The following is a 57,671-nucleotide window of genomic DNA, read 5'->3' on the forward strand; positions in this document are numbered from 1 at the left end:
CCGGCCTGTCACGCCGGGGGTCGCGGGTTCGAGTCCCGTCCACTCCGCCACTACTTAGAAACCCTAGCTGAAAAGCTGGGGTTTTTTGCGTTTAAGCCCTGAGTAAATAGCTGCTTATGTTAACCCCTAGGGTACCAATTGCGACATGTGCGAGCCTGAGTGCCTGAACGTAACCCCTTCATATTAGACTGTCATCTATTACTGTTAAGCACTTAGCGTTAGCTAATCGTTGTAGATGATGCAGACATAAAAAAGCGCCTTGCGGCGCTTTTAATGGTTTAGGCCATGCCTTGGATGACCACAAACTTTTCTAGGAGCTGATCCTCGGTCTCGACATTATCGGGATCGGTGATAATGCACTTGGAGATCGGGCAAACCGACTGGCACGTCGGTTTGTCGTAATGGCCTTTACACTCGGTGCATAAATCGGGCTCGATCTCAAAGATCTCGGAACCCATTGAGATAGCCCCGTTGGGACACTCGGGCTCACACATGTCGCAGTTTATGCATTTATCGGTGATGAGTAGTGCCATATTACTTACCCGATGGGTTACGCGTATCTTGACCTGATTGTAGGTTACGCATCAGTAGCGCGTACTCTAGATCCATATCAGCGGGCACGGGAATAAACACGAAATGGCCGCTGCCTTTGGCATCGTCGATCGCTTCTGATTTGCGGTTTTCCATCGCCTCTAAGGTGAAATGCACATTGCCGCGTGGCGTCATTAGCTCCATGCTGTCACCGAGCATAAATTTATTCTTCACTTCCACTTCGGCCAGATCGCCTCGACGCTTGCCAGTGAATTCGCCGACAAATTGCTGCTGCTCAGAAATCGAGTAACCATAGTCGTAGTTTTGATAGCTATCGTGGGTATGACGGCGCAAAAAGCCTTCGGTGTAGCCTCGGTGTGCAAGGTTCTCGAGGGTATTCATCAGGCTCTCATCGAATGGTTTACCGGCCACGGCATCATCAATGGCTTGGCGATACACCTGTGCTGTGCGTGCGCAGTAATAGAACGACTTAGTACGGCCTTCGATTTTGAGCGAATGAACGCCCATTTGCGTAAGCCGTTCAACGTGCTGAATGGCGCGCAAGTCTTTTGAGTTCATGATGTAGGTGCCGTGCTCATCTTCGTATGCCGCCATTAACTCACCGGGACGTCCACCTTCTTCGAGCAATACTACGTCATCAACCGGCTCGCCTTTACCAAGTGTGGGAGTCACTTCTTGAACTTGTACCACCTGGCCAGCATCGTCTTCTTTGCCTTGATGGACTTTGTAGTCCCAGCGGCAAGCATTGGTGCAGGTACCTTGGTTTGGATCGCGCTTATTAATATAGCCTGATAGCAAACAACGACCAGAATACGCCATACAGAGCGCACCGTGAACAAACACCTCAAGCTCCATTTCAGGGCAGTGTTGGCGGATGTCTTCGATCTCTTCCAGTGATAATTCACGCGATAAGATCACACGCTCAATGCCTTGTTGTTGCCAAAACTTAACCGTGGCCCAGTTAATCGCATTAGCTTGCACGGAAAGATGAATCGGCATATCAGGAAAATGTTCGCGGACCATCATGATAAGGCCAGGATCCGACATGATCAGCGCATCCGGACCCATATCAATGATAGGTTTAAGATCACGAATAAAGGTTTTAAGCTTTGCGTTGTGCGGCTGAATGTTGCAAACCACGTAGAATCTTTTTCCCTGCGCATGGGCTTCGTCGATCCCAATTTTTAGGTTGTCGTGGTTAAATTCATTGTTGCGCACACGCAGGCTATAGCGTGGTTGACCGGCGTAAACAGCGTCAGCCCCGTAGGCAAACGCGTAGCGCATGTTCTTTAGGCTACCGGCGGGAGAGAGTAATTCTGGCGTCAACATAATTCCAAGCTTGAGTCTGAGTGTAAGTCAGGCACCTTCACGTTGAAGGTGAGTGTGGGCGCCATTTTACTGTGACATTGCCCACACTACCAGCCGAATTTACCTAATCTTTGTAAGGGTTAATGCGGTAAAGGATTAGTCGGTTTTCAGTCCGCCTAGCGCGGTAAATATGCCATCGAGCAAGGTGTCGAGCTCACCACACATGAGTGATAAATCTGCATCAAGGCGAGCAGCGACATCTTCGCGGTCAATATCGGCGTTTTGATCGCGGATTTCCTCTGAGAATTTGAGCCGCTTTAGGCTAAGGTCGTCGCCAAGAACGAAGTGAACTTGCTCTTGCCAATCCATCGATAACTTAGTGACTTGTTTGTCTGCCTCAAGGTGCGCTTGGATTTCATCACTGGTGAGATCTTGCTGCTTACATTTGATCACCCCACCTTCTTCGAGTAGCGCTTTAAGCTCGGCCTCATCACCGAGGTGGAAGCCTTGTGGGGCTTGGCCTTGCTTGACCCATTCTGTCATCGCTTGCTCGGTTGGTGTTTCCGTTTCAACCGGCACCACGGGCAAACTGCCAATCGATTTACGTAATAGGGCGAGCAGCTCTTCCCCTTTTTTAATGCTTGCCGCATCAACGAGGATCAAGCCTTTATCGGCCATAATCAGCGCACACATCTGGCTTTGGCGAGTAAACGCGCGTGGTAATAGCTCCATGACCACATCGTCTTTTAAGCTGTCTTTCTCGCGCTTTTTCAAGCGTTGACCCTGCTCTTGCTCCATAGCGTCCACTTTTTCTTCCAAGGCATCTTTAATGACCGAGGCAGGTAAGAGCTTTTCTTCTTTGCGCGCGCGGATCAGAATATTGTTACCGCTGATATGGGTGAGCATATCGCCGTGTTTACCCAACGCATGATCCCAGCCAAATTTTTGCATGTCTTGGCTGCCACACGGGGTAAAATCGAATTCTTTCAGCTGGCTTTCCAACTGAGCGGGATCGAGAGGAATATCACGGGTGAGACGATAGACGAGTAAATTCTTAAACCAAATCATGGCGAGGCTTTATCCATCCTGTTGTGAGAAAGGCAACATGGTATTGCATTCACTCTCGAATGTCGCTGCAATTAGCGTAGAATTTAACCCTACTCGCGTGTTGTGCGAGATGCACTTGCCGAACGCTCAAATAAAATGGATTACCCCAGCTGTGTTAAAAATCATTCATACCTCCGACTGGCACCTTGGTCATCAGCTTCACGGTTACGATCGTCAATATGAACATCAAGTCTTTCTCGATTGGCTCAAGCAATGTCTCATTGATGAGCAAGCCGATGCATTGTTAGTGGCCGGTGATGTGTTTGATACGGCGAATCCACCGGCAAGCGCATGGCGGATGCTGTATCGCTTTTTAGCCGACATAGCAAAAGCATTGCCCCATTTAAATGTGGTGATCACCGGGGGAAATCATGATTCACCTAGCAAACTCGACGCCCCACATGAGCTTCTAAAAGCCTTTGATTTACACTTAATTGGTGCCATTGCCCGCGATAATGATGGGCGTTTAGACACCGAGCGCATGATGGTACCGATCACTGATAACAGTGGCGAGACGGCAGCATGGATACTCGCGGTGCCTTTTTTACGCAGTGGTGATTTGCGTACTGAAGGGTTGGGAGAAGAGGATGATCGTCTCATCGAAGGGGTTCGACAGGTTTATCAGCAAACCGAACAAGCGGCGCGCGCTAAGTGCAAAGGGATGCAAGCATTGATCGCGATGGGGCATGTATATATGGCCAGTGGTGAATTATCTGAGATGTCAGAGCGGCGTATTCTAGGTGGTAATCAGCATGCGCTGCCCGCTGATATTTTCAGTGACGATGTGGCCTATGTCGCGCTTGGGCATTTGCATTTAGCTCAGCAAGTCGCCAAACAAACACGGATTCGTTATTGCGGCTCACCGCTTCCCCTATCACTGTCAGAGCGCCATTATCGGCATCAAGTGTTGGCCGTTACATTAGAAGGTAACCAACTGCAGAGTGTGACGCCTCACATTGTCCCGCGTGCCGTGGATCTCTGGCGGGTGCCAGAAAAAGCTTCGCCACTTGACACTGTGTTAGCGAGCTTGGCAGCGTTGGCGCCGCAAGATTTGCCGCTCGCTCAGCAACCCTTACTCGATGTGCCTGTGCTGTTAGATAAACCACAGCCGATGTTACGCGAGAAGATTTTAGCCGTGCTTGAGGACAAACCTGTGCGTCTGGCAAAGATTACGCCGCATTATCGTGAGACGTCTCAAGATACGGGCTTTCGCCAGCAACACCTTTCCGACGTAGAACCGTTTCAGGTATTGCGTCATGGCTGGCAGCAAAAATACCAAGGTGAGCCGGATGAGGCGTTATCGGCGACGTTTTCTCACTTATTGGAGCAATTGGAACAGGACGAGGACCAATAAATCATGAAAATTCTGGCATTGCGTGGCGAGAATTTAGCCAGTATCCAATACCCGTTTGCGTTGGACTTCTCCCAAGGCCCACTCGGTGATAGCGGTTTGTTTGCCATCACGGGGAAAACGGGCGCAGGAAAATCGACGCTTTTGGATGCGATTTGTTTGGCGCTCTACGATAAGATCCCGCGTTTTCAATCCAATAAAAAACACGATGCCGATATTGGTTTGGGCGACCCGGCAACCCGCGTTAAAGCCAATGACGTTCGGAGTATTTTGTCTCGAGGCAAAGGCGAAGGTTATGCCGAAGTCGACTTTCTTGCCCATGATGGCAGCCGCTGGCGTGCACATTGGTCGGTGCGTCGCGCGCGAGGAAAAGCAGACGGTCGGATCCAAGCCAGTGAGCACTGGTTACAAAACCTGACCACAGACCAGCGTATTGCGGGCAAAAAACAAGAAGTGCTGAGCGAGATAGAGCGTCTAGTGGGGCTCAGTTATGAGCAATTCCGCCGTGCGGTAATGTTACCGCAGGGAGATTTTGCTGCGTTTCTAAAAGCCTCGGCAGATGACAGAGCGGCGTTGCTTGAACGTATGACAGGCACGGAAATCTACAGCCGTTTGTCGCAAATGGCGCATGAGCGTGCGCGTGAAGAAAAAAACGCGCTGGATCAGCTCACCCAACAGCTTGGGGATATTAACATACTCAGTGATGACGAAGAGCAACAACTGCACCAAGCGCAACAAACGTGTCAGCAGCAGATTCAAACGCAGCAACGGCAATTAAAAAAACTGAATGATTATCGCCAGCAGCACACGCATTTGGCGCAGGCGGAACAAGGGCTCGCCGCTGCCCAAAAAGCCTTGGATGAAGCCAGTGACGCGCGAAAAGGGGTGGCGGCGCGGCGGCAAAAACTGGATGACATTGCGCGCGTGCAAGTGGCCAGAGACGATTGGCAGGCTGTGCAAACGCGTCAATGGCAGCAGCAGGCATTAACGCAGGATCTTATTCACTTGGCGCGCGAAGAGCGAGCGATAGCCGACGATTATGAGGTGCAAGCCGCGCACTGGCAAGACGCTAACCGAGGGGTCACGGAAGCGGAGCAAGCTTGGGCTGATATCGAACCTAAAATACGTGAGGCGCAGCAGCTAGATACGCAGTTGGCAGGATTAGACAGCCAAATGCATGAGCAAAATATGGCGCTGAATGCACAACAGCAAAAGTACCGGCATGCCCAGCAAACACTCACGCAAACGCGTGAAAAATCTCAACAACAGGCGCAGCGAGCTCACGCATTAGAGCAGGAGATTGCGCGTTACGGGGACTTTTCGCATATTGCTGAGCATTATCAGCCAGTATTCGACAATCTTCGCCAATACTTAGACTGCCAAGATACCCTGACCGCGTTACAAGAAGAATATCAAACGCGTTACCACCAACGTCAGCAGTGGGCACCACAACGAGAGAAAATCGACCAAGATATTGCGCAGGTCGATGACAGCAGCGTGCAATTGAAAATCAAGCGTCAGGCGGCAAACCCTGAAGCCTTGTTCGCGGCACAAGAAGCCGACCAAGCACGTTATGCCAAGCTTCAGCATCAAAAACGGCAACAAGAGTCACTGCTCCATGAGGCGCAAAATTGGCAATATTGGCAAGAACGCTGCCAGCATAACCATGTAGAGTTTGAAAAGCATGAAGCGATTTATCGCGACAGCCAAACGCATTTAGACCGACTTAAAGAGACGCTGACCCGTGAACAGGCCCAGGTTGATGAAGCGCAACATAGCTTGCAACAAGCAATGGCTGTTGTCGAGTTAGACGATCTTCGTCAAGCGCTGAAAGAGGGCGATCCGTGTCCGTTATGTGGGGCAACTGAGCATCCTTACTTGCATCACGCACCGGCAATTGAAGGCATGATCGCGCAGCAACAGTCGCGTGTCGATGCGTTGCAAGCCTCTTATAATCAACACAACGCCGAATACTATTACTGGCAAAAGCAGCATCAACACAGCCAGCATCTCTGTGCCGAACTACGTGAGCAGGGCTTAGTGTGGCAGGCTGAGCGGCAGCAGTATGAGCGCGGGCTACGCGACGCAATGGTAGAGCTTGGGTGGCAGTTGGCGCCTGAACACCCCCTCGATGATACGTTGAGCGAGATAGAAGCGCACGCAAAACAAACCGACAGCGACTATCACGCTTGTTATCAGGCGATCACTGCACGTCAACACCAGTTAGCGCAAATTCAGCAAATGGATGCCGCGTTGAGTGATTTACAACACGCACGAGAACAGCTTGTTGCGCGCCGACATCAACTGGATCAGTCATTGACCGAGTGTGAGACGCGGCTGAACGCCATTGATGAACAGTGGCAGCAACAACACGAACAGCTGACGCGCGTGAGCCAAGCGCTTGATCAGCAACTCGGTGCAGGACAGTGGCTCACAAGCCTGCAACAGGTGGGCGCCGCACGTTATATTCGCCAGATGGAGCAAAAAATTCAGGGCTACCGTGCGCTGCAGGACGAAAAAACATCGCTTGCCACGCAAAAACAACAGATAGAGACCGAGCTAGCGTCATTAACCCAGCAGTGTCAGAGCTTGTCAGAGGACACGCAGGCACGGCAAGCGCAATTAGTGAATCTGGCGCAAGCGCATCAACAGCGCAGCGCGGCGCGTCAGGCGTTGATCCCCGATTCAGACTTGGCGGCGCTTGAACAGGCGTATAAATCAGCAATCGAGGCGCAAAAGACTAAGCGTGCGCAGGCTGAACAAGCCTATAGCCAAGCCAGTGAAAAGCGGGCAGGGGTACAGGCACGTCAGCAAACCTTGCGCCAACAACAGCAAGAGGCTGCGCAACAGTATCGCGCCAGTGTTCGACGTTGGGTCCAATGGCAACCGACACTAGCCATGCATCAATACGACATCCTCCAAGCTTTATCTTACTCTGAAACCTGGCGAGCCAGTGAGCGGGAAGCGATCAGTGAAGTAGAAGCGGCTTACCAAGAAGCTAACACGCGCTTAGACGAACGTCAGCAACAATTAACCCATTGCCAGCAGGCGATTGCCGCGGCGCAAGTGTGGTTTGATGAGCAGCAGCTACCGGATGATGATGCCGCGTTGACCGCCCAGCACGATGCCTGGCAACACGCGTTAGAAGACGCCGAGCAGCAGCTGTTTACCTTGCGTCACCAATTAACCGAATCAGAGAAGGCCAAACAGCAGGCCGGATCGCTGACCGAGAAAATTGACGCGCAGCGTAGCCAAACAGAACAGTGGTTAAAACTGGCCGATTTAATTGGCTCGGCCAGCGGAGCTAAATTCCGTAATCTCGCACAATCGCTGACGCTGGCGCAGCTGGTCGAGATTGCCAATGAGCATTTGGCCTCATTATCACCTCGTTATGCGTTACAAACCGTGCCCGATAGCTTACTGGCGTTGCAAGTCGTTGATCATGATATGGGCGATGAAGTACGCAGTGTTGAGTCCTTATCTGGCGGTGAAAGCTTTCTAGTCTCTTTGTCACTGGCGCTTGCGCTGGCATCATTAGCGGCGGATACACGGCAACTTGGATCCTTATTCATAGACGAGGGCTTTGGCACACTGGATCCGGAAAGCCTGGAAATGGCGTTGGCCTGTTTAGACACCTTACAAGCCGACGGGCGGCAAATTGGGGTCATTTCCCATGTAGGCACACTGGTTGAGCGCATTGGTGCGCAAGTGCGCGTCGATAGTCAAGGTGGGGGCGCTAGCCGCGTCCTGGTCACATAGCAAGGTGTTGGCTAGGTCACAGCCTGTTAACACAACGCGAAATTTGCTCGCGCCGGGTCACAAAAATGTCATAATAAATGCACATAATGGCGCCAGTTAAATGATAACACTAGGTAATTATCATGGTTAGACGGATTCTCGTTGTTGAAGACGAAGCCCCCATTCGCGAGATGCTTTGTTTTGTCTTAGAGCAAAAAGGCTATCAAACGGTTGAGGCAGAAGACTACGACTCAGCGCTGGCGCAAATATGCGAGCCTTACCCAGAAATGATCCTCATGGATTGGATGTTACCTGGTGGATCTGGACTCAACTTGATTAAACATTTGAAGCGTGAAGAGCTTACGCGTCAAATCCCAGTGGTGATGCTGACCGCTCGGGGCGAAGAAGAAGATAAAGTTCGAGGCCTTGAAGTGGGTGCCGATGATTACATCACCAAGCCTTTCTCACCGAAAGAGTTAATCGCACGACTGAAAGCGGTCATGCGGCGTGTCTCACCGACCACGTTGGAAGATGTGATTGAAGTGCAAGGTCTAAAACTCGACCCGGTTTCACACCGTGTTACAGCGAATGATGATCCCCTTGATATGGGGCCAACCGAGTTCAAACTTCTACATTTTTTTATGACTCACCAAGAGCGTGTCTATAGCCGTGAACAGCTGCTTAACAATGTTTGGGGCACCAATGTTTACGTTGAAGATAGAACGGTTGATGTGCATATTCGTCGCCTGAGAAAGGTGTTAGAGGCGGGTGGACATGCTAAGTTAGTACAAACCGTTCGTGGGGCGGGGTATCGCTTCTCAACACGTAGCTAGAACATCCCTTTAAAGGGATGAGCCGATATGGAGATATAATGGTCGAACGACTGTCTTGGAAGAAGCTAGCCTGGGAGCTGGCTTTTTTTTATTTACCTTGGCTCGTAGTAGGTGGATTGTTTGGCGGCCTACCTTGGTTATTACTCGGCGCCACTGTAGCGATGTTATTGTGGCACTTGCACCAGCAAATAAAGCTGTCTGACTGGTTATGGAAAGACAAAAGCTTAACGCCTCCATCCGGTACGGGATCGTGGGAGCCTTTATTTAATGGTATTTATCGCTTACAAAAGCGTAACCGCCGGCGTCGTAAAGAGCTTGCTAACTTAATTCGCCGTTTTCGTAACGGCGCGGAGTCTTTGCCCGATGCGGTGGTGGTATTTGAGCGCGATGGCGCCATTGTTTGGTGTAACAAACTCGCTCAGGAGCTACTTGGCTTGCGCATGCCGGATGATAACGGCCAGCATATTAGTAACTTGATCCGCGCACCGGAATTTGTCAGTTATATCGCCAATGCCAATTACGATACGGCGTTGGAAATGCGCTCTCATCTGAATAGCGCTCGCACACTCGAATTTCGGACCATGCCCTACGCGGAAGGCGAATATTTGATGGTGGTGCGTGACATCACACAGTTAAAGCAACTGGAAGGTATGCGACGTAATTTTTTCGCCAACGTTTCGCACGAGCTGCGCACACCAATGACGGTATTGCGTGGGTACTTAGAAATGACTGAAGATCCGGATATGGTTGTTGGACCCATGTGGCCAAAAGCACATGGTGTGATGACAGAGCAATTATCTCGGATGGAATCCTTGGTTGAGCAACTGCTTACGCTGTCTAAAATTGAAGCTGCAGCCAAACCCGATCTCGACCATCATGTCGATGTTCCCGCGATGCTCGATGTGCTGCAAAAAGAGGCTCAGGCATTAAGTGGTAACAGTGAGCATGTACTTACCTTTGACGTCGACACGGCGTTGAAAGTCCGCGGCAATGATGATCAGCTGCGCAGTGCGATCTCAAACCTTGTTTATAATGCGGTGAAACACACTCCCGCCCAGGCAGAGATCCAGGTGCGTTGGTATCGTTCGAAAAAAGGCCCGCGCTTAGAGGTTATCGACAGTGGTGAGGGCATTCCGCCACAACATTTAGACCGATTGACTGAGCGATTTTATCGTGTCGACAAAGCGCGATCGCGAGAAACCGGTGGCAGTGGGCTAGGGCTTGCGATAGTTAAACACGCGCTGAGCCACCATGATGCTGAACTGGATATTAAAAGCGAAGTCGGGATAGGTAGCACGTTTGCATTCACGTTGCCGGAGCGGCTCGCATGTTAAAACGCGTTATCTTGTTTGTTTGTCTCGTATGGAGTCTGGATGCGTTAAGCCAAACCCATCCTTTACCGGATTACCAACGTACCAGCGGCATATCCGGCAACTTAAGCTCTGTGGGCTCTGATACGCTCGGTAATCTTATGGCGGCGTGGACAGGCGGATTTAAGCGCTTGCATCCGGGCGTCAATGTGCAGTTGCAGACCCCTGGCTCGGCATCGGCGGCGCCCGCGCTGGTGGAGGGCACTGCGCAACTTGGGCCAATGAGCCGCGCGATGCGTGTCAGTGAGGAAAACGCCTTTCAAGCGCGGTTCGGTTACCCCCCAACCGCAGTCCCAGTTGCGATTGACGCGATGGCCGTCTATGTCCATCAAGACAATCCACTTCGTACTATCAGTTTTCAACAGCTTGACGCGCTCTTTTCCAGAACGCTGTGGTGCGGTGCGAGTGACCCTATTACAACCTGGGGGCAGCTGGGCTTAACTGGCCGCTGGCAGCATCGTGACTTACAGTTGTTTGGCCGAAATTCGGTCTCTGGCACCTATGGTTATTTTAAGCAATCAGCCCTGTGTCGCGGCGATTTTCGAGCCGATGTGAATGAGCAGCCCGGTTCGGCGTCGGTGGTACAGTCGGTGGCTTCTTCACTCCATGCTATCGGTTATGCAGGGATCGGTCATCAAGCTTCGGGCGCCCGTATGCTTGCGATTTCTCGTCATGGCGACAAAGCCGTTATCCCTAGTGACAGGGCGATTCGAGAAGGTAAGTACCTACTTACTCGACATCTCTATTTATATATCAACAAAGCGCCGCATCAACCGCTTGCGCCTTTAGATGCCGCATTTATGCGATATATTCTCTCTAAGCAAGGACAAAAAGCCGTCAGCCAGCAAGGATATATTCCATTGCCGGCAGAAACGGTACACGCACAGCGACAGGCGCTGGGATTGGATTAGTCGTTACAGGTCAACGCCCAGTTTACGGATTGCCAGTATTGTTTTTCGGCTTCAAGATCGGCGGCTAATAAGCGGTTATCTTGGAGCCACCTTGCAGGGAAATCGAGCTGCCATGTTCCTTTTTTATCCACATTCAGTGCGATATCAGGTAGTGGCTGGTCGTTACGTTGGGAGTGCAACACACAGGCTAAGCGTAATGCGCAAATTAGGGTTTCAATCAGTTTCGGCTTAAACAAAGTAAACTTGGGCATCTCACTGAGCTTTAGCGCCTTTCGGTGAAAGCGTGCCAATGTCGCGAGCACTGTCTGCTGCTCTTGATTAAAACCCGGCAAATTGGTGTGGTGCAAAATATAGGCTGAATGTTTGTGATAACCCGGATAGCCAATGCTCAGGCCAACTTCATGGAGCAGTGCTGCCCAGTTGAGCAATCCGGCGAGCTCGGACTTTTTACTGCCTTTATCCGGTTCTGCTTGCGCATAAAAGTGGGCCGCCGTTTGCTGTACACGTCGAGCATGACTCAGATCAATATTGTAGCGAGCCGCCATGTCATCTGTGGTGCGGCCGCGGATATCCGTACGCTGAAAACGATCTTCCATCTCATAGAGTAAACCTTCACGCAGTGCCCCGTCGGAAAAGCGCAGTGACTCGATGGCTAACGCATCAAATATCCCCGACAAGATAGCCACACCCGCAGCAAACACAGGTTGCCTATCGGCTGATAAGCCTGGCAAATTGATGCTCTCACTGGTTTTAAATGTCAGTAGCGTTTCAATCAAACTATCCAGGCGTTTGCGGGTGATTATGCCATCGTCGTCACCCAAGCCGATGATGACCTCACGAATCGCTTTCACCGTTCCTGAAGCCCCTAAAGCCACTTGCCAGCCTGCTTGGCGATATTGGCTTGCGAGACTCTCTAGTTTTTGCCGAGTGGCGAGCTGAGCGGCCGCAAATTGCTTTGAGCTAATGGCCCCTTTGGGGAAAAACCGTTCATTATAGCTCACACAGCCCATGCGTTTACTATTAACCAGCAGGGGGTCAAAGTTATCACCAATGACTAACTCTGTGCTGCCGCCACCAATATCGATGACGAGTTTGCGGCCGATATTTTGTTGGGTGTGTGACACGCCCATGTAAATCAAACGCGCTTCTTCCTCACCCGAAATAACTTCTATTGGGTAAGGGAAAACTTGATTCGCTCGCTGGATAAACGTTTCGATATTACGAGATTGGCGTAACGTGTGGGTCGCGGCAATGCGGACGTTATCCACGTCAATACCGTTGAGGCGCTCAGCGAACATGGCTAAACATTCCACGCCTCGATCAATCGCTTCATCGCTAAGACAATGGTGGCTGTCTAGCCCCGCAGCGAGACGAACGCGCTGTTTATGGCGGCTGACGATTTGAAGCCCTTCACCGACGACGCGTGCGACGACCATGTGGAAACTGTTGGAGCCGAGATCAACCGCAGCAATCTCGCGCGGTTTATCCTTTGACTGGGGGTGTGTCATGTTGCAACTTTTCCGCGTGTTTGAGTGCTTGGCGTTCTATGTGTTTGAGGTAATCATAGATCTCGACTTGTGAGCGGATCTTTTTCTTGTTACCGCGTTTAACATAGGCGTTAGACATGGCTTTGTCGATGACTCGTGCTTTGGCGCGATCGGCAAATTGAATTTCCAAGATTGCCATGATGCGATCTTTGAGTCTTGGATCGCGAATGGGTGCCCCCACTTCAATACGATTATCAATATTTCGGGTCATCCAATCGGCAGATGAAATATAGATATCACGTTCACCGCCATTTTCAAAGGCAAATACACGTGGATGCTCGAGAAAGCGGTCCACAATACTGATCGCCTTGATGTTTTGACTCACCCCTTTTACGCCCGGCACGAGCGAGCACATGCCGCGGACGATAATTCGAATTTTGACCCCTTCATTGCTGGCTTTGTATAAGAGATTAACTAAGCCTCTATCAACGAGGTTATTGACTTTAAGCGTAATGCCAGCTTTGCGTTTGGCGCGCGCATGTTCAATCTCGCGCTCGATCAATTTACACATTCGGCGGCGTGAGTTACGCGGCGACACAATCAGGTGGTTAAACTTTACTGGGCGATAAGGGTTCTCGATAAAGTCGAAAACTTTTCGGATCTCTGAGGTGAGTTGTTGATCGGCGGTAAAAAGCGCAAAGTCAGTATAGATTCGTGCCGTTTTTTCATGAAAGTTTCCGGTACCAATATGGCCATAATCGCGAAGTTCGCCATCTTCGCGGCGAGATATCAAGCACAGCTTGGAGTGAATTTTTAGCCCTGGCGTGCCGAATACCACTTTGACCCCTGCGTCGGTCAGTACCCGTGACCACTCGATATTGGCCTCTTCATCAAATCGTGCCTGAAGTTCAACCACCACAGTGACGCGCTTACCGTTATTGGCAGCATCAATCATTGAATTGATAATCCGCGAGTTCTTTGCCACGCGATACACGTTGATCCGAATGCTACGCACTTTAGGGTCAAACGATGCTTGTCGCACCAGTTCGGTCATATGCCGAAAGGTATGATAGGGGTAGTACAGCAGTATGTCGCGTTCACGTATGGCCCGAAACGCATTGTTTTGCAATTGAAAATCGGCACTCTCGAAAGGCGGCAGCGGTGCGTTTTCTAGATACTGGCGTCCCACATTGGGAAAGCCGATAAAATCACGAAAGTTATGATAGCGCGCCCCGGGTAGCACACTGTCATAATCAGAAATCTTTAAAACTTGGATGAGTTTGTTCACCATTTCAGGTGGCATATCACGCTGATACACAAACCGAACAGGCAGGGCGGTTAAGCGTTGGTCCAAGCTTTCTGACATATTTTCGAGCAGGCTATGTTCGACTTCGTTGGTCAAATCGTATTCGGCGTCACGCGTCATTTTCATCGCATAAGCGTCGACGGTATCGTAATCGAACAAACCACTGAAAATCTGATCAACACAGAGTCGAATAATATTGTCCAATAAGATAATGGTTTTGCGCTGCCGCTTTCCTTTAGGCTCAGGCACTTTGACGAACCGGTCCAGATCGTCGGTTGGGATCTCAATTAAGGCATATTTTGGCTCTTCACCGGCTTTTTTTAGCTCGACCGCTAAATAGGAATAAGCGTCTTTTAAAAAGCTTAAAACATCGACATCTTTATTGAGCATGATCGGTGTAATGTAAGGCAAGATATTGCTACGAAAATAGCGTTTGAGCCATTGGGCTTGATGCTCCGACAGTTGTCGCTCATTCACCAAAAAGATATTGCGACGTGCCATCTCAAGCAAAATATCATTATATAGATGATCGAAATCTTGATTGAGCTTGACCACTTTCGCTTGAATTTTACTGAGTAACTCCTTGGCGTGACTATCCACTCCGCGCTCTTCATCAATAATGATACGGCGTTTCACATCGGCAAATCGTACTTGATAAAATTCATCAAGATTGGATGAAAAAATACCTAAAAAGCGAACCCGTTCGATAATCGGCACGCTTTTGTCCGCAGCTTCCTGCAGTACGCGCTCGTTAAAGGAGAGCCAGCTCAGTTCTTTGTCGACATGATGGGAGTCTAAAGTCATAGCGTGTGAGAAAATCCTGTTCTACTGAATAAGATGGCTGTCAAGCAAGACTGCTAAAGCGTCAGACAGCCTTTCAAGGGCTTTGTACAATACGCTGATGTTGGCTGCACTTTGTAGGAACGTATCCAGTGTGTTGATACGTGAAAACAAAATGCATCATGCGTGATCCTTAAGACGATTGTTTAAACAATTATTGAGGTCGTTCAAGGTGTTGTCTATGCTTCACGGCAGTAAACTCACGAAAGTGTGCCCAATATCAACTTGGGCCAGCCTAAAGTCCGTTTGTTGCATATTTATTGCGTACCGCTCAGCAACGCACCGTCCCGGTGTCGAGGCGTTAGCCCGCAAGCGGCAGTATGATTAGCCATCATCCACTTTTTTATATGGATAATCATAGCGGGCCGATTTGTCACAAAATTGTCATTGTAATGAAATACAATCAAGAGCTTGATTAAAATAAGAGGCGCAAATGACCCACTCCTCACCATCACTTTCTGACACCAAACGTGCGCGACGTTTAAAAGATAAACTGACGCGTCAAACAGTGCGCTTTGGTGGTGTGATGGTATTAGTGACCTTGTTGCTGCTGTTTTTTTATCTTTTAACTGTCGTGATTCCGCTGTTTCATCAAGCCAGTGTGACGTTAAGTGAACGCTTTTCTGTCTCTTCACCTGGAGCGCCACGGTTTGTTGGCGCTGATAATCGTAATCAACTCGTTTATAGCTTGGATGAGACAGGCGTCTTGACGGTAGCGCGTCGTCCTCGTCAGTCATCGATGCCTCAACAGCCTCAACAGCCCCAACAGCCTCAAGAGAAGACAACTTTCCCGCAGGCTGAAACTGTCTTACAACGCGCGCTATCGACCCTCAGTGATCCTGCGATGAGTTGGGCTCAAGCAACGGCGCCTTTTATCGCAGTGGAAAATGCTCCCGGTGAAGTGGGCGTTTGGCAATTACGCTTTGGCAACGATGACCAAGCCAGTGATGCGGTGATCCCGCAGTTATCGCGTATATCTGCGTTTGGTGGACCCGTAACGGTGGATGCGAATAGACAGCCGCTGGATAAGATTGCCCTGGCGATACCGGATAGCTTGCATGGCCAGCCGATAGCGCCTGTGTTGGCGGCTGTGACTGCCGATAATCAATTGATGATCTACCGCGGCCAGCATAAAACATCATTCCCTTTGAGCGCGCCAGTCAATCAGTTGGCATTGTCGGGCGATGGGCAACGGTTATTTATCCGTCAGCATCATACTTTATCGGTTTGGCAGGTTAATAATGACATGCCCATTAAGCGCGAACGCCTAGACCTCACTCATGTGAACGATAGCTCGGTGGTTAATATGACGCTGCTAGCGGGGGGACGCTCGTTAATATTGCAGCATCAAAATGGTGACTTGACGCAATGGTTTGATGTCCTCAAAAGTGGTGAGCCGTCATTGACCAACGTGCGTACGTTTTCGCCCGGTGCTGGGGCAAAAATAATAGCGCCAGAGTTACATCGTAAAAGCGTGGCCACCGTGGATGATACTGGGCAGCTGAGCTTGGTACATGTGACCAGTGAAAAACAGCGGCATTTTGATAAACGGTTTACCTCGGTCCCGGAGGCGCTGGCATTTGCTCCTCGCGCCAACGCCTTGATGGCGGTGACACAAAATCAGTGGCAGTGGTTGGCGGTGGATAATCCTCATCCTGAAGTCAGTCTCCATTCTTTATGGCAAAAAGTGTGGTACGAGGGATACTCATCGCCGCAATATGTGTGGCAGTCGACATCGGCCGACGATAGCTTTGAAGCAAAGTTGAGTGTGGTGCCGGTGATCTTTGGCACACTAAAAGTGGCCGTGGTTGCCTTACTGTTCGCGGTGCCAATGGCCATTGGTGCGGCTATTTATACGGCTTACTTTATGTCATCAGGGTTGAGGCGATGGGTCAAACCGACGGTTGAGACGATTGAAGCATTACCTACGGTGATCATTGGCTTTTTAGCCGGCTTATGGCTTGCCCCTTGGGTTGAAGCACATATTGCTAGCGTCTTTATGTTGTTGATCCTAATCCCGTTTGTGTTGCTGGGGTTGAGCGCCTGTTGGCGAATGATCCCCCGCTATGCTCGCCGTCGCTTGCCGGACAACGCCCAAATACTGGTGATTATCCCGGTGTTGCTGTTAGTGGGGACAATGGCCGTGTCTTTAGGACCTTGGATTGAGCAGATTTGGCTGGGAGGCGATGCTCGTCAATTCATTACCCACGAGCTAGGCATTGGTTATGATCAACGTAATGCCTTAGTGGTTGGGATCTCGATGGGCTTTGCTGTGGTTCCCACCATATTTTCGATTGCTGAAGATGCGATTTTTTCGGTTCCGCCACATCTAAAGCAAGGTGCGTTAGCACTGGGGGCAACGCATTGGCAAACATTGATGCGGGTTGTGTTGCTCATCGCTAGCCCAGGGATATTCTCGGCGGTGATGATGGGATTAGGTCGCGCGGTGGGTGAAACCATGATTGTGTTGATGGCCACAGGGAATACACCGATTATGGATTGGAACCTGCTCGAAGGGCTTCGGACCTTGTCGGCCAATATTGCGATCGAGATGCCAGAGTCCGAAGTGGGGAGCTCGCATTATCGTGTGTTGTTTTTAACCGCGTTTATTTTGTTTGTTTTCACCTTTGTCTTTAATACGTTGGCTGAACTTGTTCGTCAGCGTTTACGCGACAAATACAGTCACCTTTAATTGAGATGAGAGTGCGCATGCGTCCATGGATAAAATCTGGCACGCCTTGGGTCTGGATGACGGCAGGGATGGTTAGCGTCAGTCTTATTGCCATTCTCGGTGTCTTACTCTTGCTCGGTGTTCGTGGCTTAGGCTATTTTTGGCCCACACCGGTGACCAGTTTTGAGTTACAGACGGAACAGGGCGTAGAAACTGTCGTTGGTCAGATTTATCGAACCGATGAGGTTGATGCGACTCAGCTTATAGACGCCGGTGTTCGCTTACCCGCATACCGGCAATCCGCGTATCAGCGCTTGGTGGTTAAAATTGGCAACCGTGAACGAGAAGGGCTCGACTTTCGTCAGTTACTTGCGTTTCAGATAAAAAGCCAACACACGCCGATTGAGATGGCGATGATTGAGCGCAGCGAGAACGGTGTCTTTTATGGCAAGCCAACAGCGTATATTGATCAAAGCGGTACACGTCATGGATTAGTGATTTCTGCGCTGCGTCAGCAACTGGCGGATTTGGCGGCACGTCGTGATGCGATCAATAAAATTGAACAAGTCCATCTGGCAGGGGTGAACTATCAGCTCGAACAGTTGCGATTAGAGGAAAAATCTCGCGAACTTGAGGGGACGTTGGACAAGCGCGCCCAATCGCAGATTGCATCCCGCCGCACGCAGTTGCTCACTCAGTATCAACAACTGGAGCAAAAGCTCGCACAGCTGCGGGATAAACAGAAAACAGGGCAACTGGTTGTCGAAGATAGCCATGGTGATGAAGTCGCATTGCCGCTCGAGAATGTGCTAAATATTTGGTACCCCAATGCGATGAGCAGCGTCGATAAGCTGACATTTTGGGGGCACCAAGTGGCGGCTTTTCTATCTGAATCACCGCGTGACAGTAATGCCGCAGGTGGGGTTTTTCCGGCGATTTTTGGCACCGTTTTTCTGGTCTTATTAATGGCAGTGATTGTTACCCCTTTGGGCGTGGTCGCGGCGATTTATCTGCATGAATATGCGCCTAAAACGGCGTTCACTCGGTTGATTCGGATTGCGGTTGTTAACCTCGCTGGGGTGCCATCCATTGTTTATGGTGTGTTTGGTTTAGGCTTTTTTGTCTACTTCATTGGTGGCACCATTGACGATATCTTTTATCAAGCGGCGCAACCCGCGCCTGTGTTTGGTACGCCGGGCATTCTGTGGTCAGCGTTAACGTTGGCGATCTTAACCTTACCGGTCGTGATAGTCTCAACAGAAGAAGGGCTAGCGCGTATTCCTACAAGCGTCCGTCATGGTGCCTTTGCCTTGGGCGCGACCCAATCTGAAATGCTATGGCGAGTCGTCTTACCGATGGCAAGCCCGGCGATGATGACGGGGTTAATTTTAGCGGTTGCCCGTGCCGCTGGTGAAGTGGCGCCTTTAATGTTGGTTGGGGTGGTGAAAGTGGCGCCTTCTCTGCCGGTTGATGGCAACTTTCCTTTCTTACACTTAGAACGGAAGTTTATGCATCTCGGCTACCATATTTATGATGTGGGCTTTCAAAGTGCGCATATCGAGACTGCGCGACCTTTGGTGTATGCGACGTCGTTTTTACTCGTGTCTGTGATCGTGGCACTGAACTTATCCGCGATCGGTATCCGTCATTATTTGCGTGAAAAATATCGCGCATTAGAACTGTAACGATAAGGATCCTGCTCGATGTTTTCGATAAACCCGCCTATAGGCGCCACGCCGAGCTTAGATTTGGGAAACTTACCGAACGAGCAAACGGCGTTAGCTATTCGGGATTTGAATCTTTATTACGGGGCGACTCAAGCACTGTTTGATATCAGTATGCGTATCCCGAAGGGCAAGGTCACAGCGTTTATTGGTCCTTCTGGATGTGGGAAGTCGACCTTACTGCGTTGCATTAACCGCATGAATGATTTGGTGGATGGGTGTCGCGTGCGGGGCGAAGTCACCTTACATGGGCAAAACATCTATCACCGCGAAGTTGATGTGCCTGCGTTACGCCGTCAAGTCGGTATGGTATTTCAGCGTCCTAATCCGTTTCCGAAATCCGTTTATGAAAATGTCGTTTTTGGATTGCGGCTGCAAGGCATTCATGATCCCCGAACCTTAGATGATGCGGTGGAGCGTTCACTGCGAGGTGCGGCGCTGTGGGGTGAGGTAAAAGATCGTCTTAACGATAATGCGTTTGGTCTTTCAAGTGGACAGCAGCAGCGGTTGGTGATCGCCCGAGCAATCGCGATTGAGCCAGAAGTGTTATTGCTGGATGAGCCCTCTTCGGCGCTGGATCCTATCTCAACACTGACGATTGAAGAGTTGATCAACGATCTTAAAAAACAATACACAGTGGTGATTGTTACCCATAATATGCAGCAGGCGGCACGGGTGTCAGACCAAACTGCCTTTATTAATATGGGTCGCTTGGTAGAGTACGCGGATACTGACACCTTGTTTACCACACCAAAAAATAAACAGACGGAAGATTACATCACCGGTCGCTACGGATAAGGAGCAGGCCTTGGATAATTACAATATTAGCCGCCATATTTCTGGCCAATTTAATGCTGAGTTAGAAGCGATTCGCACTCACGTCCTAGCGATGGGGGGGCTGGTGGAGCGTCAGCTCACCGATGCTCTTCGTGCCATGCACAATCAAGATGAAGAGCTAGCGCGCCATGTGATTCGTGAAGATCACAAAGTCAATGGCATGGAAGTCGCCATTGACGAGGCCTGCACACGGATTATTGCTAAGCGCCAACCGACGGCAAGCGATCTGCGCCTGGTGATGGCAATCATTAAAACCATCACGGATCTAGAGCGTATTGGCGATGTGGCTGATAGTATCGCGAAAATGGCATTGGACAATGCCAGTCATTCTCAGCAACCTTTTTTGGTTTCTCTAGAGGCATTGGGTCAGCGTGCTGCCAAAATGCTGCATGACGTACTGGATGCGTTTGCGCGGATGGATATTGATGCGGCCATGAAAGTCTACCGTAAAGACGATTCTCTCGATCGTGAGTATGAGGGAATTTTGCGTCAGTTGATGACCTATATGATGGAAGATCCTCGTTCTATCCCTAATGTGCTAAAAGTGATGTGGTCAGCGCGTGCGATTGAGCGCGTGGGCGATCGCTGCCAGAATATTTGTGAGTACATCATCTATTTTGTAAAAGGGAAAGATGTTCGTCACATTCAAAAAGAGGAGCTCGAAAAGCTCCTCAAATAGGCGTTTAGTCGTTATCGATCCACTCACTGACCTTATCAGGGACAAAACTTTGGTCATGAAGCGGCATGCGCACATAGCCCTCTTTGCTGATCTCGGGAAGAATAACGTCTGGGTATTCAATCTCTTGATAAGGGATCTGGGTGAGAAGATGCGCGATACAATTAAGTCGCGCATGCTTTTTATTATCAGCCTCCACTACCCACCATGGACTTTCCTTGGTGTCGGTATAAGCAAACATGCGATCTTTCGCCTCACTGTATTGCACCCAGCGGCTGCGTGACTCCAAATCCATGGGACTAAATTTCCAGCGTTTTATTGGCGTGTTTATTCGCTCGGCAAAACGCTTTTCTTGTTCTTCGTCGGAGACGGAAAACCAGTATTTGAGCAAAATAATCCCCGAGCGGATCAGCATTCGCTCAAATTCAGGGCAAGTGCGGAAAAACTCTTCATATTCTTCCTCGGTACAAAACCCCATGACACGTTCTACACCGGCTCGGTTGTACCAACTGCGGTCGAATAAAACTATCTCTCCGCTGGCTGGAAGGTGTTCGATATAGCGTTGAAAATACCACTGTGTGCGCTCGCGTTCCGTCGGTTTATCTAGTGCAACCACACGGCACACGCGTGGGTTGAGTTTTTCGGTAATCCGTTTTATCCCCCCACCTTTACCGGCGGCATCTCGCCCTTCAAAGATCACCACGACTTTCAGCTGTTTGTGTTTTACCCACTCTTGTAATTTGACTAGCTCGGTTTGCAACTCAAGTAATTTTTTTTCGTAGTGTTTTTTGCTGATTTTAAGGGGCTTTTTATCCGACAAAGCAGCACTCCTTTTGTGAAGACCATCATTTCAAGTTAGGAAACTCAACCGTGAGATGCAATATCCTTGTCTCTAGGACACAAGCTTATCGACAAAAAGGTTTGGTCAATCACAGTATGGTGAGAGCGGCTGGCGTATTGCATTTAACTGAATCGAGCGACTGCCTGCTTTACCGCCCTGACTTGCATGGGATCAGTGATGGGGTAACCGATCTTTTCACCTTCACCCATCGTCGCCATCGCATGAGTGTGGGCCGCGCTTGCTTTTGTGGTACGCGCGGACAAGTGAATATCTCGTGCGCCGGTGTGAGCGATGATTTCTGCGGCATTATGCGCTGTGATCCCAGCACCTGGCATGATACGAAGCGTCGTATGACGGACGTAATCGACCCAGGCTTTTAGTGTTTCTTTGCCTTGCTCTACATGATTGGCACCACCTGAGGTCAGAATACGTTCCACGGCAGGTCGCGCGATGAGGGCGTCTAACGCTGCCATTGGCTCGGTGCAATGATCAAACGCCCGATGGAACGTCACCCCCATACCTCGGGCTTCGGCCAGCATGGCATCGAGTAACGTTAAGTCTACTGTCCCATCTGGGCGTAAGGCGCCAATCACCACGCCATGACAGCCAGTTTTGCGGGCAGTGGCAATATCTTTAAGCATCACTTCAGCTTCATCATGGCTATAAACAAAGTCCCCTTCTCGTGGACGTATAATCGCGTAAATAGGCACGCGAGCTTGTTGCATCGCTTGATACAGGGTACCCATACTTGGTGTGAGGCCACCGAGCTTGAGCGAAGCACAAAGCTCGATACGGTCTGCGCCCGCTTGCTGAGCAATCGATAAAGATTGGATACTATCAATACATACTTCGACGGTGACGGTCATAGGTGCTCCTTGTTTGAACGGTCTAGCATAACCGTGACCAGAGCAAGCGTCATGAACAAATCAGACAAGGTGTGACATGTAGAGAAACGGGAGGGAAGGAAGGCGTTGAGAGACAATAAAAAAAGGGCCCGGTTTAACCGGGCCTCATTATACTGTTACATTGCTTAGTGCGGGCACATTGCTCAGTGCGGGGCACGTAACCTTATTACAGGTCGTCAGTGTGCTCAGACAGATACGCGGCAACACCTTCAGGTGACTCAGCCATACCTGCTTTACCTTCTTCCCACTGTGCAGGACAAACTTCGCCATTTTTCTGGTGGAAGTTCAATGCATCAACCATACGTAGCATCTCGTCAATGTTACGGCCTAGTGGCAGGTCGTTAACGACTTGATGGCGAACAACACCGTCTTCGTCGATCAAGAATGAACCACGGAATGCAACGCCCGCTTCTGGGTGTTCAACATCGTATGCTTTACAAATTTCGTGCTTCACATCAGCAACCAGTGGGTATTTCACTGCGCCGATACCGCCATCATCGATAGCTGTCTTACGCCATGCGTTGTGTGAGAACTGAGAGTCGATAGACACACCGATTACCTCAACACCTTTAGCTTGGAAATCGCTCAGGCGCTTATCGAATGCGATCAGCTCTGATGGGCACACGAAAGTGAAGTCGAGTGGGTAGAAAAAGACAACTGCTTTCTTGCCTTTGGTGAACTCTTTCAGGTTGAAGTTATCAACGATTTCGCCATTACCTAGTACGGCAGCGGCAGTAAAATCTGGTGCTTGACGACCTACGAGTACCATATCTCAGCTCCTATTTAATTGTTGTCCTGTTAATCAGGTTCCTATATAAGCGAGACAAACTATAGCTAACTTGTTAGATTGAAAAAAGTGGAATTAATAGATTGTTATAATCGGAAAATACGATTGTTTAAAATATGACGTTATGAACAAATATCCTTCATTAAAGCAGCTACACTATTTGGTTACCCTGTCAGAAACGCGTCACTTTGGTGAGGCGGCGAAATTATGCTTTGTCAGCCAGTCGACACTGAGCGCAGGGATTCAAAATCTAGAAGAGTTGATTGGCGCACAGCTGATTGAGCGTGACAATAAAACCTTAGTCCTCACCGGCATGGGTGAAGAGGTGGTACGCCGAAGCCGGGAGATTCTCGCCCGTAGCCAAGATCTTATGGAGCTAACGCAAGTTAAGTCTGATCCCATGCATGGTAAGGTGCGTTTAGGGTGTATTCCGACCATTGCACCTTTTTTACTCTGTGATGTGGTCAAGCAAGTCAATCAACACTATCCAAATTTAGATTTACTGCTGCGCGAGGATACTACCGCCAATTTACTCACGGCGCTTAAACATGGCGAAATGGACATATTGATCCTTGCACTCCCCATGGATATTGGCACCATGACGCGTCGAATTGTTGGCCGCGATCCCTTTAAAATGGTCATGAGCGGCAAACAAGCAGCACAGCTTACATTGCCCGTTGATTATGAATCTCTCCCCGATGAGTCTGTCTTTTTATTAGAGCGTGAACACTGTCTCACCGACCATGCTGTCTCTGCCTGTCAGATGACTGCCTCGCAGAAGATTAATCCTTTTATGGCGACCAGTTTACATACCTTGGTGCAAATGGTGGCCAACGGCAATGGTGTGACCTTTATACCGCAAATGGCGATTGATCATGGTTTAATTGCTAATTTAGATGTGCATCTAGAAACCCCACCAGGAAAAGCAGCCTATCGTGATATCGGTATGGTATGGCGGCCATCTTCCAGTCGATTAGAGACTTTTAATAATCTCGCTGATCTGGTGACAGGACTGCTTTCCCCAACAGGTAAAGACATATTGACCTAAAATCAGTGATAAATTCTACATTAAAGGTAAAAGATTAGTTTTATATTCTGTTTTAGTGTCATAAAAACCGCGATACCGACGTTGGATTATTATCACGAAAAAAAGCAGCACGCCTGAGTGCTGCTTTTATTTTTACAGCTAATATTATGATTTTAAATAAAAAAACAACTTTTCTGTTCAGTTGCTAGTGGCTTGTTTTGTAACTTAATTACGTAAGTGGTTACACTTAAGTGACAAAAATATGATCTTGGTAGCAGTGTTACATCATTCTGCTAATCCATTCAAAAAAGCATATTCGAGCTTATGCTCTAAACTATTTAAATATCTGATTTTAAGTATTTATTATTGGTTTTTGATTGACATCTGTGAGGTGTTAGGTTGATTTTTATCCGAGGTTGAGTCAACGTAAGATAACTAGCGTGGCGTTGAGTGAGTGAGATGCCACTTGATGTCCGTAAATAACTTTTGTTGTGATTGGATTACAAATGACAGCCAGGGAGGCGATATGACAGAAGCATGCTCAACCTTACGCGAATCACTGGTAATTAACGAGACCGTTACCCCAGCGCAGGCAGAAATCCTAACCGATGATGCCTTGTGTTTTTTAGCCAGTTTGGCTAATCGATTTGCGGATCGTATACCTGGGCTTCTGGCCACTCGCGAGCAGCGCCAACAGCGTATTGATGCGGGAGAGCTGCCCGATTTCCTTCCTGAGACGCAATCGATTCGCCACGATGATTGGACCATTCGTGGCATCCCCAAAGACTTACAAGATCGACGGCTAGAAATTACTGGCCCAGTGGATCGGAAAATGGTGATCAACGCCCTGAACGCCAATGTGAAAGTGTTTATGGCGGACTTTGAAGACTCGTTCGCACCAGCTTGGCCACAAGTGGTCGAGGGGCAGCGCAACTTGCGCGATGCTATCAACGGCACCATCAGCTACGAACAACCAGAAACAGGAAAGCGTTATCAACTTAACGATGATCCCGCGCGCCTGATCTGCCGGGTTAGGGGCCTTCATCTGACAGAAAAACATGTCATGTGGCAAGGTAAACCGCTACCCGGTGCTTTATTTGATTTCGCGCTCTACTTTTTCCATAACTATCGTCGGTTGCTTGAGACAGGATCCGGTCCTTACTTCTACTTGCCCAAACTACAAGCCTATCAAGAAGCGGCGTGGTGGAGCGATGTGTTCTCATTTGCAGAAGATGAATTTGGGCTAAGCCGAGGCACGATCAAAGCAACCGTATTGATCGAAACCCTACCGGCCGTGTTTGAAATGGATGAGATTTTATATCACTTACGCGATCACATCGTCGCGCTGAACTGCGGTCGCTGGGATTATATTTTCAGTTATATCAAAACGCTTCGTAATCATCCTGATCGGGTGCTACCTGACCGTCAGGTGGTCACCATGGACAAACCTTTTCTCAATGCTTACTCGCGACTGTTGGTGAGAACCTGTCATAAGCGCGGTGCATTGGCCATGGGAGGGATGGCGGCATTTATCCCGAGCAAAGACCCAACCGAAAACCAACAAGTGCTAGAGAAAATCGAAAAAGATAAAACGCTAGAGGCAAATAATGGCCATGATGGAACCTGGATTGCCCACCCCGGATTAGCAGACACGGCGAAAGCCATTTTTGATAAAGCGCTCGGCGATAAGCCGAATCAGCTAACGGTTTCTCGTGAGCAAGATGCACCAATTACCGCGGCGGATTTGCTTGCGCCTTGCGATGGAGAACGCACCGAAGCCGGCATGCGCCACAATATTCGGGTTGCGGTCCAATATATCGAGGCATGGATTTCGGGTAATGGCTGTGTGCCGATTTACGGCTTGATGGAAGATGCGGCGACCGCCGAAATTTCGCGTGCGTCGATCTGGCAATGGATCAAGCATCAAAAGCCGCTCAGCAATGGCAACGTGGTAACCAAAGAGCTATTTACGCAGTACCTCGAAGAAGAAATGGCTGTGCTTGAAAACGAACTGGGCACTGAACGTTTTGCTCAAGGGCGATACCGCCAAGCGGCAACGTTAATGGCCGAGCTGACAACCAGTGATGAGCTAGTTAACTTCTTAACCTTACCAGGGTACGAGTATTTGCCTTAATGGGCATGGAAGCAAAACAACAACATGGAATGAAAGCGAAGGGCTGACAAGGCTCTGCCAACAAAGAGGAATGGAACATGACTTTGACTCGCCAACAACAAATCGCGCAACTGGAAAAGGATTGGGCTGAAAATCCACGCTGGAAAAACGTAAAGCGAACGTACACCGCTGAAGAAGTGGTCAGTATGCGCGGCTCTTTTGTCCCCGAGAATACCATTGCTAAACGCGGCGCAGCTAAGCTGTGGGACCTTGTTAACGGCAGTGCGAAAAAAGGCTATGTTAACTGCTTGGGCGCGTTAACGGGTGGCCAAGCTGTGCAGCAAGCAAAAGCCGGCATTGAAGCTATTTACTTGTCAGGCTGGCAAGTGGCAGCGGACAATAACACAGCGTCCAGCATGTATCCGGACCAGTCACTGTATCCAGTTGACTCAGTCCCCTCGGTTGTTAAACGTATCAACAATGCTTTTCGCCGCGCGGATCAAATACAGTGGTCAAAAGGTGGGACCCCAGAAGAGGGTACTGATTATTTTCTCCCTATTGTTGCCGATGCCGAAGCTGGCTTTGGTGGTGTACTCAACGCCTATGAGTTGATGCGCAATATGATTGAGGCAGGTGCAGCAGGCGTCCACTTTGAAGATCAATTGGCGTCAGTGAAAAAGTGTGGTCACATGGGTGGAAAGGTATTGGTGCCAACCCAAGAAGCCGTGCAAAAGCTGGTTGCAGCGCGTTTGGCGGCGGATGTTGCAGGGACTGACACGCTCGTGATTGCCCGTACCGATGCTAATGCGGCTGATCTGCTTACCTCAGACTGCGACCCTTATGATAAAGACTTTATTGCAGGTGAGCGCACCGCAGAAGGTTTTTATCGCGTGCGTCCAGGGATTGAACAAGCGATTTCCCGTGGTCTCGCTTATGCACCGTATGCTGATTTGATTTGGTGTGAAACCGCGACACCGGATCTGGAAGAAGCACGTCAATTTGCCGAGGCGATTCATGCGCAATATCCGGATCAATTATTGGCATATAACTGCTCGCCATCCTTTAACTGGGAAAAGAACTTGGATGCCGACACCATCGCTCGTTTCCAGCAAGCGCTGTCCGACATGGGTTACAAGTATCAGTTCATCACCTTAGCGGGCATTCACAACATGTGGTACAACATGTTCGATCTTGCCCACGCTTATGCGCAAGGTGAGGGAATGCGCCATTATGTAGAGAAGGTACAGCGACCTGAATTTTCTGCGGCGGAGCGTGGTTACACGTTTGTGGCTCACCAGCAGGAGGTCGGTACTGGCTATTTTGACCAGATGACTAATATTATCCAAGGCGGTCAATCTTCGGTAACCGCACTGACGGGCTCAACGGAAGAAGATCAGTTTTAATTAAAACCGTTATCATGGAAATGAAGCCAGAAAGGGAGTGGAAACACTCCCTTTTGTTTATTCACCTTCTTCCATCGGCTCGCTTTCTTCTTGAATTTCGAGCAAGGTCGACGCAATGGCGACAAAGTCACTATCAGTAATGATCCCAACAAGGCGTTGATTTCTAATCACGGGTAAACACCCTATTTTACGCGCTAACATTGATAATGCTGCGGCACGTAACGACGCCTCTGGCGAGACGGTGACAAGTTGCTTATCGGTAAATTGTGCGAGTGGGGTATGGATTTGATGATCGCCATTGGTTGCTCTTCCTAAAGACGATGCCTGGGCTGAAAGCACATCGCGCTGGGTAACTAGCCCAAGCAAGCGTTCATTATCATCGACGATGGGTAAGTGACGGAAGCGTTCCGCGCGCATTAAGCGGTGGGCATCATCAAGCGTATGATCCGGACTCAGTGTATGTGGATGGCGAGTCATCATATCATCAACGGTAAACATGGCACCTCCTTGTTATCAGTGCACAGGATTAATTTAACTGTAGTGCACTTGGCACGGGGTGGACGTGATACACATCAATTATCTGCGCGAGGCTATTATCCGCAAAAGGCTATTATTCGCAAAAGGCAATGATCTGCAAAAGGACATCATCCGCGAAAGTTAATCATCCGCCAAAGTTAATCATCCGGCAAAGGCTTCAAACGTAAATATCGCCATGCTATTAATGCGCACTGAAACGATTGCCTGCTTCGCTCGCTTGATATTCACGGTGGGCTACCTATACTAGCGGCCTGCTTTTTATCTAGGCAAACGTCATGCAATTATCCGATTTTCACTTTGAACTCCCTGATGAGTTGATTGCGCGCTATCCACAGCCGGATCGCAGTGCAAGTCGCTTATTGTCACTTGATGGCACCAGCGGTGAGGTAGCGCATCGTCAGTTTAAAGATATCCTCGAACTGGTTGAACCTGGGGATTTGATGGTGTTCAACAACACACGTGTGATCCCTGCACGCGTGTATGGCCGCAAAGCCTCGGGTGGAAAAATAGAGGTGCTGGTGGAGCGTGTGCTCGACGAACGTCGTTTCCTTGCCCACGTGCGCGCGTCTAAAGCGCCAAAACCCGGTGCTGAATTATTCCTCGGTGATGACGGACAGATCCCGGCAGAGATGGTGGCACGCCATGACGCCCTGTTCGAAATCCAGCTAAACAGCGATAAAGGCGTAGTGGATACACTCAACGACATCGGTCATATGCCGTTGCCGCCGTATATCGACCGTCCTGATGAAGAAAGCGATAAAGAGCGTTATCAAACCGTGTATAACCAAAAACCTGGGGCGGTGGCTGCGCCAACGGCGGGATTACACTTTGATGATGCCATTATGGCAACGCTCAAAGAAAAAGGCGTCAATATTGCCTTTGTTACTTTGCATGTGGGCGCCGGAACATTCCAACCGGTTCGGGTCGACAACATTGAAGAGCACATCATGCATGCCGAGTATGCTGAAGTGCCTCAAGAGGTGGTCGATGCGGTCAATCAAACGCGTGCACAAGGTAAACGCGTGATTGCGGTGGGGACCACGTCAGTACGGTCATTGGAAAGTGCAGCACAAGCGGCGAAGCAAAAAGGTGAATCACTGGCGCCATTTTTTAATGACACCCAGATTTTTATCTATCCCGGTTACCAGTGGCAGCTAGTGGATGTGCTTGTCACCAACTTCCACTTGCCGGAATCAACCTTGATCATGCTGGTGAGTTCTTTTGCCGGTTACGAACATACCATGGCCGCTTATCGCGCGGCAGTTGAAGCGCGCTATCGCTTTTTCAGCTATGGCGATGCCATGTTTATAACCCGTCAGCAACAACCTGATTAATTAAGTTCACGCGAAGCCTGGCTTCGTGTGATCTAAGCTTGCGGCAGGGTAAACCTTGTTAGCATAAGACACACGCCAGACTGTTTCTCTGGCACTGAGGAGGATTCGTGGAATACGAACTGAAGAAAACCGATGGACGCGCCCGCCGTGGCCGTTTGATTTTTGAGCGCGGCACGGTCGAAACCCCGGCATTTATGCCCGTGGGGACCTATGGCACCGTAAAAGGCATGACCCCTGAAGAAGTGAAAGGCACCGGGGCTGAGATCTTACTCGGTAATACCTTTCACCTATGGTTACGTCCGGGGCAAGAAGTTATGCGACTGCATGGGGATTTGCATGACTTTATGCAGTGGCATGGCCCTATTTTAACCGACTCTGGCGGCTTCCAAGTTTTTAGCTTAGGAGATATCCGTAAAATCACTGAAGAAGGAGTGCATTTTCGTAACCCGGTTAACGGTGATCGGATTTTCATGGATGCGGAAAAATCCATGGAGATCCAATACGACCTTGGCTCAGACATCGTGATGATCTTTGATGAGTGTACCCCGTATCCTGCGACGCACGCTGAAGCGAAAAAGTCGATGGAGATGTCACTGCGCTGGGCCAAGCGTAGTCGCAATCATTTTGACAAACTTGGTAACAAAAATGCGCTGTTCGGCATTGTGCAAGGTGGTGTATATGAAGACTTACGCGATGTGTCGGTAGAAGGCCTAACTGAGATTGGCTTTGATGGTTACGCCGTTGGCGGACTTGCCGTCGGTGAGCCAAAAGAAGATATGCATCGCATCTTGGAGCATACCTGCCCGCAGTTGCCGGAAGACAAACCCCGTTATCTAATGGGAGTGGGTAAACCGGAAGACCTCGTGGAAGGGGTGCGTCGTGGCGTTGATATGTTCGATTGCGTGATGCCGACCCGAAATGCTCGAAATGGTCACCTATTTATTACCGGTGGTGTGATCAAGATCCGTAATGCGAAACATAAAAGTGATACCTCGCCTCTGGATCCTGAGTGTGACTGTTACACTTGCCGCCATTATAGCCGTGCCTATCTTTACCACTTAGACCGTTGTAATGAAATCCTCGGTGCGCGACTCAATACTATCCATAACTTGCGTTATTATCAGCGCGTCATGGAAGGTTTGCGTAACGCGATTGACGAAGGTAGATTAGATGCCTTTGTAGCGGATTTCTACGCGCGTCGTGGCAAGGAAGTGCCACCGCTCGATTGATTTCGAATTCAACAACTAAAACGAGGACGTGATTGAATGTTTATCTCACAAGCTCACGCAGCGGCTGAAGCCGGCCCACAAGGTGGCGGTATGCAGCTTTTTATTATGCTTGGTCTCTTTGCGGTTATTTTCTATTTTATGATTTATCGCCCGCAATCTAAGCGTGTTAAAGAGCATAAAAACCTAATGGCATCCATGAGCAAAGGAGACGAAGTACTGACCGGTGGTGGTTTGGTGGGTAAAATCACCCAAATTGCTGAAGACAATGACTTTATTGTTATTGCTCTTAACGACAATAACGAAGTGACCATTAAAAAAGACTTCGTGACGGCAGTACTGCCCAAAGGTACTATCCAGTCTCTCTAATTCTCGCAACCATAAAGGATGCATGCTGTGCTAAACCGTTATCCTTTGTGGAAGTACATCATGGTGCTAATAGCCTTGGTTATTGGCATCGTGTATGCGCTTCCCAATTTATACGGTGAAGATCCAGCAGTACAAATTTCCGGGGCGCGTGGCGCCTCGGTAGATATGACTGCGCTGGACTCCATCAAACAAACCCTCGAATCTAATGACCTCTCCTACCAATCCATTGCGCTTGAAGACGGCACTGTCTTAGCTCGCTTTAAAGACACTGAATCGCAAATCAGTGCTCGTGATGCGTTGATGTCTCGCTTTGATAGCAATAACTATGTGGTCGCATTAAACCTGGCGCCAGCGACCCCTTCTTGGTTGGACGCCCTTGGCGCAACACCAATGAAATTGGGACTCGATTTACGTGGCGGGGTACACTTCTTAATGGAAGTGGACATGGACGCTGCGCTAGAAAAGTTGATTACCCAGCAAGAAGACAGCTTTCGTACTGATTTACGTGAAGCGCGCATTCGCTATCGTGGTTTACGTGTCGAAGATAACACGCGCGTAATGGTTAACTTGCGTAACGCAGAAGACACCAATAAAGCGCTCGAGCTACTGTCGAACAATTATCGGGATATGAACTTCTCGATTGATGAAGACGACGGCACCTTAACCGCGGTGTACAAAGAAGAGCGATTAAAAGAAATCCGTAACTACGCGGTGGCGCAAAACATCACTATTTTGCGTAATCGTGTCAATGAGCTCGGGGTCGCAGAGCCTTTGGTCCAACGTCAAGGTGCGAGTCGCATCGTGGTTGAGTTGCCAGGTGTACAAGATACGGCCCGAGCAAAAGAAATTCTCGGCGCGACCGCTACCTTGGAATTTCGTGAAGTTGACCAAGATGCCGATTTATCTGCAGCGATGGCAGGGCGTGTTCCGCCGGGTAGTGAGCTAATGAGCTCGCGTGACGGGCGTCCTGCAGTATTGAAAAAGCGGGTCATCTTAACCGGTTCACACATCACAGACGCCAGTTCATCACGTGATGAGTACAGTCGCCCACAGGTGAATATCTCGCTCGACAGCGAGGGCGGTGACAAAATGTCTGACTTCAGTAAGCGTAACATTGGCGAGCTGATGGCAACGGTATTTGCTGAGTACAAAGACAGTGGTGAGCGTGACGAAAATGGCAAAGTGATCTTGGAAAAACACGAAGAAGTGATTAACCAAGCGACCATTCAATCGGCATTAGGCCGTGACTTTCGCATAACTGGGATCGACTCAGCAGCTGAAGCTCACAACCTTGCGTTATTGCTACGTGCCGGTGCGTTGATTGCGCCCATTTCGATTGTTGAAGAACGCACCATAGGTCCATCCATGGGGCAGCAAAACATCAATATGGGTATACAAGCCTGTTTATGGGGCCTCGTTGCAGTCATGCTGTTTACACTGGTGTATTACCGCCGCTTCGGCTTGTTTGCTAACTGTGCCTTGTTCGCGAATATCATCTTGATTATTGGGATTATGTCGCTTATTCCGGGCGCCACCATGACGCTACCGGGCATTGCCGGTATTGTCTTAACCGTGGGGATGGCGGTGGATGCTAACGTGCTTATTTTTGAACGTATTCGAGAAGAGCTGCACGAAGGGCGTAGTCCACAACATGCGATTGATCGGGGTTATTCCAACGCCTTTAGTACCATTGCCGATGCTAATATTACCACGCTGATTACGGCGATCATCTTGTTTGCTGTGGGTACTGGCGCAATTAAAGGTTTCGCGGTGACACTATCGATTGGTATTTTGACCTCCATGTTTACCGCTATCGTGGGAACGCGTGCACTGGTAAATCTTGTGTATGGCGGCAAGCGCGTCGAAAAACTGTCGATTTAAGGGAGCCCAAGCATGTTTCAAATATTTAAACCGGACATGTCGATCAACTTTATGCGTTGGTCTAAAGTGGCCTTCGTGTTCTCGATCTTCATGATTGCGGCGTCTGTGGTCACCTTATCAACCAAATGGTTGAATTGGGGGCTCGATTTTACCGGCGGTACCTTGATTGAAGTCGGTTTTGAACAACCGGCTGATCTTGCCCTAATCCGTGATTCGTTATCCGCTGAAGGCTTTGGCGATGCGGTGGTGCAAAACTTTGGTAGCGCCACGGACGTGATGGTTCGGCTGCGTCCACGTGATGACATGGAAGGTGAAAACCTCGGTAATGAGGTACTGAATGCCATCAAAGCCGGTACCGGTGATAACGTCGAGATGCGCCGCATCGAATTTGTCGGCCCCAATGTCGGGGACGAGCTGACCGAAGCGGGTGGCTTGGCAATCATCATTGCATTGGTTTGTATCCTGATTTATGTCTCGTTCCGTTTCGAATGGCGTCTAGCTTCCGGTGCCGTCATGGCACTGGCTCACGATGTGATTATTACGCTGGGGATTTTCTCTCTGTTCGACGTGGAGGTGGATCTCACTATCGTCGCTGCTTTGCTGACAGTCGTGGGCTACTCGCTTAACGATACCATTGTGGTGTTTGACCGTATTCGTGAGAACTTCCGCAAGCTTCGTAAAGGCGAGTCAGACGAAATCATCAATGCGTCTGTTTCACAAACCCTAAGTCGGACAACCATTACTTCAGGCACTACCTTGTTTGTGGTGATTTCGCTCTTTACCTTGGGTGGGTCGATGATCCATGGGTTTGCCATGGCACTGTTGATTGGTATTACCGTCGGGACATACTCATCGATTTATGTCGCTTCGGCGCTGGCCTTGAAACTCGGTATTGCGCGCGAGCACCTCTTGATCCCTGAAGTGGAAAAAGAAGGGGAAGAGTTCGACGCGATGCCTTAACCACGCTTGCCCTGTGCTTAGAGTGGGGCTATGCAGTGACCAAGTGGCGAATTGTTTACAAGCCGTCATCTTCTTCAGGCACAAAAAAGCGGCGCTCATTGAGCGCCGCTTTTTATTAATATCTTATCGGTGTCTTTATTTTTTCATCGACTCAGGCGCGTGTTCGCGAACTTTGGCGAGTATACCTTTCACCACACGTGCGCCACCGCTGACAATATTGCCAGAGCGCATATAGTCGGTACCGCCGTTAAAGTCAGTGCAAATGGCACCCGCTTCGCGCGCAATTAACTCACCCGCAGCCAGATCCCAAGGCTTAAGGCCTAGTTCAAAGAAGCCGTCAACACGGCCCGCGGCAACGTAGCAAAGATCGAGCGCTGCCGATCCAGTACGACGGAAGTCAGCACAATCGACAAACAACGCCCCAACAACGGCGATAAAGCCTTCAGCGTGCTGTTTAGCTTTAAACGGGAAGCCGGTCGCTAAGAGGGTGCCGTCAAGCTCTTTGGCGCTGCCAGTACGGATACGTTTGTTATTGAGTTGTGCGCCAGAACCACGTTGAGCGGTAAATAGCTCATTGCGGATAGGATCGTAAACGCAACCAATTTCTGTACGGCCTTTAATGCGCACAGCAATGGAAACGCAGAAATGCGGGAAGTCGTTAATGAAGTTAGTGGTGCCATCCAGTGGGTCGATGATCCATTGATAATCGCTATCTTTGCCTTCCGCCACGCCTGACTCTTCGCCAACGATGGTGTGGTCCGGATATGACTTTTTAATAATATCGATAATGATTTGTTCCGCCGCTTTGTCGACATTAGTGACGAAGTCATTAGTGCCTTTTTGTGCGGTTTCGATGTTGTCTTTGTTTTCTGCAGATTTAGCGATAAAATCGCCAGCCTTCCGTGCAGCACGGACGGCGATGTTTAGCATCGGATGCATACGGTTTTCCCAACGGATGTTAAAGAACGAAAGCGGGGCGGAGTATAACAGAGCCAGAGCAAAAGGAAAGTGGGTATTTTTTAACCGTCAATAAGCGCGTGCTCTCTGCTAAATATGACGCCAGCCGCAGGCTTAGCTGAGAAGTATTATCGATTGCACTGTGATAAACTGCGCAGATCTGACAGACCGCTGCCCATCCCATCCAAGATGGACAGAGCAAGAGACGAAAACAACATCATGCTAGATCAAATTCGCGTTGTATTAGTAGGCACGTCCCACTCCGGAAACATTGGCTCAGCCGCCCGAGCGATGAAAGTCATGGGACTGACCAACATGACATTAGTGGCGCCTGGCTGTGAAGTAGACGGTCAAGCCATTGCCTTAGCCGCAGGGGCCAGTGATATTGCCAATAACGCGAGAGTGGTGAATACGCTTGAAGAAGCGGTGGCCGATTGTGGCCTAGTGATAGGCACCAGCGCAAGAAGCCGAACATTAGAATGGCCGATGCTGGATGCGCGAGCGTGCGGCCAAAAAGCCATTCAAGAAGCCGCAACACATCCGGTTGCCATCGTTTTTGGCCGAGAGCGAACTGGCTTAACCAATGAAGAGCTGCAAACATGTCACTATCATGTTTCGATTCCATCCAATCCAGACTACAGCTCTTTGAATTTGGCCATGGCTGTGCAAACGCTGTGTTATGAAATGCGTGTCGCCTGGTTGGACAGTCAAGCCTATCAAGGCCCAACCCTTGAACAAGACTATCCGCTGAACCAAGATTTGGCGCGTTTTTATACACACCTCGAAACGGTTCTTACTAAAACAGGGTTTATCCGTACTCAGCACCCTGGCATGGTCATGACGAAACTACGTCGCTTATTTAATCGCGCGCGTTTAGAGAGTCAGGAACTCAATATTTTACGAGGCGTGCTGTCTTCGGTGGAAAAGGAGACCAAACAGGCGGCATCGAGCGAGCAAAATACCGATAATCACTCCCCACGTTGATCCTTTCAAATGAGGCGTCGTACACCTTGGTGAAAACTTGACAAAAATACTCAGGTAAATACTTGACCAAAATACTCGGGTATGTAACCATTTGAGCATCTATTCACCACAGGTAGCGTGTTATGAGATTGACTTCGAAAGGCCGTTATGCGGTTACCGCCATGCTCGACGTGGCGCTTCATGCCGAGCAGGGCCCTGTGCCCCTGGCGGACATCTCTGAGCGTCAAGGCATTTCCTTGTCTTATCTTGAGCAACTTTTTTCACGGCTCCGTAAGTCGGGACTGGTCAGCAGTGTTCGTGGTCCAGGCGGTGGTTATCGTCTCGGGATAGCAGCCAACGAGATTGCCGTTGGCGCGGTGATTGCCGCGGTTGACGAATCGGTTGATGCGACAAAATGCCAAGGTAAAGCAGATTGCCAAGGCGGAACCCGTTGTTTGACACACACCTTGTGGCACGACTTAAGTGCTCGTATTAGCGGTTTTCTAAACGACATCACGCTCGGTGAGCTGATGCATGATAACGAAGTGAAGCAAGTAGCAGATCGTCAGGATGCTAAACTGGACGCCTCATTGGCGCCAAGAAACACGTTTAGCTCGAAGGTCAAACAAGATAGCGCCACCATAGGCGTGAACGTTCGCTCCTGATGACCAATGTCGGTGTAATTGGAGAAAAACATGAAATTGCCCATATATTTTGATTATTCAGCCACGTGTCCGGTTGATCCGCGCGTTGCTGAAAAAATGAGTCAGCATCTGACCATGGACGGGGTCTTCGGTAACCCAGCCTCTCGCTCGCACCGTTTTGGTTGGCAAGCAGAAGAAGCCGTTGATACCGCACGCGAAAACATTGCCGATTATTGCAATGCCGATCCGCGTGAGATCGTGTTCACCTCTGGCGCGACGGAATCAGACAACCTAGCCATTAAAGGTATTGCCAATTTCTACTCGAAAAAAGGCAAGCACATCATTACCTGCAAGACCGAGCACAAAGCGGTACTTGATCCATGCCGGCAGCTAGAGCGAGAAGGCTTTGAAGTCACCTACCTCGACCTAGAAGAAAACGGCTTAGTTGATCTGAAAAAGCTAGAAGCGGCGATGCGTGATGACACCATTTTGGTTTCTATCATGCACGTGAATAACGAAATTGGCGTGATTCAAGACGTTTCGGCTATCGGCGAATTATGCCGCGAGCGCAAGATCATGTTCCACGTGGATGCTGCACAATCTGTGGGCAAAGTGCCTTTAGATGTGAAAGAAATGAAAATTGATCTGATTTCTTTCAGCGCGCACAAAGCTTACGGACCAAAAGGCATCGGCGCTTTGTATGTTCGCCGTAAGCCACGGGTGCGTATTGAGGCGCAAATGCACGGTGGTGGTCACGAGCGTGGTATGCGCTCAGGCACCTTACCGACCCACCAAATTGTGGGTATGGGTGAAGCCTTCCGTATCGCTAAAGAAGAGCGTGAAAAAGATTTTGAACATGCACTTGCGTTACGTAATCGCTTTTATGACGGCGTCAAAGATTTAGAAGAAGTTTACGTTAATGGTGATTTGGAGCAGCGCGTTCCACACAACTTGAACGTGAGCTTTGCCTTTGTTGAAGGTGAGTCTTTGTTGATGGCGCTAAAAGATCTGGCGGTATCGTCTGGGTCGGCGTGTACATCAGCAAGCCTTGAGCCTTCTTATGTTCTTCGTGCGCTAGGACGCGACGATGAGCTAGCACACAGCTCACTACGTTTTTCATTTGGTCGTTTTACTACTGAAGAAGAAGTGGATTACGCGATTGAAAAAGTCCGTGAGGCCGTGAACAAGCTGCGAGAAATGTCACCACTTTGGGACATGTACAAAGACGGTATTGATTTAAGTACCGTTGAATGGGCGCACCACTAATACGAAAAACGCGCCAACTGGCAACAGTGAGCAATCATATTGAGGAAACAATTATGGCTTACAGCGAAAAAGTAATTGACCACTACGAAAACCCACGTAACGTTGGCTCGTTTGAAAAAGGCGATCCATCCGTCGGTAACGGCATGGTCGGTGCCCCTGCATGTGGCGACGTCATGAAGCTACAAATCAAGGTGAATGACGAAGGCATCATCGAAGACGCTAAATTTAAAACCTATGGCTGCGGGTCAGCGATCGCATCGAGCTCGTTGGTCACCGAATGGGTAAAAGGCCGTTCGATTGACGATGCCGCTGCAATCAAAAACTCTGAGATTGCGGAAGAGCTTGAGCTGCCACCGGTTAAAGTCCACTGCTCTATCTTAGCGGAAGACGCCATTAAAGCAGCAGTTAGCGACTACAAGAAAAAACACCAGCAGTAAAACGAAGGGGTTGTTGATACTATGGCTATTACCATGACACAAGCGGCATCAGATCGCGTAAGAGCGTTTCTAGACAACCGTGGAAAGGGCATTGGCTTGCGTCTTGGCGTACGGACGTCAGGATGTTCTGGCATGGCCTATGTCATTGAATTTGCTGATGAGCTTCAAGAAGGTGATCAGGTATTCGAATACGATGACGTCAAGGTAATCGTCGATGGCAAGAGCTTGCTCTATCTCGAAGGGACAGAGTTAGATTTTGTCAAAGAAGGCCTAAATGAAGGTTTTCAGTTCAACAACCCTAACGTCAGTAGCGAATGTGGTTGTGGCGAAAGCTTCAACGTGTAATACGTGAGAGCACATGAATCATTTTGAACTCTTCGGGCTACCGTATCAGTTTGAGCTGGACGGTAGCTCGCTTTCTTCAACGTTTCGGGAGCTGCAACGCCAGTATCACCCAGATAACGTTGCTAGCCAAGACGATAAAACGCGTCTTCAGGCGGTGCAGAAAGCCTCGCAAATTAACGATGCGTTTCAGACGTTGAAAGATCCCGTTCGACGCGCTGAATATATGCTGACGTTACAAAGCATTGATATAAAAGACGAACAGCAAACGATGCAGGATCCTGAGTTCTTAATGCAGCAAATGACACTGCGTGAAGAACTGGAGTCGATCACTGATAGCCAAGACGATGCTGCGTTATTTGATTTTGGCGCAAAAGCACAAGCGCTTTATGATGCCTTGATCAAAGAGGTTAAGCAGGCACTCGCTGCTTCTCAATGGCAAGAGGCGGCAGTGATTGTGCGCAAGCTTAAGTTTGCAGAGAAGCTTTGCTCCGAAGTGGAGCGCGTCGAAGATGAGCTGATGAGCTGATCGGCACTATTCGCCTGTCAACGCAGTAAAGTTTAAGGATTAGACATGGCACTGTTACAGATTTCAGAGCCCGGTCAAAGTGCCGCGCCGCATGAACACAAGCATGCAGTCGGCATCGATTTGGGTACGACCAACACTTTGGTTGCCACGGTACGAAGCGGTGTCGCAACCACCTTGAACGATGAACACGATCGATCACTGATCCCGTCGGTGGTCCACTATGGTGGTGATGCCATTTCAGTGGGTTATGATGCCCTTCCTCATGTGCAAACGGATAGTGCCAACACCCTGGTATCGGTCAAGCGCATGATGGGGCGCTCTTTGGATGACGTCCAGACACGTTATCCGCAACTTCCTTATCGGTTTTCACAAACTGAAAATGGCCTGCCACAAGTCGAGACACGACGTGGTGCCATCAACCCAGTTCAAGGCTCGTCCGATATTTTGCGGGCGGTACGTGAACGTGCAGAAGTCAGCTTGGGTGATGCGCTTGAAGGCGTGGTGATCACTGTTCCAGCTTATTTTGATGATGCGCAGCGAGCAGGCACCAAAGATGCTGCGACACTCGCGGGCCTGAATGTACTCCGTTTACTCAATGAGCCAACCGCAGCGGCCATTGCTTACGGGCTCGACTCGGGCCAAGAGGGCGTGATTGCTGTGTATGATCTCGGGGGCGGGACCTTCGATATATCGATTCTCCGTCTCTCCCAAGGCGTGTTTGAAGTCATGGCCACCGGGGGCGATTCAGCACTAGGTGGGGATGATTTTGACCACCTGCTCGAGCAATGGATCTGTGAGCAAGCCGGGTTTGAAACCCTCAGTGGTGATGAGCGCCGTACGGTGCTCCACGCAGCGACACAGGCTAAAATCGCATTGTCTTCCTCCGCCAGTACCGACATTGACGTACTCGGTTGGCAAGGTACGCTGACACGTGACACCTTTGATGCCTTGGTCGCCCCTTTGGTTAAAAAGACCTTGATGTCGTGCCGTCGTGCGCTTAAAGACGCCGGCGTCAGTGCCGATGAAATCCTAGAAGTCGTGATGGTCGGCGGGTCAACCCGGGTACCGGCCGTTCGCCATCAAGTCGGCGACTTCTTTGGTCGTGAACCGTTAACCAGTATCGACCCAGATAAAGTGGTCGCGATAGGTGCCGCAACACAAGCGGATATTTTGGTCGGCAATAAGCCCGACTCTGACATGTTGTTGCTGGACGTGATCCCGCTTTCGCTCGGCATTGAAACCATGGGCGGCCTGGTAGAAAAAATCATTCCACGCAATACCACCATTCCTGTGGCGAAAGCCCAAGAGTTCACCACGTTTAAAGACGGTCAAACCGGCATGAAAGTGCACGTGGTACAAGGTGAACGTGAAATGGTGGATGATTGCCGCTCGTTGGCGCGTTTCTCCTTAAAAGGCATTCCACCGATGACCGCGGGGGCAGCCCATGTCCGCGTGACCTACCAAGTGGATGCCGACGGTTTGCTGTCTGTGTCGGCCATGGAAAAGTCGACTGGTGTGGCCTCGTCGATCCAGGTTAAACCGTCTTACGGGCTCAATGATGACGAAATCGCCAACATGATCAAATCATCATTTACCCATGCGGAAGAAGACAAAGATGCCCGCTATTTGGCGGAGCAACGCGTTGAAGCCGATCGGGTGATCGAAGGCCTACTGGTCGCCATGCAACAAGACGGTGACACCTTGCTCGATCATAATGAGCAACAAGCGCTCGTGAACGAAATTGAAACATTGATCGCGCTGCGTAACGGCGATGATGGCGCTGCCATTGAAGCGGGAATCAAAGCACTAGATAAAGCCAGCCAGACCTTTGCGGCACGTCGTATGGACAAATCGATTCGTAATGCGTTGGCCGGTCAATCCATTGATGAGGTGTAATCATGCCTAAGATTATTGTTCTGCCGCACCACGAGTTATGCCCAGAAGGTGCGGAACTGGAAGGGAAAGAAGGGGAGACTGTCCTCGATGTGGCGCTAAAAAATGGCATTGGCATCGAGCACGCGTGTGAAAAGTCTTGCGCGTGTACTACCTGTCACATTGTGGTTCGCGAAGGCTTTGACTCGCTCGACGAAAGTGATGAGCTTGAAGATGACATGCTCGATAAAGCATGGGGACTTGAGCCAGAGTCCCGCTTGGGCTGTCAGGCGAAAATTACCGATGAAGATCTGGTGGTCGAAATTCCACGCTACACCCTAAACCATGCAGCGGAAAATCATTAATCTAATGCTGTAACGGACGGAGAAGCAAAATGAGTTTAAAATGGACGGATTCACTCGATATTGCGATTGAGCTGTGTGACGCTTACCCAGATGTCGATCCTAAAACAGTACGTTTTACCGACTTGCATCAATGGATCACCGAACTGGATGACTTTGACGATGATCCTGAGCGCTCGAATGAACGGATTTTGGAAGCGATCATTATGTGCTGGATGGATGAGCAAGACTGAGGGCTAGCTCTCGTGAGTGATTGATAATACTTGTGTTATTGTCACCGGCTCGGCACAGTATTGACGGCCAAATAGATTTATTACCAAAAGCGGGCCCATCGGTTCGCTTTTTTTATTCCACTGGGTGCCATGTACTCAACGTACGCTGCCCAGTCAAACACGCTGTACAGTAAAAAACAGCGCGACAGTACAAGGAGTACAAAATGTCAGAAACATTAAAAGTAACCCTGTCGCATCAGCCGGCAGCCGCGCAATGGGGCGATAATGCGCTGGTCTCTTTTGACGCCGATAAAGCGCTTATCCATGCACCGAGCGACACCAATCAACGAGATAAGGTGCAACAAGCCGCGCGTAAACTCGAGGGGCAAGGTGTCCCTGCACTGACGCTGACCGGCGGGCATTGGGATCTTGAATTAGTGTGGGCCTTTTACCAAGGGCTTCGCAGTCCTAAAAATAAAGTGGCTTTTGCGCAAGCGGTCTTAAATGACACAGACACCAAGGAGTTCGAACTTCGGCAAACTGTTGGTGACTGGGTGCGCGATATTATCAACCAACCGGCAGAAGAAGTCGGTCCGCATCAGTTGGTGGCCCGCGCAGGGGAATTTGTAAAATCGATGGCACCGGAGCCGGAGCATGTCACTTACAAGATTATTTCAGGCACGGATCTGTTAGAAAAAGGCTGGCACGGCATCTATACCGTTGGACGAGGCTCTGCGCGTAAACCGACCATGTTGCAATTGGACTACAACCCGACCGGCGATCCGGATGCACCGGTTTATGCATGCTTAGTCGGAAAAGGGATCACCTTTGATTCGGGCGGCTATAGCATCAAAGGCTCAGATTTTATGACCACCATGAAAGCCGATATGGGTGGCTCGGCAACCGCGACAGGCGCATTGGCGATGGCAGTGGCGAAGGGCCTAAATAAGCGCGTGAAATTAGTGCTTTGCTGTGCAGAGAACATGATCTCAAGCAGTGCCTACAAGCTAGGTGATATTATCACTTACAAAAACGGCGTGACGGTTGAAGTATTGAATACCGATGCCGAAGGACGCTTGGTGCTCGCGGATGGCTTAATGTATGCCAGTGAGCAAAAGCCTGAACTCTTAATTGATTGCGCCACCCTGACGGGCTCAGCAAAAGCCGCATTGGGTAACGATTATCACGCATTGTTTAGCTTTGATGATAAGCTCGCCCATCGTACCCTTGAGGCGGCACAGCAAGAGGGTGAAGGAATGTGGTCTCTCCCTGTGGCTGAATTCCATCGTAAGTTACTGCCTTCTTCATTTGCTGATATTGCCAACGTATCGACAGGCGCGTACATGCCAGGTGCGAGCACGGCCGCCGCGTTTTTATCGTATTTTGTCGAAGATTACCAAAAAGGCTGGATGCACATCGACTGTTCGGGGACTTATCGTAAAGCCGCCAGTGACAAATGGGCGGTCGGTGCCACCGGGATGGGCGTGAAAACCTTGTCGCGTGTGTTATTGGATGAAGCCAAATAACCTCATCAATTAATCGGTGAGGTGTTAACGAATTTTTTGTGTGAGTTAACGCTTCACCGCATTGGTGATAGGGGCAGACAATAAAGTTTGCTAGGGTAAGCGCGTTGTTGCTCCTAGTGAGCCTGATTTAGACAGTAAAAGGACAAGCGAATGACCATTGAACGCACTTTTTCTATCGTCAAACCTGATGCCGTAGAGCGTAACTTGATTGGTACGCTTTATCAGCGTATCGAAAGTGCTGGCTTACGCATCGTGGCAGCGAAAATGTTACACCTTAGCAAAGAACAGGCTGAGGGGTTTTATGCTGAGCACCAAGGTAAACCTTTCTTTGCGTCCTTAGTCGAGTTTATGACCTCTGGACCGATTATGGTGCAGGTGTTGGAAGGCGAGGGTGCCATTAACCGTTATCGTGAGTTGATGGGCAAAACTAACCCTGAAGAAGCGGCTTGCGGGACATTGCGCGCTGACTACGCGGAAAGTATGCAATATAACTCCGTACATGGCTCGGATAGCCCAGGCTCGGCTGAACGTGAAATTGCGTATTTTTTCACCGCGGATGAGATTCATCCTCGTTGTTAACGCAAAGACGGATATAAAAGGTTTATAAAGAGGCGCGAGCCTCTTTTTTGTTTTGTTCTTCTCCTGCCTCTTACCTGAATAACCACGCTCATAGAGAGTGGAAAGTGTGATCTAAAGCCTGTACAATTTCGCGCCTTAAGCGCGTTCCGAACAGGGATCTTGACTAGATTCAAGGTGTATTCACTCGAGAACGCCAGGCCAATACCCGTGTCTTACCATATAGCTAGTTTTTACGAGGCAACCCCAATGACGACAGAGAAAGTAAATCTGCTTGATTTTGACAGGCAAGGATTGCGTGCCTATTTCGCCGATGAACTCGGTGAAAAAGCCTTCCGCGCTGACCAAGTCATGAAGTGGATGTATCATTTTGGTTGCGATGACTTCGATGAAATGAACAACATCAACAAGAAGTTACGTGAAAAACTCAAGCTTGTCGCCGAGGTTAAAGCCCCTGAGGTGAGTGAAGCGCATTACTCAAAAGATGGCACCATTAAATGGGCGATGCGAGTGGGCGGTCAAGATGTGGAAACCGTGTATATCCCTGAAGATGACCGGGCGACATTGTGTGTTTCCTCTCAGGTTGGTTGTGCGCTCGACTGCAAATTTTGCTCGACCGGTGCGCAGGGTTTTAACCGTAATTTGCGGGTTTCTGAAATTATTGGCCAGGTTTGGCGTGCCGCAAAAGAAATTGGTATCGAAAAAGAAACCGGACGCCGTCCTATTACCAATGTGGTGATGATGGGGATGGGCGAGCCGTTGCTGAACATGAAAAACCTGCTGCCATCACTCAACTTGATGCTCGATGATAATGCCTATGGCTTGTCGAAGCGTCGTGTCACGGTATCGACTTCCGGTGTGGTGTCTGGCTTGGAGCAGATGATTGGTAAAATTGATGTTGCGCTAGCGATTTCACTGCACGCGCCGAATGATGAACTGCGTAGCCAAATTATGCCGATTAACGATCGCTGGGATATCGACGCTTTCTTAGATGTGGTGCATCGTTATATTGAAACCTCGAATGCCAACCGTGGCCGTGTCACGGTTGAATATATTTTGCTCGATCATGTGAATGACTACATGGAGCATGCGCGCCAACTCGCAGAGCTGTTAAAAGATACACCGGCGAAGATTAACCTGATCCCATTTAACCCGTATCCTGGATCGCCATTCAATAAACCAAGTAACTCTCGTATTGATAGGTTTATGAAAACCTTAATGGAATACGATTTTACGGTCACGGTGCGTAAAACGCGCGGCGATGATATTGATGCGGCGTGTGGCCAATTAGCCGGAGACATTGTCGACCGGACAAAACGCGCCGAAAAGCGACTGGGTGCGCAGGAGGTGATCCCTGTTCGACCCGTCTAGCATTATAGGTCTTTATAAGGGAAGAACATGGTAAAAACTGGCTGGGTATGGGTGTTGATTATCACGTTGGCAGGTTGTGCCTCGCCAGTTTCACAGCAAAACGACGCTAAGTTTGATAAGATTCAAGCGGCCGAGGCACGAATTTCGTTGGGGTTAGGTTACTTAAACAGTGATCGCTATCAACAAGCGCAGCAAAACTTGCAGCAAGCACACCAATATGCGCCTAATTACTATCGTACCTCGCTGTCTATGGCGTATTATCAACAACGTGTCGGTGAAACCGACCAAGCGGACCGTTTATATCAAAAAGCGTTATCGCAAGCGTCTAAAAAAGGCGATGTGTATAATAACTACGGTGTGTTTTTGTGCGAACAACAGCGTTTTGCTGAGGCAAAAGAGGCATTTTTGCAAGCCGTCGCACAACCGTATTATCATCGCGTGTCAGACAGTTATGAAAATGCCGCGTTCTGCCAGCTAAAAGCGGGCGAAACTAAGAGCGCGAAGGCCTTGTTGGAAAAAGCGACTGAGCATGACCCGCTGAATGTCCGCGCAGGATTACAACTTGCCAAGTTAGAGATAGAACGAGGGCAAGAGGCAGGTGCCATTACGCGTATCAAACGACTCCATAAACGCGTTGGTGCCCATCCCAGCGGATTATTATTGTTGGTCAAAGCTTATCAGCAACAAGGCAACACGGAGCGAGCTGCCCATGATGCTCAGCGATTGGCGCACCAGTTTCCAGAATCCAAAGAATATCAATTGTACTTAGCGAATGAATACTGAACAGACGGAAGAACACGCGCAAAAAGATACGCAACCTGCGCCCGGGGAAGTATTAAAGCAAGCGCGAGAAAAAATGGGCTGGAGTGTTCGCGATGTGGCTGACCGACTGCGATTGCGCGTCAGTGTCATCGAGGACCTCGAAAGCAATAATCCAGATATGGATCAACTGGCCACGTTTACGCGTGGCTATTTGCGATCCTATGCCAAGTTAATGCAAATCGACGCCGACCAGCTTCTCGGTGACAGCAATATGGAAGCAAGCAGTGCGGCAACGGTTCAGAAAATGCAAAGCTTTTCGCGCAAGACACGACGGCAAAGGAGTGAAAGCCGTTTGATGTGGTTGTCTTGGGTGATCATTGCTATTGCGGTGGGTATTACTGGCGTGTGGTATTGGCAAAATCAACAAGCGATGACATCGTTACCCACGCAGCTGGATAGCGAACAAGCCGATGAGTTAGTAACTACCCCTTCTGACCAAGACAGTGCTGTGATTGCCGCTGAGCCCCAAACGAGCACCGATGAACTCGACACTGAGCCTGCTAAAGCAGTCGATGCGCCGCAGCCGGTAGAACCCGCGGCCAAAGCCAGTGATGAGGGGCAATCGAATCCTGTGTCTACCTCTGATGAGGCAACAGCCGCTAAGACACAAATGGAGGCGCAAACGACTGACGCAGCGAGTCGTCAGGAAACAGCACAAGCGCCAGTGACGGATCCGGCAGCAAAAACAACCGCAAGCGCCAACGAAAACCGCCTGGTCATGACCTTTACTGGCGATTGCTGGATTGATGTGCGTGATGCCAATGGCGAACGCTTGGCGACAGGAATAAAAGCTGAAGGTGAGCAAATTACCTTAACTGGCGAAACGCCGTACCAATTGGTACTTGGGGCGCCAAGTGTGGTGAACATTACCTTTAATGGCGACAATATTGATCTTGATGGCTACCCAACCGGGCAAGTGGCTCGGTTGCGCCTTCCGCAGTAATCAGAGAACGTCAATATGCACAACGAAAATCCGATTAAACGTCGTCCGTCCAAACGTATCAATGTGGGCAATGTGCCGATTGGTGATGGTGCGCCCATTGCAGTGCAATCAATGACCAATACGCGCACCACAGATGTTGAGGCGACCGTGGCGCAAATAAAAGCGCTCGAAAATGTGGGTGCAGATATTGTTCGCGTGTCGGTCCCCACCATGGATGCCGCTGAAGCCTTCAAAACAATTAAAGCGCAAACGTCGATCCCGCTAGTGGCAGATATTCACTTTGACTATCGTATCGCGCTTAAAGTCGCTGAATACGGTGTCGATTGTTTGCGGATCAACCCTGGGAATATCGGTAAAGAAGAGCGCATCCGTGCGGTGGTCGATGCTGCTCGCGATAAAAACATCCCGATTCGAATTGGTGTTAACGGTGGCTCGCTAGAACGTGATCTCCAGGAAAAATACGGTGAGCCAACGCCAGACGCGCTAGTAGAATCCGCGATGCGTCATGTTGATATTCTCGATCGACTCAACTTCGACCAATTTAAAGTCAGTGTGAAAGCATCAGACGTTTTTTTAGCGGTGGAATCCTACCGCAAATTAGCACAACAGATTGAGCAACCTCTTCACCTCGGGATCACCGAAGCAGGTGGTGCGCGCGCAGGGGCGGTAAAATCATCGGTTGGGCTAGGCATGTTACTCGCTGAAGGTATTGGCGATACGTTGCGTGTGTCGTTAGCGGCCGATCCTGTTGAAGAAATTAAAGTTGGGTTTGATATTCTTAAATCCCTCCGAATTCGCTCACGCGGGGTGAATTTTATCGCCTGCCCAAGCTGCTCTCGTCAGGAATTTGACGTCATCGGCACCGTGAATGCGCTTGAACAGCGCGTAGAAGATATTCTGACGCCTATGGATGTTTCAATCATTGGTTGCGTTGTCAATGGCCCAGGCGAAGCCGAAGCGTCACATCTTGGCCTTGCTGGTGGCAACAAGCGCAGTGCTTATTATCTCGACGGCAAACGTCAAAAAGAGCGCTTTACCAATGACAACTTGGTGGATGAGTTAGAAGCAAAAATCCGCGCCAAAGCGGCGATGATGGATGAGCGCAACCGCATCAAGGTGTCTCAAATCGATCAAGAAGGCTAAGCCATCAGGCTGCCTTTTCCCCTTTTATATATGATATCGGTAACGGAAGTTAACGTGGCTAAAACAATTCAAGCAATCCGAGGCATGAATGACTGCCTCCCTTCTCAATCTCCTTTGTGGCAGAAGCTCGAAAATACGATTAAACAGGTCGTCAGTGCCTATGGCTACAGTGAAGTACGTATGCCTATCGTCGAAGCAACACATCTGTTTAGCCGTGCGATTGGTGAAGTGACCGACGTTGTCGAAAAAGAAATGTACACCTTTGATGATCGAAACGGTGACAGCCTAACGCTACGACCTGAAGGCACGGCGGGTTGTGTCCGCGCAGGGATCGAAAACGGCTTACTCTATAACCAGGAACACCGTTTGTGGTATACCGGGCCAATGTTCCGTCATGAACGTCCACAAAAAGGCCGCTATCGTCAATTTCATCAATTTGGGGTGGAAGTGTTTGGCTTGAATGGCCCCGACGTTGATGCCGAATTGATCATGATGACGGCCCGGATGTGGCGTGAGCTGGGGATTGCTGAGCACGTCCGTTTAGAACTTAACTCCATTGGTTCGCCGCAAGCGCGTGCGGATTATCGCCAAGCACTGGTTGCTTTTCTGATGCAGCACGAATCGGTGTTGGATGAGGACAGTAAACGTCGCATGCAGACCAATCCGCTACGTGTATTAGATACCAAAAACGCGGATATCCAGGCGATTCTTGTTGATGCGCCAAAGCTCAGTGATTATCTGGATGACGAGTCAAAACAACATTTTGCTGGATTGTGTGAACTCTTGGACGCGGCAGGTATCGAATACCAAGTGAATCACCGTCTAGTACGTGGACTTGATTATTACAACCGCACGGTCTTTGAGTGGATTACCGATAGCTTAGGCGCGCAGGGCACGGTGTGTGGCGGCGGCCGCTACGATGGTTTGGTTGAACAACTCGGTGGTAAGGCAACACCGGCGGTCGGGTTTGCAATGGGCCTTGAGCGCTTAGTCTTGATGCTCGAAAACCTGAGCCAAGATGATATCCGCCCAGTGGTGGATGTATACATGGTGACGGCAGGCGAGGGCGCCTTAGCCGCTGGGATGAAACTAGCCGAAAACCTGCGTGAGCAAGTGCCGGGGTTACGCGTTATGTCGCACTTTGGTGGTGGCAGTTTTAAAAAGCAATTTAAACGTGCAGACAAAGTCGGCGCATCCGTCGCATTGGTTTTGGGCGAAGACGAAGTCGCTAATCAAACGGTAGCGCTAAAAGATTTAAAAGGCGGCGAGCAACAAACTCTGAAGCAGGATCAGATCGCTGCGACATTAAAAGCATTGATTTAGAGAGGACAGATCGTGGACGTCTACACCACAGAAGAGCAGCAAGTTGAAGCCATTAAAAAGTGGTGGCGAGATAACGGGAAAGCGGTTGTAATCGGCGCTGTTGTCGGTTTAGGTGCCTTGTACGGCTGGCGTTATTTCCAGTCGCAACAGGTCGAAAGTAAGGAACAAGCCTCTCAACAATACGAACAAACTTTGAACAGTATCGAGCGCGGTGATGGCACGGCACTGAGCCAGCTCGAGGGGCATGAAGGTTATCAAGCGCTGGCGGCACTTAACCTGGCAAAGAAACAGGTTGAACAGGGAGAGCTAGACAGTGCACGTAAACAGCTGCAAACGGCCCAGCAAGCGGTAAATGATGATGTGCTCTATGGGTTGGTAACCACGCGTTTAGCGCGTGTGAACGCGGAGCTGGGTCAGTATGACGCGGCACTGAGTGAACTGGATAAAGTGACCGCGTCAAGTTGGACAGCCAAAGTACAAGAAATTCGCGGTGATATTTTGCTTCGCCAAGGGGACAGTGAGGCCGCTCGTGATGCCTATACCGCCTCGCTTGAGGCAGGAGCGAGTCCAACCGTCACGATGAAGCTTGATAACCTCAGTCAATAAGGGCGTGGTATGAAAAAAGGATTATGGCGCATAGCCGCTGTGGCCACGACTTTGGCGATACTGACCGGTTGTGCGGGTGAAGAAGATGTTGTGCAAATGGCACCATTACCCACTGTAACGGATAAAATTGCATCATCACAGATTTGGCAAGCCCAAGTCGGTGATGGTGTCGGGCAATATTATTCGGCCCTTCAACCGACGGTCGCGTACGATAAGGTATTCGCCGCTGACCGCCAGGGAGAAGTGGCTGCGTTTGATCTTGAAAGTGGCGAGCGTATTTGGCAGCAGTCGGTGCAAACTGAGACGCCAGCGTTGTTATCTGGTGGGCTGAGTGCATCCTACGGTAAGGTGTATGTTGGCGGAGAAACCGGCGAACTGTATGCCTTGGATGCTGAAACAGGCGAGCGCCTTTGGCAGCAAAATGTGAACGGTGAAATCCTGGCCAAGCCTTTGGTCGATGCTGGTATGGTGATCGTTAATACCAGCCGCGGTGAGTTGGTTGCGCTTGATGCGGAATCCGGTGAGCCTCAGTGGAGTAACGCCAATGATGTCCCTAATCTAAGTTTGCGCGGCGAGAGTGCCCCCGTAACCGTCTCAGGCGGTGTATTCTGGGGGATGGCGAATGGTCGTCTTGGCGCCGCGATGATCGAAACGGGTCGCTCTATTTGGCAAATTCCGATTTCGACACCCAAAGGGGCGACCGAAATTGATCGTCTTGTTGATGTGGATGCGACCCCTGTGATTGATGGCGACCGTTTGTATGCCGTGGGCTATAATGGGCAGTTAGTGTCGATTGATTTACGCTCGGGAAAAGCAGCATGGAAGCGTGATTTTTCATCGGCCAACGATTTTATTGCGGCGGGTAATAGCCTTTATTTAATTGATGATAAAGACAATATTGTCGCATTAGATGCACGTAATGGTTTAGAGAAATGGCGCAACAGTGAGTTAGCGTATCGCATATTAACTGCGCCAGCGGCAAGCGATGGTTATCTCGTGGTTGGAGATAGCCAAGGGTACTTGCATTGGCTCGATCCAGAAACTGGGGATTTTGTTGCCCAGCAATCGCTTGAAGGCGAGGGTATTGCGGTGGCGCCCGTGCAAACCGATAATGGCTATATCGTGATAACACGCGATGGCCAATTGAGAAAGCTGGCTATCGACTAGTATCAGCCACCCAGTTTTATATTTAGGCTCCTGGCTGTATAGACAGTTGGGAGCCTTGTTTATTGATAAGAGAATGAAAATTAAGAGGTCTACATGATTCCTGTTATAGCCCTAGTAGGGCGCCCGAATGTGGGAAAATCGACGCTCTTTAACCGTCTTACCCGCACGCGCGATGCATTAGTAGCGGATTTTCCGGGACTGACCAGGGATCGAAAATACGGCAAGGCATTGCTGGATGAGCACGAATTTATCGTGATCGACACCGGCGGGATTGATGGTACAGAAGAGGGTGTAGAAACCAAAATGGCCGAACAATCGCTTGCTGCGATTGAAGAAGCCGACGTGGTGTTATTTATGGTGGACGGGCGTGCAGGATTAACACCTGCTGATCGGGATATTGCTCAACATATCCGTGTCCGCGAAAAAACCAGCTTTTTGGTCGTCAACAAAGTAGACGGTATTGACCCAGATACCGCAACCGCAGACTTTTGGCAATTAGGCATGGACAACATGTATCAAATTGCTGCCGCACACGGTCGTGGGGTCAGCGGATTGATTAATCGTGCTCTGACGCCCTTTGCCGAACAAGCGCTACAGCAAGCGCAGGAAGAGACAGGTCTGGTTGACCTGACCGATGAGCAAGATGACATCGATGATCAAGACAACCCGACCGTGAACACAGAAGAGCAGGCAGAAAATGAGTACGCCTACCTTCAATCACTGCCGATTAAAATTGGTATTATAGGTCGCCCCAATGTGGGTAAATCGACCTTGACCAATCGCATGCTCGGTGAAGAACGAGTCGTCGTTTACGATATGCCGGGGACCACACGAGACTCCATTTATATCCCGATGGAGCGCGATGGACGCGAGTACGTGATGATTGATACGGCCGGTATACGTCGTCGTAAACATGTCAGTGAAAAAGTTGAAAAGTTTTCTGTTATTCAAACACTTAAGGCTATCGAAGACGCGAACGTCGTGCTGCTAGTGATTGATGCTCGAGAAAATATATCTGATCAAGACTTGAGCTTGTTAGGGTTTGCCTTGAATGCGGGCCGTTCGATCGTGTTGGCGGTCAACAAGTGGGATGGCTTAGATAGCGAGATTAAAACGCGGGTGAAATCCGAGCTGGATCGTCGCCTTGGTTTTGTCGACTTTGCACGCGTTCACTTTATTTCTGCGTTGCATGGTACCGGTGTCGGTCACTTGTTTGAGTCCATTCAAGAAGCCTATCAGTCGGCGACCAAACGTGTCGGAACCGCGATGCTAACCCGTATTTTGAAAATGGCGCAAGATGATCATCAGCCTCCAATGATACGTGGCCGCCGAGTGAAGCTAAAATATGCACACGCCGGAGGATATAACCCACCCATTGTGGTCGTTCATGGTAACTTGGTGAGTGAGTTGCCAGACTCCTATAAGCGCTATCTGATGAATTATTATCGTCGAACCTTAGACATTATGGGCACACCGATAAAGATTCAGTTCCAGAACAGTGAAAACCCGTATGAGGGTAAAAAAGAAAAGCTGACGTTATCTCAGTCACGTCAACGCAAACGCTTGATGGACATGGTTAAAAACCGTAATAAGAAGTAAACGAAAGCCCAGCCTTGATGCTGGGCTTTTTTGATCCCGCCTACTTTTAACGATCCAAACCTGGATCTTGAATTTATCATTCGTGATCATAATCACATTAAAGCCACGTCGTCTGTGATGTCGTGGATCTTAGCTTATCGCGTGACTGGGCAGGTTTTGAGCGGCGATAATTGCATCACCCCTTCACGTCACTCTCATTTCATTTATGCTGGATCTTTAATTTGCAACGCTATTTTTTAGTGTTTTATATCGATAAAAATCCAAATGCAGAACATGTAACTTATGCTTTCGGGAAGTGTATTGATAAATATTCTTTTCAGGGTAGGAAGCTGATCAAGGGGAATTAACCCCAAGATCGCTCGATCGCTTACTGATCGGTTAGATGTGTATTGTACAGAGTTTAATCAGCCGACTGACTTGGATGACGCTATTGTACCACGCTGGTGATCTCGCCGTTACTGAGCTGGGTGCGCAGGATATCGCCTTCATGCAGTTGATTGATGTTATTAATAATTCGCCCATCACTGTCACGGCTAATCGAATAGCCACGAGAGAGCGTCGCTAATGGACTGACGGCATCCAAGGTCGCCACCAAGGTCAAAAGTCGCTGCTGCGCGTGTGACAATTGCGAGTTCATCGCGTGGACGAGGCGTTGATGGTGCTGTGCCAATTGAGCCTGATGTTGATGAATACGATGCTCAGGCGTCACGCGTTGTAACCGGCTATCCAGGGCATTAAGCTGGTGGTTATATCGTGAAAGCTGTTTCGTCAGTCCTTGGTGAATGCGCCTTTGCAGCTCATCAATATGCTGACTTTGCTGTTGCAGACGACGACGGGGGTGTTGGTGAGACAAACGGTGTTCGTGTTGCGTCAGTGCCCGTTGCTGGCGATAAAGTAGCGTGCCGATCGCGTTTTTAAGCGCTTGCTCGCGCTGCTGATATTGCTGCAAGCGATAACTCAGATCACGGCTAACAAGCTCTGCGGCAGCTGATGGGGTGGGGGCGCGAACATCGGCAACAAAGTCAGCAATGGTCACATCCACTTCATGGCCTACGGCACTGACGATGGGGATCTGACTCGCGGCGATAGTACGGGCGACAATTTCTTCATTAAAGCACCATAAATCCTCGAGTGACCCACCGCCACGACCAACAATCAGTACGTCACACTCATGACGGCTATTGGCGCGCCCGATCGCTTGCGCTATCGATACTGCCGCATCTTGCCCTTGCACCAGGGTCGGATAAATCACCACCGGCAGGCTAGGGTCCCGTCTTTTAAGTACATTCAGAATATCATGCAAGGCAGCGCCGGTTTTGGAGGTGATTATGCCAACGCGCTTTGGTTGGTCGGGCAAAGCTTGCTTAGCGGTTTGTGCGAATAACCCTTCTGCGGCTAACGCTTGTTTACGTTGCTCAAACGCCTGCTGCAGTCGTCCATCGCCTTCGGGCTGCATGCTTTCTAAGATTAGCTGATAGTCGCCTCGAGGCTCGTACATAGACACACGCGCGCGCACCAGGACTTGATCCCCATTTTTGGGTTTAAAGGTCACGCGACGATTGTTACCACGAAACATGGCACACTTCACTTGGCTTTGGTTGTCTTTGAGTGACAAATACCAATGGCCAGACGTTGCCGCGGTAAAATTGGAGAGTTCGCCCGTTAGCCAGACAATGCCAATGTTTTTTTCTAAGCAAAGACGCACCTCCGCATTGAGGCGGGAAACGGACAAAATATGTTGATTACTCGCGGTCACAATCGCTGATCCTTTTGATAAACCTGATCGCATACTACCTGCCGTATACTGGGATGCCAACTGACTCAGCATGACGATAGCCAGGCGATCGAAGCAATCGATTGCGAAAAAATGAACAATGTATCCGTTGATAAATCAACCGACTAAATCTGTCTTGGACAATCAATCGCTATTCTTAGTAAAAATCGATAGCCAAACGTTTGCGCTGCACGTATAATTCTGCGGCAATATTTTGTTCCCCTTCACAACTTTTAGTGTGAGATATTGCAATGCTGAGAATCGCGAAAGAAGCGTTAACCTTTGACGATGTACTCCTCGTCCCTGCCCACTCAAATGTACTCCCTAACCATGCGGATCTGCGGACCCAATTGACCCGTTCAATTAGCCTGAACATCCCTGTGCTCTCTGCAGCAATGGATACAGTGACCGAAGCCCGTTTGGCCATCGCATTGGCACAAGAAGGCGGCCTTGGCTTTATCCATAAAAATATGACCATCGAGCAGCAAGCCGAGCAAGTGCGCTTGGTGAAAATCTATGAAGCGGGCATGGTGTCTAACCCGGTTACGGTGACGCCTGAGATGACCATTGCCGATGTCAAAGCCTTGACCGAACGCAATGGCTTTGCCGGTTATCCAGTGGTGAATAAACAAAAAGAGCTGGTTGGCATTATTACAGGACGCGACGTGCGTTTTGTCTCAGATCTTAGCAAACGTGTTGAAGATGTGATGACCCCTCAGTCTCGTCTCGCCACCGTGCGTGAGGGCGCTGAGCGTGAGCAAGTGCAACAGTTGATGCAGCAGCATCGCGTCGAAAAAATTCTGGTCGTCAACCAAGACCATCACCTCAGCGGCATGATCACCGCCAAAGATTTCCAGAAAGCGGAAAGCAAGCCTAACGCCTGTAAAGACGAACAAGGTCGTTTGCGTGTCGGTGGTGCCGTCGGCGCAGGGGCGGGCAATGAAGAGCGTATAGCGGCCTTGGTGGAAGCGGGAATCGATGTGTTACTTATTGACTCATCACACGGCCACTCTGAGGGGGTCCTACAACGTATTCGTGATGCCAGAGCCTCGTACCCGCACTTACAAATTGTGGGCGGTAACGTTGCCACTGCCGAGGGCGCACGTGCCTTGATTGACGCGGGTGTGGATGCCGTAAAAGTCGGTATTGGCCCAGGCTCTATTTGTACCACGCGTATCGTCACTGGCGTGGGTGTGCCGCAAATTACCGCGATCAGTGATGCCGCTGCCGTCGCGCAAGAGTATGGTATTCCGGTAATTGCCGATGGCGGTATTCGTTTCTCGGGTGACTTGTGTAAAGCCATTGCTGCCGGCGCATCCTGTGTGATGGTGGGCTCAATGCTCGCCGGTACCGAAGAGTCTCCGGGTGAAGTCGAGCTTTACCAAGGCCGCGCGTACAAATCTTACCGCGGTATGGGCTCAGTGGGCGCCATGTCAAAAGGCTCATCTGATCGTTACTTCCAAAGCGATAACGCCGCCGATAAGTTGGTGCCTGAAGGCATAGAAGGGCGCGTTGATTACAAAGGCATGATGAAAGAGATCATCCACCAACAAATGGGCGGGTTGCGTTCAAGCATGGGCTTAACGGGCTCTGCCACCATAGAAGAGATGCGCACTAACGCGCAGTTTGTTCGCGTGACCGGCGCGGGCATGAAAGAATCACACGCGCATGATGTCACCATTACTAAAGAAGCGCCGAACTATCGCCTCGGCTAAAGACATCACTACCGCGATGCATTTGAGAGGGGAGCACAGCTCCCCTTTGTTCCACTTAATTGAGAAAGCCAGATAATGACCCAGAACATTCATGCTCAACGTATTTTGATCCTTGATTTTGGCTCCCAGTACACCCAGTTGATTGCGCGCCGTGTCCGTGAAATTGGTGTGTATTGTGAGCTTTGGAGCTGGGATGTCGATGAGCAAGACATTCGTGACTTTGCTCCCAACGGCATCATCCTATCCGGTGGCCCAGAGAGCGTGGCAGAAGCCAACTCGCCACGTGCACCGCAATATGTCTTTGACGCAGGCGTGCCTGTGTTGGGCGTATGCTATGGCATGCAGACCATGGCTGAGCAGCTTGGTGGTAAGGTTGCGGGCTCTGAGCATCGCGAGTTTGGCTACGCGCAAGTAAAACGCGTTGGCCAGAGCGCACTGTTTGATGGCATTGAAGATGCTATTGCCGATGATGGTCACCCACTTTTAGATGTGTGGATGAGCCACGGCGATAAAGTGGTCGCCATTCCGGAAGATTTTGTCAAAATCGCTGAAACAGATACCTGTCCGTTTGCAGCCATGGCCAACGAAGATAAACGTTTTTATGGTGTTCAGTTTCATCCAGAAGTGACGCACACGCGCCAAGGCAAACGGATGCTTGAGCAGTTTGTGATGCAAATCTGCCAGTGCGAGCGTTTGTGGACACCGGCAACCATTATTGACGATGCGATTGAGCGTATTCGTGAGCAAGTCGGGGATGATGAAGTGATCCTTGGCTTGTCTGGCGGTGTCGATTCTTCTGTAGTGGCTATGCTGGTTCACCGTGCGATTGGCGATAAGCTCACGTGTGTGTTCGTTGATAACGGCCTGCTGCGCCTTAACGAAGGTGAGCAAGTGCTGGAAATGTTCGGCGATCACTTTGGGTTGAACATTATTCATGTCAATGCGGAAGACCGCTTCCTTAATGCCTTGAAAGGTGAAGCCGATCCCGAAGCGAAGCGTAAAATCATTGGCCGGGTGTTTGTCGAAGTGTTCGACGAGCAAGCGAGTAAAATGGACAATGCTAAATGGCTGGCGCAAGGCACCATCTACCCAGACGTGATCGAATCGGCGGCTTCGAAAACCGGTAAAGCGCATGTGATCAAATCACACCACAACGTCGGTGGCTTACCGGAAGAGATGGAAATGGGTCTGGTTGAGCCACTCAAAGAGCTGTTCAAAGACGAAGTGCGTAAAATCGGCCTTGAACTTGGCTTGCCATATCACATGCTGTTCCGCCATCCCTTCCCAGGGCCAGGCTTAGGCGTGCGCGTGCTAGGCGAGATTCAAAAAGAATATTGCGATCTGCTACGTCGCGCTGACGCGATTTTTATCGAAGAGCTACGCAATGCTGACCTCTACGAGAAAGTCTCGCAAGCCTTCGCCGTGTTC

At 49.8% G+C, this 57,671-nt stretch carries 49 protein-coding genes (1 of these 49 running past the window's edge); 38 read left to right on the forward strand and 11 right to left on the reverse strand.

Annotation, left to right across the window (positions count from 1 at the left end):
• Positions 1-278: 278 nt before the first annotated feature.
• The 3 genes from BZJ21_RS08115 to rdgC all read right to left on the reverse strand — a co-directional run bounded on the left by BZJ21_RS08115 (position 279) and on the right by rdgC (position 2,925).
• A complete protein-coding gene (locus BZJ21_RS08115) occupies positions 279-533 on the reverse strand; it encodes a YfhL family 4Fe-4S dicluster ferredoxin (protein WP_021022889.1) in 255 nt (84 codons plus the stop codon).
• A gap of 1 nt (position 534) precedes the next feature.
• A complete protein-coding gene (gene trhP, locus BZJ21_RS08120; protein ID WP_021022890.1) occupies positions 535-1,881 on the reverse strand; it encodes a prephenate-dependent tRNA uridine(34) hydroxylase TrhP in 1,347 nt (448 codons plus the stop codon).
• Between the two features lie 135 nt (positions 1,882-2,016).
• A complete protein-coding gene (gene rdgC, locus BZJ21_RS08125; protein ID WP_174566341.1) occupies positions 2,017-2,925 on the reverse strand; it encodes a recombination-associated protein RdgC in 909 nt (302 codons plus the stop codon).
• Between the two features lie 40 nt (positions 2,926-2,965).
• On the opposite strand from rdgC, the gene BZJ21_RS08130 reads away from it, so the two are divergent.
• From BZJ21_RS08130 to BZJ21_RS08150, 5 genes are all read left to right on the forward strand, one after another.
• Positions 2,966-4,321, forward strand: a complete 1,356-nt coding sequence (locus tag BZJ21_RS08130; protein WP_236719536.1) for an exonuclease SbcCD subunit D C-terminal domain-containing protein — start codon at positions 2,966-2,968, stop codon at positions 4,319-4,321.
• A 3-nt stretch (positions 4,322-4,324) separates the two neighbouring features.
• On the forward strand, positions 4,325-8,077 hold the full coding sequence (locus BZJ21_RS08135; protein WP_077669519.1) for an AAA family ATPase: 3,753 nt from the start codon (positions 4,325-4,327) through the stop codon (positions 8,075-8,077).
• 122 nt (positions 8,078-8,199) lie between these two features.
• Positions 8,200-8,889 carry a phosphate regulon transcriptional regulator PhoB gene (gene phoB / locus BZJ21_RS08140; protein WP_021022894.1) on the forward strand — a complete coding sequence of 230 codons (690 nt, stop codon included), beginning with the start codon at positions 8,200-8,202 and terminating at the stop codon, positions 8,887-8,889.
• Between the two features lie 38 nt (positions 8,890-8,927).
• Positions 8,928-10,223: a phosphate regulon sensor histidine kinase PhoR gene (phoR, locus tag BZJ21_RS08145; protein WP_021022895.1), complete on the forward strand. Its 1,296-nt coding sequence runs from the start codon at positions 8,928-8,930 to the stop codon at positions 10,221-10,223.
• Complete coding sequence (locus tag BZJ21_RS08150; RefSeq protein WP_077669520.1) at positions 10,217-11,170, forward strand: PstS family phosphate ABC transporter substrate-binding protein; 954 nt, start codon at positions 10,217-10,219, stop codon at positions 11,168-11,170. The genes phoR and BZJ21_RS08150 overlap by 7 nt, the downstream gene beginning before the upstream one ends.
• Here the strand turns inward: BZJ21_RS08150 and ppx are convergent.
• Positions 11,167-12,678, reverse strand: coding sequence for an exopolyphosphatase (ppx, locus tag BZJ21_RS08155; RefSeq protein WP_077669521.1), 1,512 nt, complete (start codon positions 12,676-12,678; stop codon positions 11,167-11,169). The genes BZJ21_RS08150 and ppx overlap by 4 nt on opposite strands.
• A complete protein-coding gene (gene ppk1 / locus BZJ21_RS08160; protein ID WP_077460253.1) occupies positions 12,653-14,767 on the reverse strand; it encodes a polyphosphate kinase 1 in 2,115 nt (704 codons plus the stop codon). Before ppk1 ends, ppx begins: the two co-directional genes overlap by 26 nt.
• A 469-nt stretch (positions 14,768-15,236) precedes the next feature.
• Here ppk1 and BZJ21_RS08165 point away from each other — a divergent pair, with 469 nt between their 5' ends.
• Genes BZJ21_RS08165 through phoU form a run of 4 tightly spaced genes read left to right on the forward strand, consistent with a single transcriptional unit; the run spans position 15,237 to position 20,714 of the window.
• Positions 15,237-17,495, forward strand: coding sequence for an ABC transporter permease subunit (locus BZJ21_RS08165; protein ID WP_077669522.1), 2,259 nt, complete (start codon positions 15,237-15,239; stop codon positions 17,493-17,495).
• Between the two features lie 17 nt (positions 17,496-17,512).
• A complete protein-coding gene (gene pstA, locus BZJ21_RS08170) occupies positions 17,513-19,159 on the forward strand; it encodes a phosphate ABC transporter permease PstA (protein ID WP_077669523.1) in 1,647 nt (548 codons plus the stop codon).
• A gap of 18 nt (positions 19,160-19,177) precedes the next feature.
• Positions 19,178-19,996, forward strand: coding sequence for a phosphate ABC transporter ATP-binding protein PstB (pstB, locus tag BZJ21_RS08175; protein ID WP_021022901.1), 819 nt, complete (start codon positions 19,178-19,180; stop codon positions 19,994-19,996).
• A 10-nt stretch (positions 19,997-20,006) separates the two neighbouring features.
• A complete protein-coding gene (gene phoU / locus BZJ21_RS08180) occupies positions 20,007-20,714 on the forward strand; it encodes a phosphate signaling complex protein PhoU (protein WP_021022902.1) in 708 nt (235 codons plus the stop codon).
• Positions 20,715-20,718: 4 nt separating this feature from the next.
• Here the strand turns inward: phoU and ppk2 are convergent, their stop codons facing one another.
• The 3 genes from ppk2 to BZJ21_RS08195 all read right to left on the reverse strand — a co-directional run bounded on the left by ppk2 (position 20,719) and on the right by BZJ21_RS08195 (position 23,226).
• The gene (ppk2, locus tag BZJ21_RS08185) at positions 20,719-21,531 is read right to left on the reverse strand and encodes a polyphosphate kinase 2 (RefSeq protein WP_077669524.1); all 813 of its coding nucleotides are present in this window, start codon (positions 21,529-21,531) and stop codon (positions 20,719-20,721) included.
• A 143-nt stretch (positions 21,532-21,674) separates the two neighbouring features.
• Positions 21,675-22,418 (reverse strand): copper homeostasis protein CutC, encoded by a 744-nt coding sequence (locus tag BZJ21_RS08190; protein ID WP_077669525.1) that lies wholly within the window; start codon positions 22,416-22,418, stop codon positions 21,675-21,677.
• Between the two features lie 205 nt (positions 22,419-22,623).
• Positions 22,624-23,226, reverse strand: coding sequence for a peroxiredoxin C (locus tag BZJ21_RS08195; RefSeq protein WP_021022905.1), 603 nt, complete (start codon positions 23,224-23,226; stop codon positions 22,624-22,626).
• Positions 23,227-23,368: 142 nt separating this feature from the next.
• On the opposite strand from BZJ21_RS08195, the gene BZJ21_RS08200 reads away from it, so the two are divergent.
• The 3 genes from BZJ21_RS08200 (at position 23,369) to aceA (ending at position 27,787) form a co-directional block, all read left to right on the forward strand.
• Entirely contained in the window at positions 23,369-24,292 is a 924-nt protein-coding gene (locus BZJ21_RS08200; protein WP_077669526.1) for a hydrogen peroxide-inducible genes activator, read from the forward strand.
• Positions 24,293-24,797: 505 nt separating this feature from the next.
• Positions 24,798-26,405 carry a malate synthase A gene (aceB, locus tag BZJ21_RS08205; protein ID WP_021022907.1) on the forward strand — a complete coding sequence of 536 codons (1,608 nt, stop codon included), beginning with the start codon at positions 24,798-24,800 and terminating at the stop codon, positions 26,403-26,405.
• A gap of 77 nt (positions 26,406-26,482) precedes the next feature.
• A complete protein-coding gene (gene aceA / locus BZJ21_RS08210; RefSeq protein ID WP_021022908.1) occupies positions 26,483-27,787 on the forward strand; it encodes an isocitrate lyase in 1,305 nt (434 codons plus the stop codon).
• A 57-nt stretch (positions 27,788-27,844) separates the two neighbouring features.
• Here the strand turns inward: aceA and BZJ21_RS08215 are convergent, their stop codons facing one another.
• Positions 27,845-28,285 carry a CBS domain-containing protein gene (locus BZJ21_RS08215; RefSeq protein ID WP_077660461.1) on the reverse strand — a complete coding sequence of 147 codons (441 nt, stop codon included), beginning with the start codon at positions 28,283-28,285 and terminating at the stop codon, positions 27,845-27,847.
• 314 nt (positions 28,286-28,599) lie between these two features.
• On the opposite strand from BZJ21_RS08215, the gene queA reads away from it, so the two are divergent.
• The 5 genes from queA (at position 28,600) to secF (ending at position 34,094) form a co-directional block, all read left to right on the forward strand.
• On the forward strand, positions 28,600-29,658 hold the full coding sequence (queA, locus tag BZJ21_RS08220) for a tRNA preQ1(34) S-adenosylmethionine ribosyltransferase-isomerase QueA (protein WP_077669527.1): 1,059 nt from the start codon (positions 28,600-28,602) through the stop codon (positions 29,656-29,658).
• 107 nt (positions 29,659-29,765) lie between these two features.
• On the forward strand, positions 29,766-30,887 hold the full coding sequence (gene tgt, locus BZJ21_RS08225; RefSeq protein ID WP_021022911.1) for a tRNA guanosine(34) transglycosylase Tgt: 1,122 nt from the start codon (positions 29,766-29,768) through the stop codon (positions 30,885-30,887).
• A gap of 36 nt (positions 30,888-30,923) precedes the next feature.
• On the forward strand, positions 30,924-31,253 hold the full coding sequence (gene yajC, locus BZJ21_RS08230; RefSeq protein ID WP_021022912.1) for a preprotein translocase subunit YajC: 330 nt from the start codon (positions 30,924-30,926) through the stop codon (positions 31,251-31,253).
• A gap of 27 nt (positions 31,254-31,280) precedes the next feature.
• Positions 31,281-33,134 carry a protein translocase subunit SecD gene (gene secD, locus BZJ21_RS08235; protein WP_077460262.1) on the forward strand — a complete coding sequence of 618 codons (1,854 nt, stop codon included), beginning with the start codon at positions 31,281-31,283 and terminating at the stop codon, positions 33,132-33,134.
• A 12-nt stretch (positions 33,135-33,146) separates the two neighbouring features.
• Entirely contained in the window at positions 33,147-34,094 is a 948-nt protein-coding gene (gene secF, locus BZJ21_RS08240; RefSeq protein WP_021022914.1) for a protein translocase subunit SecF, read from the forward strand.
• A gap of 135 nt (positions 34,095-34,229) precedes the next feature.
• Here the strand turns inward: secF and suhB are convergent, their stop codons facing one another.
• Positions 34,230-35,033: an inositol-1-monophosphatase gene (gene suhB, locus BZJ21_RS08245; RefSeq protein ID WP_077669528.1), complete on the reverse strand. Its 804-nt coding sequence runs from the start codon at positions 35,031-35,033 to the stop codon at positions 34,230-34,232.
• A gap of 237 nt (positions 35,034-35,270) precedes the next feature.
• Between suhB and trmJ the strand changes: the two genes are divergently transcribed.
• The 19 genes from trmJ to der all read left to right on the forward strand — a co-directional run bounded on the left by trmJ (position 35,271) and on the right by der (position 52,754).
• A complete protein-coding gene (trmJ, locus tag BZJ21_RS08250) occupies positions 35,271-36,035 on the forward strand; it encodes a tRNA (cytosine(32)/uridine(32)-2'-O)-methyltransferase TrmJ (protein ID WP_077669529.1) in 765 nt (254 codons plus the stop codon).
• Between the two features lie 122 nt (positions 36,036-36,157).
• Entirely contained in the window at positions 36,158-36,679 is a 522-nt protein-coding gene (gene iscR / locus BZJ21_RS08255) for a Fe-S cluster assembly transcriptional regulator IscR (RefSeq protein WP_021022917.1), read from the forward strand.
• Between the two features lie 30 nt (positions 36,680-36,709).
• On the forward strand, positions 36,710-37,924 hold the full coding sequence (locus BZJ21_RS08260; protein ID WP_077460264.1) for an IscS subfamily cysteine desulfurase: 1,215 nt from the start codon (positions 36,710-36,712) through the stop codon (positions 37,922-37,924).
• Positions 37,925-37,977: 53 nt separating this feature from the next.
• Complete coding sequence (gene iscU, locus BZJ21_RS08265; protein ID WP_025744586.1) at positions 37,978-38,361, forward strand: Fe-S cluster assembly scaffold IscU; 384 nt, start codon at positions 37,978-37,980, stop codon at positions 38,359-38,361.
• A gap of 21 nt (positions 38,362-38,382) precedes the next feature.
• Positions 38,383-38,706 carry an iron-sulfur cluster assembly protein IscA gene (gene iscA, locus BZJ21_RS08270; protein WP_021022920.1) on the forward strand — a complete coding sequence of 108 codons (324 nt, stop codon included), beginning with the start codon at positions 38,383-38,385 and terminating at the stop codon, positions 38,704-38,706.
• Between the two features lie 13 nt (positions 38,707-38,719).
• Entirely contained in the window at positions 38,720-39,232 is a 513-nt protein-coding gene (gene hscB, locus BZJ21_RS08275; RefSeq protein ID WP_077669530.1) for a co-chaperone HscB, read from the forward strand.
• Between the two features lie 45 nt (positions 39,233-39,277).
• Entirely contained in the window at positions 39,278-41,128 is a 1,851-nt protein-coding gene (gene hscA / locus BZJ21_RS08280) for a Fe-S protein assembly chaperone HscA (protein ID WP_077669531.1), read from the forward strand.
• Positions 41,129-41,130: 2 nt separating this feature from the next.
• Positions 41,131-41,469 (forward strand): ISC system 2Fe-2S type ferredoxin, encoded by a 339-nt coding sequence (fdx, locus tag BZJ21_RS08285; protein WP_077460267.1) that lies wholly within the window; start codon positions 41,131-41,133, stop codon positions 41,467-41,469.
• Between the two features lie 29 nt (positions 41,470-41,498).
• Positions 41,499-41,699, forward strand: coding sequence for a Fe-S cluster assembly protein IscX (gene iscX, locus BZJ21_RS08290; RefSeq protein ID WP_077460268.1), 201 nt, complete (start codon positions 41,499-41,501; stop codon positions 41,697-41,699).
• Between the two features lie 203 nt (positions 41,700-41,902).
• The gene (gene pepB / locus BZJ21_RS08295; protein ID WP_077669532.1) at positions 41,903-43,204 is read left to right on the forward strand and encodes an aminopeptidase PepB; all 1,302 of its coding nucleotides are present in this window, start codon (positions 41,903-41,905) and stop codon (positions 43,202-43,204) included.
• 150 nt (positions 43,205-43,354) lie between these two features.
• A complete protein-coding gene (gene ndk, locus BZJ21_RS08300) occupies positions 43,355-43,783 on the forward strand; it encodes a nucleoside-diphosphate kinase (RefSeq protein WP_021022926.1) in 429 nt (142 codons plus the stop codon).
• Between the two features lie 246 nt (positions 43,784-44,029).
• On the forward strand, positions 44,030-45,151 hold the full coding sequence (locus BZJ21_RS08305; RefSeq protein WP_021022927.1) for a bifunctional tRNA (adenosine(37)-C2)-methyltransferase TrmG/ribosomal RNA large subunit methyltransferase RlmN: 1,122 nt from the start codon (positions 44,030-44,032) through the stop codon (positions 45,149-45,151).
• 27 nt (positions 45,152-45,178) lie between these two features.
• The gene (gene pilW / locus BZJ21_RS08310) at positions 45,179-45,934 is read left to right on the forward strand and encodes a type IV pilus biogenesis/stability protein PilW (protein ID WP_021022928.1); all 756 of its coding nucleotides are present in this window, start codon (positions 45,179-45,181) and stop codon (positions 45,932-45,934) included.
• Positions 45,924-46,916, forward strand: a complete 993-nt coding sequence (rodZ, locus tag BZJ21_RS08315) for a cytoskeleton protein RodZ (RefSeq protein ID WP_077669533.1) — start codon at positions 45,924-45,926, stop codon at positions 46,914-46,916. The genes pilW and rodZ overlap by 11 nt, the downstream gene beginning before the upstream one ends.
• 15 nt (positions 46,917-46,931) lie before the next feature.
• Positions 46,932-48,059, forward strand: a complete 1,128-nt coding sequence (gene ispG / locus BZJ21_RS08320; RefSeq protein WP_021022930.1) for a flavodoxin-dependent (E)-4-hydroxy-3-methylbut-2-enyl-diphosphate synthase — start codon at positions 46,932-46,934, stop codon at positions 48,057-48,059.
• A gap of 54 nt (positions 48,060-48,113) precedes the next feature.
• Positions 48,114-49,382: a histidine--tRNA ligase gene (gene hisS / locus BZJ21_RS08325; protein ID WP_028569626.1), complete on the forward strand. Its 1,269-nt coding sequence runs from the start codon at positions 48,114-48,116 to the stop codon at positions 49,380-49,382.
• A 12-nt stretch (positions 49,383-49,394) separates the two neighbouring features.
• Positions 49,395-49,988, forward strand: coding sequence for a YfgM family protein (locus BZJ21_RS08330; protein WP_077669534.1), 594 nt, complete (start codon positions 49,395-49,397; stop codon positions 49,986-49,988).
• A 9-nt stretch (positions 49,989-49,997) separates the two neighbouring features.
• Positions 49,998-51,155, forward strand: a complete 1,158-nt coding sequence (bamB, locus tag BZJ21_RS08335; protein ID WP_021022933.1) for an outer membrane protein assembly factor BamB — start codon at positions 49,998-50,000, stop codon at positions 51,153-51,155.
• Positions 51,156-51,248: 93 nt separating this feature from the next.
• Complete coding sequence (gene der, locus BZJ21_RS08340; protein WP_021022934.1) at positions 51,249-52,754, forward strand: ribosome biogenesis GTPase Der; 1,506 nt, start codon at positions 51,249-51,251, stop codon at positions 52,752-52,754.
• Positions 52,755-53,181: 427 nt separating this feature from the next.
• Here the strand turns inward: der and xseA are convergent, their stop codons facing one another.
• On the reverse strand, positions 53,182-54,510 hold the full coding sequence (xseA, locus tag BZJ21_RS08345) for an exodeoxyribonuclease VII large subunit (RefSeq protein ID WP_077669539.1): 1,329 nt from the start codon (positions 54,508-54,510) through the stop codon (positions 53,182-53,184).
• A 269-nt stretch (positions 54,511-54,779) separates the two neighbouring features.
• Here xseA and guaB point away from each other — a divergent pair, with 269 nt between their 5' ends.
• Positions 54,780-56,243 carry an IMP dehydrogenase gene (gene guaB / locus BZJ21_RS08350; RefSeq protein ID WP_021022936.1) on the forward strand — a complete coding sequence of 488 codons (1,464 nt, stop codon included), beginning with the start codon at positions 54,780-54,782 and terminating at the stop codon, positions 56,241-56,243.
• A gap of 75 nt (positions 56,244-56,318) precedes the next feature.
• A protein-coding gene (guaA, locus tag BZJ21_RS08355) for a glutamine-hydrolyzing GMP synthase (RefSeq protein WP_021022937.1) crosses the window boundary here: on the forward strand, positions 56,319-57,671 show its 5' portion. Its footprint extends 225 nt past the window's final position; 1,353 of the gene's 1,578 nt are visible here — the first part of the coding sequence; it begins with the start codon at positions 56,319-56,321; the stop codon falls past the right edge of the window.

The organism is Salinivibrio costicola subsp. alcaliphilus (assembly GCF_001996185.1).
GTDB lineage: Bacteria > Pseudomonadota > Gammaproteobacteria > Enterobacterales > Vibrionaceae > Salinivibrio > Salinivibrio costicola.

Excerpts from the sequence above, each read along its gene's own strand:
- BZJ21_RS08130 (WP_236719536.1), top strand. The coding sequence starts at position 2,966 with ATGGTATTGCATTCACTCTCGAATGTCGCTGCAATTAGCGTAGAATTT.
- suhB (WP_077669528.1), bottom strand. The coding sequence starts at position 35,033 with ATGCATCCGATGCTAAACATCGCCGTCCGTGCTGCACGGAAGGCTGGC.
- iscA (WP_021022920.1), top strand. The coding sequence starts at position 38,383 with ATGGCTATTACCATGACACAAGCGGCATCAGATCGCGTAAGAGCGTTT.
- ndk (WP_021022926.1), top strand. The coding sequence starts at position 43,355 with ATGACCATTGAACGCACTTTTTCTATCGTCAAACCTGATGCCGTAGAG.
- pstB (WP_021022901.1), top strand. The coding sequence starts at position 19,178 with ATGTTTTCGATAAACCCGCCTATAGGCGCCACGCCGAGCTTAGATTTG.
- phoB (WP_021022894.1), top strand. The coding sequence starts at position 8,200 with ATGGTTAGACGGATTCTCGTTGTTGAAGACGAAGCCCCCATTCGCGAG.
- hscA (WP_077669531.1), top strand. The coding sequence starts at position 39,278 with ATGGCACTGTTACAGATTTCAGAGCCCGGTCAAAGTGCCGCGCCGCAT.
- ppk1 (WP_077460253.1), bottom strand. The coding sequence starts at position 14,767 with ATGACTTTAGACTCCCATCATGTCGACAAAGAACTGAGCTGGCTCTCC.
- BZJ21_RS08305 (WP_021022927.1), top strand. The coding sequence starts at position 44,030 with ATGACGACAGAGAAAGTAAATCTGCTTGATTTTGACAGGCAAGGATTG.
- iscX (WP_077460268.1), top strand. The coding sequence starts at position 41,499 with ATGAGTTTAAAATGGACGGATTCACTCGATATTGCGATTGAGCTGTGT.
- rodZ (WP_077669533.1), top strand. The coding sequence starts at position 45,924 with ATGAATACTGAACAGACGGAAGAACACGCGCAAAAAGATACGCAACCT.
- BZJ21_RS08190 (WP_077669525.1), bottom strand. The coding sequence starts at position 22,418 with ATGACCGTCACCGTCGAAGTATGTATTGATAGTATCCAATCTTTATCG.
- secF (WP_021022914.1), top strand. The coding sequence starts at position 33,147 with ATGTTTCAAATATTTAAACCGGACATGTCGATCAACTTTATGCGTTGG.
- pilW (WP_021022928.1), top strand. The coding sequence starts at position 45,179 with ATGGTAAAAACTGGCTGGGTATGGGTGTTGATTATCACGTTGGCAGGT.
- queA (WP_077669527.1), top strand. The coding sequence starts at position 28,600 with ATGCAATTATCCGATTTTCACTTTGAACTCCCTGATGAGTTGATTGCG.
- BZJ21_RS08215 (WP_077660461.1), bottom strand. The coding sequence starts at position 28,285 with ATGTTTACCGTTGATGATATGATGACTCGCCATCCACATACACTGAGT.
- BZJ21_RS08115 (WP_021022889.1), bottom strand. The coding sequence starts at position 533 with ATGGCACTACTCATCACCGATAAATGCATAAACTGCGACATGTGTGAG.
- phoR (WP_021022895.1), top strand. The coding sequence starts at position 8,928 with ATGGTCGAACGACTGTCTTGGAAGAAGCTAGCCTGGGAGCTGGCTTTT.
- iscU (WP_025744586.1), top strand. The coding sequence starts at position 37,978 with ATGGCTTACAGCGAAAAAGTAATTGACCACTACGAAAACCCACGTAAC.
- aceB (WP_021022907.1), top strand. The coding sequence starts at position 24,798 with ATGACAGAAGCATGCTCAACCTTACGCGAATCACTGGTAATTAACGAG.
- iscR (WP_021022917.1), top strand. The coding sequence starts at position 36,158 with ATGAGATTGACTTCGAAAGGCCGTTATGCGGTTACCGCCATGCTCGAC.
- guaB (WP_021022936.1), top strand. The coding sequence starts at position 54,780 with ATGCTGAGAATCGCGAAAGAAGCGTTAACCTTTGACGATGTACTCCTC.
- BZJ21_RS08165 (WP_077669522.1), top strand. The coding sequence starts at position 15,237 with ATGACCCACTCCTCACCATCACTTTCTGACACCAAACGTGCGCGACGT.
- trhP (WP_021022890.1), bottom strand. The coding sequence starts at position 1,881 with ATGTTGACGCCAGAATTACTCTCTCCCGCCGGTAGCCTAAAGAACATG.
- bamB (WP_021022933.1), top strand. The coding sequence starts at position 49,998 with ATGAAAAAAGGATTATGGCGCATAGCCGCTGTGGCCACGACTTTGGCG.
- BZJ21_RS08260 (WP_077460264.1), top strand. The coding sequence starts at position 36,710 with ATGAAATTGCCCATATATTTTGATTATTCAGCCACGTGTCCGGTTGAT.
- der (WP_021022934.1), top strand. The coding sequence starts at position 51,249 with ATGATTCCTGTTATAGCCCTAGTAGGGCGCCCGAATGTGGGAAAATCG.
- fdx (WP_077460267.1), top strand. The coding sequence starts at position 41,131 with ATGCCTAAGATTATTGTTCTGCCGCACCACGAGTTATGCCCAGAAGGT.
- BZJ21_RS08150 (WP_077669520.1), top strand. The coding sequence starts at position 10,217 with ATGTTAAAACGCGTTATCTTGTTTGTTTGTCTCGTATGGAGTCTGGAT.
- BZJ21_RS08135 (WP_077669519.1), top strand. The coding sequence starts at position 4,325 with ATGAAAATTCTGGCATTGCGTGGCGAGAATTTAGCCAGTATCCAATAC.
- trmJ (WP_077669529.1), top strand. The coding sequence starts at position 35,271 with ATGCTAGATCAAATTCGCGTTGTATTAGTAGGCACGTCCCACTCCGGA.
- hscB (WP_077669530.1), top strand. The coding sequence starts at position 38,720 with ATGAATCATTTTGAACTCTTCGGGCTACCGTATCAGTTTGAGCTGGAC.
- pepB (WP_077669532.1), top strand. The coding sequence starts at position 41,903 with ATGTCAGAAACATTAAAAGTAACCCTGTCGCATCAGCCGGCAGCCGCG.
- ispG (WP_021022930.1), top strand. The coding sequence starts at position 46,932 with ATGCACAACGAAAATCCGATTAAACGTCGTCCGTCCAAACGTATCAAT.
- ppx (WP_077669521.1), bottom strand. The coding sequence starts at position 12,678 with ATGACACACCCCCAGTCAAAGGATAAACCGCGCGAGATTGCTGCGGTT.
- BZJ21_RS08195 (WP_021022905.1), bottom strand. The coding sequence starts at position 23,226 with ATGGTACTCGTAGGTCGTCAAGCACCAGATTTTACTGCCGCTGCCGTA.
- BZJ21_RS08200 (WP_077669526.1), top strand. The coding sequence starts at position 23,369 with ATGAACAAATATCCTTCATTAAAGCAGCTACACTATTTGGTTACCCTG.
- aceA (WP_021022908.1), top strand. The coding sequence starts at position 26,483 with ATGACTTTGACTCGCCAACAACAAATCGCGCAACTGGAAAAGGATTGG.
- pstA (WP_077669523.1), top strand. The coding sequence starts at position 17,513 with ATGCGTCCATGGATAAAATCTGGCACGCCTTGGGTCTGGATGACGGCA.
- yajC (WP_021022912.1), top strand. The coding sequence starts at position 30,924 with ATGTTTATCTCACAAGCTCACGCAGCGGCTGAAGCCGGCCCACAAGGT.